This is a genomic window from Oceanobacillus alkalisoli (assembly GCF_022213125.1).
GTDB classification, from domain to species: Bacteria; Bacillota; Bacilli; order Bacillales; family Amphibacillaceae; genus Oceanobacillus; species Oceanobacillus alkalisoli.
Map to the genome: position 1 here is coordinate 115,343 of NZ_JAKNRA010000005.1, position 46,681 is coordinate 162,023.

At 39.8% G+C, this 46,681-nt stretch carries 40 protein-coding genes, 7 tRNA genes, 2 rRNA genes, 2 pseudogenes and 1 riboswitch; of the genes and pseudogenes, 9 read left to right on the forward strand and 42 right to left on the reverse strand.

The features are described from left to right. Positions 1-1,037: 1,037 nt before the first annotated feature. The 4 genes from L3V42_RS09105 to L3V42_RS09120 form a co-directional block, all read right to left on the reverse strand. A complete protein-coding gene (locus tag L3V42_RS09105; protein WP_238471829.1) occupies positions 1,038-1,184 on the reverse strand; it encodes a hypothetical protein in 147 nt (48 codons plus the stop codon). Between the two features lie 114 nt (positions 1,185-1,298). Next, positions 1,299-2,087 (reverse strand): YibE/F family protein, encoded by a 789-nt coding sequence (locus L3V42_RS09110; protein WP_235762939.1) that lies wholly within the window; start codon positions 2,085-2,087, stop codon positions 1,299-1,301. Next, positions 2,084-3,208: a YibE/F family protein gene (locus L3V42_RS09115; protein WP_238471830.1), complete on the reverse strand. Its 1,125-nt coding sequence runs from the start codon at positions 3,206-3,208 to the stop codon at positions 2,084-2,086. The genes L3V42_RS09110 and L3V42_RS09115 overlap by 4 nt, the downstream gene beginning before the upstream one ends. Before the next feature lie 550 nt (positions 3,209-3,758). Further along, on the reverse strand, positions 3,759-4,094 hold the full coding sequence (locus tag L3V42_RS09120; RefSeq protein ID WP_238471831.1) for a type II toxin-antitoxin system RelB/DinJ family antitoxin: 336 nt from the start codon (positions 4,092-4,094) through the stop codon (positions 3,759-3,761). A gap of 186 nt (positions 4,095-4,280) precedes the next feature. Here L3V42_RS09120 and L3V42_RS09125 point away from each other — a divergent pair. Together L3V42_RS09125 and L3V42_RS09130 are read left to right on the forward strand one after the other, a co-directional pair. Then, positions 4,281-4,481: pseudogene (locus L3V42_RS09125) on the forward strand (helix-turn-helix transcriptional regulator). Positions 4,482-4,508: 27 nt separating this feature from the next. After that, on the forward strand, positions 4,509-4,691 hold the full coding sequence (locus tag L3V42_RS09130; protein WP_235762942.1) for a hypothetical protein: 183 nt from the start codon (positions 4,509-4,511) through the stop codon (positions 4,689-4,691). Positions 4,692-5,265: 574 nt separating this feature from the next. Here L3V42_RS09130 and L3V42_RS09135 read toward each other — a convergent pair. The 3 genes from L3V42_RS09135 to L3V42_RS09145 are packed head-to-tail and all read right to left on the reverse strand — an operon-like array spanning position 5,266 to position 7,221. Beyond that, positions 5,266-5,664 carry a VOC family protein gene (locus tag L3V42_RS09135; protein ID WP_238471832.1) on the reverse strand — a complete coding sequence of 133 codons (399 nt, stop codon included), beginning with the start codon at positions 5,662-5,664 and terminating at the stop codon, positions 5,266-5,268. Positions 5,665-5,705: 41 nt separating this feature from the next. Continuing rightward, positions 5,706-6,239 (reverse strand): GNAT family N-acetyltransferase, encoded by a 534-nt coding sequence (locus L3V42_RS09140; RefSeq protein WP_238471833.1) that lies wholly within the window; start codon positions 6,237-6,239, stop codon positions 5,706-5,708. A 25-nt stretch (positions 6,240-6,264) separates the two neighbouring features. After that, positions 6,265-7,221: a tRNA dihydrouridine synthase gene (locus L3V42_RS09145; RefSeq protein WP_238471834.1), complete on the reverse strand. Its 957-nt coding sequence runs from the start codon at positions 7,219-7,221 to the stop codon at positions 6,265-6,267. A 739-nt stretch (positions 7,222-7,960) separates the two neighbouring features. On the opposite strand from L3V42_RS09145, the gene L3V42_RS09150 reads away from it, so the two are divergent. After that, complete coding sequence (locus L3V42_RS09150; RefSeq protein WP_238471835.1) at positions 7,961-8,380, forward strand: hypothetical protein; 420 nt, start codon at positions 7,961-7,963, stop codon at positions 8,378-8,380. Between the two features lie 120 nt (positions 8,381-8,500). Here the strand turns inward: L3V42_RS09150 and L3V42_RS09155 are convergent, their stop codons facing one another. From L3V42_RS09155 to L3V42_RS09195, 9 genes are all read right to left on the reverse strand, one after another. After that, complete coding sequence (locus L3V42_RS09155; RefSeq protein WP_238471836.1) at positions 8,501-9,913, reverse strand: MDR family MFS transporter; 1,413 nt, start codon at positions 9,911-9,913, stop codon at positions 8,501-8,503. Positions 9,914-10,195: 282 nt separating this feature from the next. After that, a complete protein-coding gene (locus tag L3V42_RS09160; RefSeq protein WP_238471837.1) occupies positions 10,196-10,975 on the reverse strand; it encodes a Cof-type HAD-IIB family hydrolase in 780 nt (259 codons plus the stop codon). 47 nt (positions 10,976-11,022) lie between these two features. Then, positions 11,023-11,751, reverse strand: a complete 729-nt coding sequence (locus L3V42_RS09165) for a LacI family DNA-binding transcriptional regulator (protein WP_238471838.1) — start codon at positions 11,749-11,751, stop codon at positions 11,023-11,025. Between the two features lie 356 nt (positions 11,752-12,107). Then, entirely contained in the window at positions 12,108-12,461 is a 354-nt protein-coding gene (locus L3V42_RS09170) for a PTS glucitol/sorbitol transporter subunit IIA (protein WP_238471839.1), read from the reverse strand. Positions 12,462-12,768: 307 nt separating this feature from the next. Further along, entirely contained in the window at positions 12,769-13,797 is a 1,029-nt protein-coding gene (gene srlE / locus L3V42_RS09175; RefSeq protein WP_238471840.1) for a PTS glucitol/sorbitol transporter subunit IIB, read from the reverse strand. Between the two features lie 9 nt (positions 13,798-13,806). Next, a complete protein-coding gene (gene srlA / locus L3V42_RS09180) occupies positions 13,807-14,358 on the reverse strand; it encodes a PTS glucitol/sorbitol transporter subunit IIC (RefSeq protein WP_238471841.1) in 552 nt (183 codons plus the stop codon). Then, positions 14,342-14,815, reverse strand: a complete 474-nt coding sequence (locus tag L3V42_RS09185; RefSeq protein ID WP_238471842.1) for a transcriptional regulator GutM — start codon at positions 14,813-14,815, stop codon at positions 14,342-14,344. The genes srlA and L3V42_RS09185 overlap by 17 nt, the downstream gene beginning before the upstream one ends. Before the next feature lie 3 nt (positions 14,816-14,818). Continuing rightward, positions 14,819-16,702 carry a BglG family transcription antiterminator gene (locus L3V42_RS09190; protein ID WP_238471843.1) on the reverse strand — a complete coding sequence of 628 codons (1,884 nt, stop codon included), beginning with the start codon at positions 16,700-16,702 and terminating at the stop codon, positions 14,819-14,821. A gap of 25 nt (positions 16,703-16,727) precedes the next feature. Beyond that, positions 16,728-17,525 (reverse strand): SDR family oxidoreductase, encoded by a 798-nt coding sequence (locus L3V42_RS09195; protein WP_238471844.1) that lies wholly within the window; start codon positions 17,523-17,525, stop codon positions 16,728-16,730. 315 nt (positions 17,526-17,840) lie between these two features. Here L3V42_RS09195 and L3V42_RS09200 point away from each other — a divergent pair, with 315 nt between their 5' ends. Next, positions 17,841-19,046: an MFS transporter gene (locus L3V42_RS09200; RefSeq protein ID WP_238471845.1), complete on the forward strand. Its 1,206-nt coding sequence runs from the start codon at positions 17,841-17,843 to the stop codon at positions 19,044-19,046. 44 nt (positions 19,047-19,090) lie between these two features. On the opposite strand, the gene L3V42_RS09205 is transcribed toward L3V42_RS09200, so the two are convergent. From L3V42_RS09205 to sigW, 11 genes are all read right to left on the reverse strand, one after another. Further along, complete coding sequence (locus tag L3V42_RS09205; RefSeq protein WP_238471846.1) at positions 19,091-20,740, reverse strand: SLC13 family permease; 1,650 nt, start codon at positions 20,738-20,740, stop codon at positions 19,091-19,093. Between the two features lie 534 nt (positions 20,741-21,274). Next, positions 21,275-22,438 carry a tryptophan synthase subunit beta gene (trpB, locus tag L3V42_RS09210; protein WP_235762950.1) on the reverse strand — a complete coding sequence of 388 codons (1,164 nt, stop codon included), beginning with the start codon at positions 22,436-22,438 and terminating at the stop codon, positions 21,275-21,277. A gap of 82 nt (positions 22,439-22,520) precedes the next feature. Beyond that, positions 22,521-23,108 (reverse strand): cob(I)yrinic acid a,c-diamide adenosyltransferase, encoded by a 588-nt coding sequence (locus L3V42_RS09215; RefSeq protein WP_156856589.1) that lies wholly within the window; start codon positions 23,106-23,108, stop codon positions 22,521-22,523. A gap of 48 nt (positions 23,109-23,156) precedes the next feature. Next, positions 23,157-24,641 (reverse strand): adenosylcobinamide amidohydrolase, encoded by a 1,485-nt coding sequence (locus L3V42_RS09220; protein WP_235762951.1) that lies wholly within the window; start codon positions 24,639-24,641, stop codon positions 23,157-23,159. Between the two features lie 10 nt (positions 24,642-24,651). Further along, entirely contained in the window at positions 24,652-25,677 is a 1,026-nt protein-coding gene (locus L3V42_RS09225; RefSeq protein WP_238471847.1) for a FecCD family ABC transporter permease, read from the reverse strand. Then, positions 25,667-26,659, reverse strand: a complete 993-nt coding sequence (locus L3V42_RS09230) for an ABC transporter substrate-binding protein (RefSeq protein WP_235762953.1) — start codon at positions 26,657-26,659, stop codon at positions 25,667-25,669. Before L3V42_RS09230 ends, L3V42_RS09225 begins: the two co-directional genes overlap by 11 nt. Positions 26,660-26,981: 322 nt before the next feature. Beyond that, a riboswitch (cobalamin riboswitch) is annotated at positions 26,982-27,168 on the reverse strand. Between the two features lie 121 nt (positions 27,169-27,289). Next, positions 27,290-28,633: a phosphoglucosamine mutase gene (glmM, locus tag L3V42_RS09235; RefSeq protein WP_235762954.1), complete on the reverse strand. Its 1,344-nt coding sequence runs from the start codon at positions 28,631-28,633 to the stop codon at positions 27,290-27,292. Between the two features lie 48 nt (positions 28,634-28,681). Further along, the gene (locus L3V42_RS09240) at positions 28,682-29,908 is read right to left on the reverse strand and encodes a CdaR family protein (RefSeq protein ID WP_235762955.1); all 1,227 of its coding nucleotides are present in this window, start codon (positions 29,906-29,908) and stop codon (positions 28,682-28,684) included. Then, positions 29,901-30,716, reverse strand: a complete 816-nt coding sequence (gene cdaA, locus L3V42_RS09245) for a diadenylate cyclase CdaA (RefSeq protein ID WP_238471848.1) — start codon at positions 30,714-30,716, stop codon at positions 29,901-29,903. Before cdaA ends, L3V42_RS09240 begins: the two co-directional genes overlap by 8 nt. Before the next feature lie 306 nt (positions 30,717-31,022). After that, positions 31,023-31,661, reverse strand: coding sequence for an anti-sigma-W factor RsiW (gene rsiW / locus L3V42_RS09250; protein ID WP_235762957.1), 639 nt, complete (start codon positions 31,659-31,661; stop codon positions 31,023-31,025). Between the two features lie 15 nt (positions 31,662-31,676). After that, complete coding sequence (sigW, locus tag L3V42_RS09255; protein ID WP_235762958.1) at positions 31,677-32,240, reverse strand: RNA polymerase sigma factor SigW; 564 nt, start codon at positions 32,238-32,240, stop codon at positions 31,677-31,679. A gap of 192 nt (positions 32,241-32,432) precedes the next feature. On the opposite strand from sigW, the gene L3V42_RS09260 reads away from it, so the two are divergent. Then, on the forward strand, positions 32,433-32,603 hold the full coding sequence (locus L3V42_RS09260; protein ID WP_235762959.1) for an aspartyl-phosphate phosphatase Spo0E family protein: 171 nt from the start codon (positions 32,433-32,435) through the stop codon (positions 32,601-32,603). Positions 32,604-32,780: 177 nt separating this feature from the next. On the opposite strand, the gene L3V42_RS09265 is transcribed toward L3V42_RS09260, so the two are convergent. The 9 genes from L3V42_RS09265 to L3V42_RS09305 all read right to left on the reverse strand — a co-directional run bounded on the left by L3V42_RS09265 (position 32,781) and on the right by L3V42_RS09305 (position 38,518). Beyond that, a complete protein-coding gene (locus L3V42_RS09265; RefSeq protein ID WP_235762960.1) occupies positions 32,781-33,884 on the reverse strand; it encodes a phosphomevalonate kinase in 1,104 nt (367 codons plus the stop codon). Positions 33,885-33,896: 12 nt separating this feature from the next. Next, entirely contained in the window at positions 33,897-34,871 is a 975-nt protein-coding gene (mvaD, locus tag L3V42_RS09270) for a diphosphomevalonate decarboxylase (protein WP_235762961.1), read from the reverse strand. An 89-nt stretch (positions 34,872-34,960) separates the two neighbouring features. Then, positions 34,961-35,923 (reverse strand): mevalonate kinase, encoded by a 963-nt coding sequence (mvk, locus tag L3V42_RS09275; RefSeq protein ID WP_235762962.1) that lies wholly within the window; start codon positions 35,921-35,923, stop codon positions 34,961-34,963. After that, positions 35,920-37,209, reverse strand: coding sequence for a hydroxymethylglutaryl-CoA reductase, degradative (locus tag L3V42_RS09280; RefSeq protein WP_235762963.1), 1,290 nt, complete (start codon positions 37,207-37,209; stop codon positions 35,920-35,922). Before L3V42_RS09280 ends, mvk begins: the two co-directional genes overlap by 4 nt. A gap of 377 nt (positions 37,210-37,586) precedes the next feature. Next, a tRNA-Lys gene (locus tag L3V42_RS09285) sits at positions 37,587-37,659 on the reverse strand. A 111-nt stretch (positions 37,660-37,770) separates the two neighbouring features. Further along, positions 37,771-37,842 (reverse strand) — tRNA-Gln (locus tag L3V42_RS09290). Between the two features lie 8 nt (positions 37,843-37,850). After that, positions 37,851-37,935: transfer RNA gene (locus L3V42_RS09295), tRNA-Tyr, on the reverse strand. A 47-nt stretch (positions 37,936-37,982) separates the two neighbouring features. Next, positions 37,983-38,058 (reverse strand) — tRNA-Thr (locus L3V42_RS09300). A 385-nt stretch (positions 38,059-38,443) separates the two neighbouring features. Next, positions 38,444-38,518 (reverse strand) — tRNA-Glu (locus L3V42_RS09305). 333 nt (positions 38,519-38,851) lie between these two features. Between L3V42_RS09305 and fabI the strand changes: the two genes are divergently transcribed. Both fabI and L3V42_RS09315 read left to right on the forward strand, forming a co-directional pair. After that, positions 38,852-39,628: an enoyl-ACP reductase FabI gene (gene fabI, locus L3V42_RS09310; protein WP_238471849.1), complete on the forward strand. Its 777-nt coding sequence runs from the start codon at positions 38,852-38,854 to the stop codon at positions 39,626-39,628. A gap of 97 nt (positions 39,629-39,725) precedes the next feature. Beyond that, positions 39,726-40,445 carry a YwaF family protein gene (locus L3V42_RS09315; RefSeq protein WP_238471850.1) on the forward strand — a complete coding sequence of 240 codons (720 nt, stop codon included), beginning with the start codon at positions 39,726-39,728 and terminating at the stop codon, positions 40,443-40,445. 48 nt (positions 40,446-40,493) lie between these two features. Here L3V42_RS09315 and L3V42_RS18305 read toward each other — a convergent pair whose 3' ends face one another. Then, on the reverse strand, positions 40,494-41,129 hold the full coding sequence (locus L3V42_RS18305; protein ID WP_255783447.1) for a response regulator transcription factor: 636 nt from the start codon (positions 41,127-41,129) through the stop codon (positions 40,494-40,496). A gap of 633 nt (positions 41,130-41,762) precedes the next feature. Between L3V42_RS18305 and L3V42_RS09325 the strand changes: the two genes are divergently transcribed. Together L3V42_RS09325 and L3V42_RS09330 are read left to right on the forward strand one after the other, a co-directional pair. Beyond that, positions 41,763-43,235 (forward strand): phospholipase D family protein, encoded by a 1,473-nt coding sequence (locus L3V42_RS09325; RefSeq protein ID WP_238471851.1) that lies wholly within the window; start codon positions 41,763-41,765, stop codon positions 43,233-43,235. Positions 43,236-44,212: 977 nt separating this feature from the next. After that, positions 44,213-44,682, forward strand: a pseudogene (locus L3V42_RS09330) (DUF2268 domain-containing putative Zn-dependent protease). Between the two features lie 194 nt (positions 44,683-44,876). Here the strand turns inward: L3V42_RS09330 and L3V42_RS09335 are convergent. The 5 genes from L3V42_RS09335 to L3V42_RS09355 form a co-directional block, all read right to left on the reverse strand. Next, the gene (locus L3V42_RS09335; RefSeq protein ID WP_369412871.1) at positions 44,877-45,080 is read right to left on the reverse strand and encodes a hypothetical protein; all 204 of its coding nucleotides are present in this window, start codon (positions 45,078-45,080) and stop codon (positions 44,877-44,879) included. Positions 45,081-46,154: 1,074 nt separating this feature from the next. Beyond that, positions 46,155-46,227 (reverse strand) — tRNA-Thr (locus L3V42_RS09340). A 24-nt stretch (positions 46,228-46,251) separates the two neighbouring features. Further along, positions 46,252-46,326: transfer RNA gene (locus tag L3V42_RS09345), tRNA-Asn, on the reverse strand. A 24-nt stretch (positions 46,327-46,350) separates the two neighbouring features. After that, positions 46,351-46,466 (reverse strand): 5S ribosomal RNA (gene rrf, locus L3V42_RS09350). A 97-nt stretch (positions 46,467-46,563) separates the two neighbouring features. Beyond that, a 23S ribosomal RNA gene (locus L3V42_RS09355) occupies positions 46,564-46,681 on the reverse strand; the annotation flags it as partial.

Genomic DNA, 46,681 nt, shown 5'->3' on the forward strand with positions numbered 1-46,681 from the left:
GCATTGTCATTATTAATTGCCATATTTTTCGTTATAAACCCGAAATGGCTAATACCGCCTGGATATGATTTAGCTCTTGATGGTTATGTAGTATCGAGAAATATCATGATTATTTTTATCCTACATTTAATATTTAAATTAGGTATTCATCTAACAAAGCAAAAAAACAGCTAAAAGTTCTTACGCGTGTACCTGTTTCTTCAAGATATCGTACTCGGTATGCCATATATTGTTTTTTGTTAGGTCCAACATTCAGTGTGTATCCTTTTCTACTAGATAAACTACCGCCTAAACTGATGTTCAAACCCGAAATAGCACCAGAAAACGACGGGCTAAAAGTAACACTTCTGTCTGCAACGATACTCCCACCAGCTCCTTTTGTTTCAAGATCATCAGAAACTCTCTTCCATGATGACCAGTACGTTCTAGTAGAAACATTTTCCTTATGATACCTATAAGGGTTAACAAAATCTGGTGTTATTGGGTCTACTTTTTGCTCATTAATATTTTCAATAGGCTGGATGCCGATTGGTTCTTTTATGTTTTCTTTAATCTCGCTTGCATTAGATATAGTAGGAATAATTTAGTAGTGCAGAGAAAGAAATCAGCAAAATAAAGACCCAACTAAAGATATTTTTTCCTGTTTTCACAATTATCACCTCCTTATGAGATTGATATTAGCATATATTTCCTATTATCGAAGTATTTATTATACTTTCAATCATTATTGTAGTTTAAAATTCTCCAACATTGTCAAGCCGTTAAAATCATCTACAAAATAATAGATTAAGTTGCCTAAGGATATTGAGTTAAGCTCCTTGATATGGTTGAGGAATCATGACTAATAACTTTCCAACATTACGTATAACAGTCTTATTTTTCATTCGTGCTTGTATCTCAAACACGAGGAAAAATATATCACCAGCTACGGAGAAATTTTTAGATTATGTACGTGACTTTTTGAAATAAGTTTAAGATAGCACTTTATTTTCGCCGGATTTTCGCAAAGATCTTTGCAATAAGTTTTATACCATTCTTTATGGAATCCCCATCCCTATTTCCAACTCCCTATTCATTTGAGTTTCCGTCAGACTGCATACCGGTATTCCTAACTCTTCCAGAATAAATTCAATCCGTGGATTCAGTTCATGGCGGTATTCTTGATTGAACTTTTTTCCTAGCATATGCCCGTCCCCCTCAAATTTTAAGCCATTATACCATGGTCATCTATTAGAATATACATTGATTTTCACGACAAAAACAGTGGAGAAATGTTCCCCACTGTTTTCCATCCGTATTTATTCCCCCTGTTTTTGCAACGCATCCTGTTCCCTCTTCTTCACTAAATAATAAGAATTAATCCAGGAAGCAATCGGAATAATCATCGCTATCCCAATACCGGCACTCAAGATGATGAGCAGCTCCGAGGTGAAGATTTTCGAATTGGCAATTTCACCAATCGAGTATTCCATGTCTTTCACCCATAACAACAACGCCAAATAACCACCAAAGAAGGCGAAAAACAATGTATTTGTATTCGATCCTAAAATATCCCTGCCAATCCGTATACCGGAAATGAATAAATCTTTCTTTGTAATATCAGGATTTTGATCAAATATTTCCTGCATTGGGGAAGTTATCGAAATAGCGACATCCGTAATTGCGCCGATTGTACTTACGATAATCATTGCCGCTGCTATCTTAACGAAATCCAGCCCGATATAGAGAGAGAATAACGTACTTAACTCCTCCACCTCTTCTTCCGTAAAGCCTTGTATCATTAATTTATTCGTCATGATATAGATGAGCAGAACTAAGAAAATAATCGTTATTACCGTCGACAGGAAAGCTGTCTTTGTCTTGCTATTTACTTCATTAATGTAAAACAGATTGATACAGCTGATGATCGCACAGGCGATTAAAATTAAGATGATTGGATTCATCGCTGGGTCCAGCAGGAAAAATACAGTCAATATTAAGACCCCAAAGTTTAAAAACAGCGAAATAAAAGATCGTATCCCTTTCCTGCCGCCTATCAGCACCATCAATATAAACAAAATAATGGCCAGCACTACTAATACATTCATACGCGTCCCCTCTTCCGGTTAACAAAAAAGATGGAAATATACAGACCGATTGGAATAGCCAGCACAATCCCAATACCACCTGCTAATGCCCTTGCTAATTCTAGGGACAAATTCAGTGAAAGTGTAAAGCCCCATAATGATTCATTTTTCAAAAACAAAAGGAGCATAGGAATCGAGCCGCTTATATAGGCAAAAAACAAAATATTGGTCATCGTCCCCATGATATCTCTCCCAATATGTAAACCAGATTGCTTCAATGTCTTATTATCAATCGCATGATTATTCTCATACATTTCAAAAACAGATGACGACATCGTAATCGCAACATCCATGACAGCCCCAAGTGACCCAATTAATAATCCTGCCAAGAAAACCGGTTTAAACGGGCGTGAGAGAAAATCGATTGCTTCATAACGGAGACCATTTTCGCCTGTCATCCACAGAACAGCATACGTAATGAAAAAGGAGATAAATGTCCCTAACAGTGTTGCGATAATCGCGGCATATGTTTTTTCGTTAAAGCCATTAATCAGCAATAGAGAAGTAATCGTAAATAATACCACTGTAACACCACAAATAATCAGTAAACCGATATCGGAGTTCTCTACATAAATATCCAGTGCGTAAGATAAAATAGCTGCATTAAGAAGCAGACTAATAATAGAGAAGAATCCCTGCCTCTTCCCAATCAAAAGCAAGATAAAGATAAAAATCCAGACGATTGGGAGAATATGCTTATCCCGCTTTACATCTTGAATCGTACCTGTTAATTCTTCATCTTTTCCAGCTTCCTCATCTATCCAGACAAATAATTCGTCGCCTTCTTTATATGCTTGATCAAAGGCTCCGGACGACGAGTATTCATTGATTAAATGAATGGAATGGTTCTTTTCTGCGCCATTTTTTATTTCGGCTTCAATGGATTGGGTAAATAATCGGTCTTCGTTTCCGTAAGCATCGACTACATCGGTCGCCTCTTCCAAATCCGCCTCCAGCACTTTTGCAATTGGCCGATCGTAAAATGAATGATTATTGTTCACAAATAAAAGCGATCCGATTACAAGAACGGCCAGACTCATATAAAAAACAATTTGTTTATAGGTTATATTTTTAAGGTTCATTTAAACCCCTCCAGAATGAAACTAAGTATATCAAATTCGATTTATATGTGGCAATGTTTCATTAAAGAAAAAAGGAGCATTTATATTCTGGGGACACATTCGAGTCGATAAGTTCATGCTTGTTTTTCACAGTCTGTCAAAACGATAATTGTCCTTTTATTTACTGCTTCAAAAAAGCATACTCAGATTAATAGGTACGTTATTTTATGCATAACCTTACCCATTAATCTTAGTATGCTTTTAGATTTTTCATACAACTATTGGTTGGTCCTATTCAACTGTTCTTCTGTATTACGTACTCCATACATAACCCGAATAATAGTAACTGTTGCGTTCTCGATTTCAGAAATGAAAAATATTAGAAAATTATCCGCTGGGAACCAGCGTAGCCCTCTGCTATACCACGGTTCCTTTTCAAAGATTCAAAATCGCATCGGTTTTTCATTAAGTTTTAGTATCGCCCTTTCAATTCTTTACCACTTGCTTTGTCGCAACCTCAGGCTCTAGCAGCGTAAATGCTATATATTCATAAATACTTCTTAAATCAAACTCACTTTGTTCCGTTAATACAACTTTGTATTTCATAAGTCGTACTCTTTACAGATCTTCGCAAAACTTCTGCAGCAGATTTTGTATTTCCTTGTATATAATCTGTATATCCTTTTTCCAATTCTGCATCCATCTCTTTTTCCGTTAAGCTCGATACATCAACTGGTTCCATGACAGGAATCTTTACATCAAATGGGATTCCTTTCTGCATGACAACCTGTTTCAAAAATATATTAACTGTATTAGATAATGGGATTCCCAATTGCCCTAGGATATCCTCAGCTTGTTCTTTCAGTTCTGGTTCCAGCCTCACATAGATATTTGTTGTTTTGGCCATTATCAATCCACTTCTTCTTATATACACATTATGCTTTTGTATATACAAAAGCAATACATTTGTTTTTGTTGCATTTAACAATCATTATTAAATTCGTTACTTGAATCGTAATAACCCTAATGTAAAGTTCGCTTGACGTAAAGTTTATTTTACGTTGGACTTTGATTGAAAGCAGGTGGTTCTAATTTGAAAAATAAATTAGTTGAATATAGACAAGAGTTCGGGTACTCATAGAAAAAGCTTGCAGAGGCTCTCGAGGTCTCCAGGCAGACCATCATCTCCATTGAGAAAGGGAAATACAATCCCTCCCTGCCACTTGCTTTAAAGATGGCAAAAATATTTAAGACGAATATGGAAATTATTTTTAGCTTGGAAGAAGATGGCTAATATAGAAAATTTAAAGGAGGAAGCAAGATGGAGAATAAAGATTATATGCCAAAGACTTATTTCATTTTAGGGATATTAAGTTTACTCTTATTTGGCTTCACCGCATTCATAGCATTCATGGCAAAAGCTGCTCCGCCTCATATGACGTATTTATTGTTTGCTTTTACAGTTATTTCGCTTTGTTGTTTTATTATTTCATCCTTGTATTGATTATAGAATTTGATATTTTACCTTTAACTGCCATCGATGTTCTTCATATCTTGATTGTGCTGACAATAGGTACAGTGTTTATCTCTTGGGTTCTTTTAGCAAAAAGAAATTAATAAAGTGAAACTTCAATCAATGGGGGTTTTTCTTCAACCCGTAATGGATTGTTAGTTGAACGAACCTTAGGTGTTAGCTCACGTTTCTTCCCACCATCTCAACTTTCTCGAAGAACCTAAAGTTTTGAGGTGGGAGTTTTACGGACGGTTACAACGGGATAAAAGGGGTGAGTATGATTATACAATGGGAGATTATCGCAGGGTTTCTTGCCATTTGGGGAATATCTTATCTTTTTTTTGTAAGTATTATGATAAGAAAAAGGGGATTATCCAAGAAAGGATTTATTCTATTTTTCACTGCTATATTTGTGTTATTCGTGATTATTGGTATAGTAGGATTTCTAGCTGGCAGGAATAGCTGAAAAATAAATAACCCGCTTAAGAACTGTTTTTCCCATCTTAAGCGGATTTCTTCTGTTTTCATTACCAAAATGTCCATTTATAATGACCAGGCTTTCTCGTTATGGTAGATTAATTTGCCAAGAAACTCCAAACCGGTCATTAATCCAACCAAACTTCCTACTGAAACCATAATTATCAAGCGGCATCAGCGCTTGTCCACCTTCTAGCAGTTTTTCATAAAGGTTGGTAAGCTCTTCTTCCGTATCACAATCAACAAAAATGGAGAACGAAGGCGTAAAGGAAAACTGATGCTCAATATTACTGTCAATACACATGAACTCCTGCCCTTTTAGAGTGAAGGTCGCCTGCATGACCGTTCCTTCATCCCCTCCAGGTTCATTTGCCCCGTACCGGGTAATACTTGTAATTTCGGAATCCTTGACTAGCGATGTATAGAAATTCATCGCTTCTTCCGCCTTGCCATCTTGAAACATGAGAAATGGTGTAACTTTCGTCATTTATAATCGACTCCTTGAAATTTTTTGTTAGCTTGGTCTAATTATTCCAAGAACACGTTCGGATATTCAACCATTCCCGAAAACTGCTGGAAGGCATTATCCTGTAACTCAATCGCCATGAATGCTTCATCTGGAACGTCAAAAGGGGCGTTTATTCCTAATTCAGATGCCTTCCTGAATCCGAACTTCGGATAGTATTCGGGATGCCCCAGGACAATAACCGACTGATAGTCAAGCTCTTTCGCTCGCTTCAACGCTTCAAGAATCAATTGTCTGCCTAGGCCTCTGTTTTGATAATCGGGTAAGACGGAAACAGGCGCAAGCGCAAGGGATTCTATATGTTGATCGCTATTTTTAATTTTTATTTTGGATAATAAAATATGTCCTGCGATTTTTCCATTTGCATCTACAGCAACTAGCGATAATTCGGGAATAAATGTATTGCCTTTCCTAATTCTGGAAACCAGTTTATGTTCTCTCTTATCACTAAAGTCTGCATCAACAAATGCACGCTGCACAACTTTCTCGGTTAATTCGTAATCCCCAGTATCTTCCTGCCTTATACTAAAATTCATCATTTAACACTCCAATTTTCCCGCGTCAATTTAATTGAAAGCGATCAAGTAATGCTCGAACTTCATCTGTTGTTTCCGTACTCATCAATTCATGTCTTAATTCACTCGATCCACGGAATTCGCGAACATATATTTTAAAGAAACGACGGAGCGGTTTAAAGGAGCGCGGCTCGATTTCTGAATACTGATCAAAGAGATCGAGATGTAATCTTAACAGGTCGAGCAATTCCTCTGGGCTATGATCTTTCTTTTCTTTTTCAAAAGCAAACGGATTCTTAAAAATCCCGCGCCCTATCATGACACCATCCACACCATAACGTTCTACAAGCTCTAAGCCAGTTTGGCGATCAGGAATATCACCATTGATGGTGAGCAGTGTATCTGGAGCAATTTCATCACGAAGCTTTTTAATCTCTGGGATCATCTCCCAATGCGCATCCACCTTACTCATTTCTTTTCTAGTCCGTAAGTGAATGGACAAGTTCGCGATATCCTGCTCGAAGATATGTTTCAGCCAGTCACGCCACTCTTCAACTCGCGTATAACCGAGTCTCGTCTTCACGCTTACGGGTAGGCCCCCTGCTTTCGCTGCTTGTATTACTTCGGCAGCAATTTCAGGATGACGAATTAGACCTGCTCCCTTTCCATTTGCTGCCACGTTCGGTACCGGACAACCCATGTTAATATCAATCCCACGGAAACCCGCCTCCGCCATGCCTATACCCATTTCGCGGAAGTGCTCCGGTTTATTCCCCCATATATGAGCGACAATCGGCTGTTCATCTTCTGTAAATGTCAAACGACCACGCACACTTTGCTTCCCCTCCGGGTGACAATAGCTTTCTGTGTTCGTAAACTCGGTAAAAAACACGTCAGGTCGCGCTGCCTCACTCACCACATGACGGAAGACAACATCCGTCACATCTTCCATCGGTGCCAATATAAAAAACGGCTTTGGTAATTCACGCCAAAAATTATCCATTGTATTAATATCCTCTCATCATCAGATCCAGGAAATCCCTTCCCTCATCTGTAAAAAAGTCAAAAATATCTTCATTACCTTTACACTTATACCATGTTTAAGCCTCTATTTTCAACTAGAGTAAACCGAGTTGTTTATTCATACCTTAAAAGCCCTCACTCTTCCTAGTATGATAAACTATAGATATTGAACACTTATATAAAGTATAATTCACGCTTGTTTATTTCTCTTCTTGTAGGATGGGATTCAACTATTACATATTAGATTCTATTTTTTCTGGTAGAAGCTTTTATGAGACAGTTTCGTGGAGTTAGAGACGATTTTGTCTGATAGAACGTTCCTATGAGACAGTTTCGTGGAGTTAGAGACGATTTTGTCTGATAGAACGTTCCTATGAGACAGTCGCGTGGAGTTAGAGTCAATTTTGTCTGATAGAACGTTTCTATGAGACAGTCGCGTGGAGTTAGAGTCGATTTTGTCTGATAGGACGTTCCTATGAGACAGTCGCGTGGAGTTAGAGTCAATTTTGTCTGATAGAACGCTTCTATGAGACAGATTCCTTAACTTAGTGACGATTATGTCTAATAGCATACATCTATAAGACAATTTCACAGATTCAGAGCCTTTTTTGTCTCATAAGGGTCCCCTGCCAACTCGTAATTGCTAGGACAATCTTTAATGAGATATTTAGTGCAACTTATATAATACAAATATACCTAAGAGAGATGGAGTCAAAACAATGAATCCAATTCCTCATCAACCTAAACAAAATCAGCCAAAAATCCGGTTTAATTTAAAGGCGAAAATGATAGCCTTAATCAGCATTTTGATTATTAGTATCTTTATTGTCTTTTCGTTCTTTCTCCATACCTTTATCTCTAATACAACTGAGGATCAAGTAGGAAAGCGGGCACTCCATGTTGCGAAGACGGTCTCAACTATTCCCGAATTAAGAAAAACTTTTCAATCGGAGAATCCTGCGGCGATGATTCAAGAAATTGTAGTGCCAATTCAAGAAGAAAAAGAAGCAGAATTTATCGTTATTGGTAATACGGAAAGTGTCCGCTACTTCCATCCCGGTCGTCTTCCCCCTATTCTTTCAAATAGGTTACCGTATGACTTCCTATATAATCAACTGTTCTTTATTTCTCGCAGCTAAGACGATTGAATCTACATTTGGTCTGTCACGTAACCATGCAAGAACGACTTGTGTATTGCAACGCTTTTCCTTTCATAATCTCTCGTCAAATAACTGAAATTTACCTTCTTGCCGCTATTTTTACGCGTCCGATTCGCCTGTTTCCTCAGGTGGGTAGGTTTTTTTGATAAAAAAGGACAAAATGAGCCCAACAATGGAAAGCATTGTGATCACGATAAAGGCAACATTCACACCATGAATCATTGGGTTTACAATCGACGGATCCTGCCTCGCTTCCTCCCCCGTTGTGGTCATGATCGTCACAAGAATTGCCGTTCCAATTGAAGCAGAGACCTGGCGCATGGTATTATTCATCGCGGTCCCATGTGCGATTAACCGATTAGGTAATTGGTTCAATCCAGCTGTTGTCACAGGCATCATCACCATCGAAAGTCCAAACATACGAATAGCATAATAGATTGTGAGATAAGCAAACGAAGTAGAAGACGTAAGGATTACAAAAGGGAATGTCGTAAGTGTCATGATGATTAATCCCGTTACTGCCAGCCACTTGGCTCCAATTCTATCAAAAATACGTCCCGTAATCGGTGACATCAAACCCATAACGAGCGCCCCGGGTAAAATCGCTAGTCCTGACTCCATCGCTGTAAAGCCACGCATATTTTGCATATAAAGCGGGATTAATGTTTCAATCCCAATTAGACCTACAAATGCGAGCGCCCCAATACCGGTCGTCAATGTAAAAACAGGGTATTTAAATACTCTAAATTCCAGCATCGGATGAGTTAGTCGCAGTTGCCGCACGATAAACAGAACCAAAGCAATCACACCTAGACTTAAGGTGCTAATGGTTATAATATGTCCCCAGCCGAAATTTCCTGCACTGGTGAAGCCATAAAGCAATCCTCCAAAACCAAATGAGGATAGGATAATAGATAAAATATCTACTTTTGGCCGGGTCAGTTCTGTAACATTTTTCATAGCACGCGTACCAATGCCAATAAGCAAAAGGGCAATAGGTAAAATGACAAAGAACATAACACGCCAGGAATAAGCACTAATTAGCCAACCGGACAAAACAGGACCGATGGCCGGAGCAAATTGGATAACCAAGCCCACGAGCCCCATCGCTGCACCGCGCTTATGAATCGGATAAATTAATAAAAAGACCGTTTGCATCAGTGGCATCATAATTCCGGCACCCGCTGACTGAATAATCCGGCCAAGTATAAGAACGCTAAAGCCTGGCGCGATTCCTGCTATCAGTGTTCCAAAGGCAAAAATGCTCATTGCAGAAATAAAGAGCTGCCGTGTTGAAAAGCGTTCAATCAAGAAGGCTGTAACGGGAATCATCACACCATTGACGAGCATAAAAACGGTTGTTAACCACTGGGCTGTATTTGCACTGACATGCATTTCTGCCATAATCGGAGGAATTGCTGTAATCATCGTTGTCTGATTTAGTATTGAAATAAATGCCCCAGCCAATAACAAGGCAACAATTGGCTTTCTATTATAAGTTTGGGATATCATTCTATATCTACCTCATTCTATCTATAAGTGCAGATCCAAAAAGCAGGATAAAAGGCATTATAAATTACTTTTATTATGACAATTATCTATCATATCCTATTTCCCACCTATTTGAAAGGTAAGAAGCATCATTTCTAGCAATCTCGCTTCAAGGGAAGCCGAGGAAGACTTTGACTCAAAATATAAAATTTCATTCCATACGAATAGCCCGCAACTTACCTTTTAAGTTGCGGGCTCATTTTTTATGCAAGGAACAAACCCCCTTGCATTTTCAATAACCTATTACAGCAAACCCACCATCTTCAGACCATGAACGATTCCGTCATCATCAACAGAACGGGTAACATACTTTGCAGCTGATTTTATCACTTCTTCTGCATTTCCCATCGCCACTCCATTTTCAATCGAACTTAACATTTCCAAATCGTTCAATCCATCACCAAAGGCATATTGTCTTTCGCGCGGGATCCCAAGTTTTTCAACCATCTTTTCAATTCCTATGGCCTTCGATCCGCCCTTTGGAACGACGTCTACCGATACAGGATGCCATCTTACAAAATCAAAGTCTTTAAATTCCCTTTCATACTGTTTTTCCTCTCCTTCTGCACAAAATAGCAATGTTTGGTACAGCGCACGATCTTTATAATAATGAGGGCCATGTGTTGGGAATTGCTTAATTTTTAAACTGGCAATACTTTCATTAATATACGGATGTTCTGGGACATTTGCCCGCATATCTTCATGATCCATATACACAACGGGATGATCATTATGTAGGGCTGCTTCTGTAAAGTTTAACAGAGAATACTTGTTTAAAGGATTAGTATAAATCACTTCCCCTTCTAAAACAACGTATTGTCCGTTATAACTCACGTAGGAATCAATCCCCAATTCTTCCCGCAAATCAGCATACATAAATGGAGCCCGTCCTGTAGCGATTGCGATTACATGCCCTTTTTCCTTCAGTTGAAATATCGCTTCTTTTGCTGTAGATGGCAACTCTTTGTTATGATCAAGCAATGTACCATCTATATCAAAGAAAATTACGCTTTTTTCTATCATTCTCTTGTCTTCCTTTCACCTTGCATATTTATTTAAGACCAATTATTTCATACTGTCCCTCTTTCAATCAACTTCTCCTTAAACTCCTGATGGGATACCTTTTCATCTAACACTTGCCGAAAAAGGGTTTTCCCCATTTCCGTTAATGGAATTTCAATGGTCGTTATATCCATTATCCCAGCAATCGGCTCGTTATTAAAGCCAATAATAGCTAAATCCGCTGGGATGGATAGTTCATTCCGCTGACTACTTATAATCATACCTGCCGCAACTTGTTCACTTGTTACCAACATGGCAGTCGGCGGTTTTTCTATTCTTTGTATTTGGTCGATAATCTTACTTCGAACATCTTCGCATAAAATAATTGGACCATACGGTGTATGCTTTTCTATAATGGACAACTCACTTGCCCTTGAACAAATAATCAATGCATCAATTTGCTTTTGCTTTAACAATTGCAATGCTTCTATCTCTCTTTCCTTTTTATACCCCGTTTGGAACAATACGATTTTATAATTCTCTCTCATTGCCTGATTTGTTATCAATATCAGAGAAAAATAGGAATGATCGGAAAAGGGGAGAACCACACCAATCAACATTGTTTTACCTCTGCTTAAATGAACCGCATTTATATTCTTTTGGTAATTCGTTGCTTTAATCGCTTCTTCAACAGCTTTTCTTTTCCCAGCGCTAACATAGGGGTGATTATTTAACACCCGAGAAACAGTTGTGACGGACACCCCTGCCATTTCGGCCAAATCTTTAATATTTGCCATTTACTCACCCTGCCCCATAAGTACTTGCAACGAAAGAATTAATTCTAGTATAAGCTATGAAATGCATTTCATGTCAATCTGTTACCACTATTTTGAACATCTCAGAACTGAAATCACGAGCGTTCTTGGTTTATGGATAAATAATCCTTGCTCTGAAAAGCGTTTCATAAGATAAGGTTTAGTCAGAAGGAGACTTATTCGTCTCCTTTGACAAAAGCTGATAGAATATCGGCGTGACATTCTTTTAGGCGTAACGGTTATCAGCTTTTGTTTCTTTAAACACATTCGTTGGTTGCCAATAATAGTAACTAAAAACCCCAGCACCTAAAGTTAAACCTAGGCGCTGGGGAAAGGCATTATTTTTCAATCGTAATTGTGCTACCTGGATTTATATCAGCAATCTCTTTGTCCTCTAAATAAAGAGTACCCGGCTGTTCTGCTGTAGTACTTCCATCGAATTTGAGTGTGATATGACCTAAATCATTTAAGTTCTTTCTAACTGCGTCACCAACACTTGTAATACGATAAGGAACATTATCCAGTTTTAATATGTGCTCTTCTGTAATATCTTCATCAACAGATAATACATCTATAATATAGCAAAAATCAGCTAATTCACTTGGTGCATTATCACCAAACAAGATCATCATCTTTTCCGCCTCAAATGCTTTCGCGTCATTTCCGATATTTTTAATTGTCGTTTGATACATGTTAAAACACTCTCCTAAGTTAGTATTTAATTTGTTAAAATAGATTGATAAAGACGATACAGACAAAAATATTATTAAGACTATCAACGGTGTGTGGGTAAATGTTTTCAGTCCTTTTGTAGACATGTCAGTTTGTCTGGAGCAGCATACAAAAATGTCACTTCATTAAACTTTGGGATTCAAACACATTCGCATTGATAGATTAGTTGTTATTGGGTCGCACAATTCATTGTATAACAAGGTTCTTAAGTTGTTGCTATTTCAGTCGACCTGTTTCTCTTTATCACCTTTAAATATGATTTTAAATTTATTTATATAAGCCATAGCTCGCGAGCCATGCGACAAACACCCTCGGCACACCATTTAAGAATCTAGAATACAAGACAGATGGTACACCTACTTCAATCGTTTTTGTTTCTGCTTCTGCTAAACCTAAACCAACAGGGATAAAGTCAGCAGCGTTTTGTGTGTTGATTGCAAATAAGGCAGGTAATGCTAGATTAGGAGGAATATTCCCTTTACCTATTTCAACACCAATTAATGTTCCTAATACTTGTCCGATAACGCCTCCAGGTCCAAGCAACGGACTTAGAAACGGCAATGAACAAATAAAGCCAATGACCATCAGCCCCCAGATATTTCCTGCAAGCGGAGACATAATATCAGCGAATATATCACCGATGCCGGAACCTTGAATAATTCCAATTAGCAAAGCAACAAATCCCATAAAAGGAATCACAGTGTGTAGCATGGTTTCGACTGCATCACGGGCAGCTTGATAGAATGTATTAATAACTTTTCCTGCTGCTAAACCTATTTTTGTAAGCAAACTCTTGTTTTCTTCTTCTGCTCTTGTCTCCATAATTTTCTTGTCTTTGGAGTAAACTGCTTTTTGCTCTGTTTTCGATTCTGCAGCAGCCGGAGTTGCAGAGACATCTGCATTTGCTTGGTTAGTGGCAGTCTCTTCTTCTCCTGCAACGCTTACTTGATCAACATCCACATTAGATACGTAAATATCTTCAGTAATATGCTGTCTTAGTGGGCCACTTTTTCCTGTTGCCATAATATTAACCGTTGGAATACCTTTTTGAGGGTAAATACCACACCGTAATGTGCCCCCGCAATCTATAATAGCTACCATGATTTCATCTTCTGGGACAGATGTTTCAAATCCATTGACCGCAGATGCGCCAGTAATCTCACAAATTTTATCTACAATGGCAGGTTTATGGCCCCCTGTTACATACATAACTTTATCTTTTTTACCATCAACGCCAAGTACTAACGGACCACCAAAGCCACCGGAGCCTTTGACGATTTTAACTTTTTTATTCATAGCTCACACCTACCCCTCTACGTTTACTTTTTTACTTAATTTAACTTTTTGTTGCTTTTCTACATAGCTGGTCGTTAGGTCGGTAATCCAACCGCCAATAAAGTTCATGACTAGACCTACTAATAAATAGCGAATTGCCAAGTCCGTCATGGGTAATCCAAGTTGTTGGACCCCATTGGCAATACCTAAGAAGATAAACAATTCTGCTGGGTTAATATGAGGAAAAATACCGTTACTTGTATGTGCAAATTGTGCTGCGGAAGCAAAATAACTTGGTTTATATTTTTCCGGCATAAATCTACCTAACGAGTGCACCATCGGGTTTGCTAGCATAAAGGAACCTAAAAATGGTAGCACCATATATCTTAGCAATGGGTTTCCTGCTGATTTTTGAGCAATCTTATTCATACGTTGTTCTCCGATTAATTGAATAACCGTATTCATCGCAATGAGTAACATTAAAACTAGTGGAACAATAGAACCCATCCAATCTATAAATGTATCTGCACCTGTTTGAAATAGGTTGATAAAACCCTCTGCAAATTTAACTATGAACTCCATGTTTCTTTGCCCCTTTCTTTGTGAACATACTATTTACTTTCTTTACAACTTTCATCATTGGTGAAGGAATCTGTTCCACCTCTCCACCTGCTTGTACGATTTTAAAGGTTTGTTGCGCATCGATAAGCGCTCTTGTAAGCAACTTGTTATAACTTACAAGATCTTCCTTCCGAAGTTTATTTATCTTCTTTCCTTCCAACCCTTTCAATTGTTTAAATCGGGAAAACACCGTTACTCCTTGCATATAGCGGGCTTCTTCGATTTCGTTTTTATTATTTAATTGCAGCAATACAAGGGTTCCCGCTCGTATAATGGCTGGTCTTCTTCCAATTGCTACCCTTCCATCCTCTCTAAGCTCGGTATAATGCTTTGTGAAATGTTTGATTTGCACAAAACCAAATAAATATTGAACAACAAAACCAACAGCTAAAATTACAATAAGTAGAATGAAAAACATATACTATTTCCTCATTTCCTGATTTAAAGTATGTGCAAATGCTGCATAATTTGTATCTTTCGTCATTTTTTCGAGGATATAACTATTTGTACTTATCGTTAATATTTCCTCGTATAATCTAATAAGAGCTGCCTCGTTACCTGCTTGATCGGGGGTTGCTAATAGGACAACAATTTTAACATCTGGATAATCATATAATGGAACATCTATTAGAGCAGCTTTGATAAATATCCCATGTTGATTATGACTCACGTGAGGAAAGCCTAACTTACCCATCACAGTCGACTTAACTTGTTCACGGGCGATAATTTTTTTCGTGAATGTGTTATCTACTTTTCCTTCGCGAACTAATTCCTCCGATAGAAAGCGAATCACATCCTGGTAATTGCCCGGCTGATCTATATGATAGAAATCTTTTCTCTCAATAAAATCCACAATGACACTTTGATTAAACAGCTTTTTATTCCTTACGTCTTTATAAACCAAGAATTGTTCAATTTTTAATTTCATTAATTGTGTATCTAAGATATTCTCAATATAGACTACTTTATTAAACAAACGGCTCGTCCAAATCGTAGAGATAATCAAGTCAAATTCTTTAATGCTCTCACTTTCTAAGGCATCTTCGTTAAAGACAGCGATTTCTATATGGGTACCGAAGATCTTTTGTAAATTAGTCTGTAAAACTTTTGCCGTACTTAGGCCCTCATTTGTAATAATCGCAACCGACTGAATGCCTCGAATGCGCTGATCCAGCTGCTCCAAGTAAACACTGAAATATAATGATAGGAATCCTAACTCACTAATTGGTAGATCCATCTTAATTTCTTTTTTTATATTCTCTGCTAATACTTTGGATAATTCATAAGCAAAGGGGAAACGTTGTTGTACATCTTCGACTAAGTTGTTGTTTACTTTAACGTCAAAAATCAATCGATTAATTAAATACTTAATATGCAATTGAATGTCCTTACTAAACATTGCTTTATCAATTTTAATGGTGTAATAGTAATTGATATCCTTAATCGTTTGTTTAATAATCCGCTTCAACATAGATTGCTCACGGTCATTTATCATGTCATCAATTATGGAAGCCCTACGGCCAAGTAATTGGAGTACAATAAGAAGGATTTCTTGATTTGGATTTTCTATGGAATAAAGATCCGCAATGTCTTCTTTTAGTCGTTGAAAGCTTTTAAAATCCCTGGATTCAAATACTTGCCTGTCAATATCTAAATCTTCTTCTATCAGGTAACCATCATCAATCCGGGAAAGAGTAACCTGTGTAGCCAGTCTTACTCTTGAAAAGGAAGATTCATCTATATTAAACTTCTTCTTCAAACTTTCTAAGTGCTGTTCGATTTGCAACGGCACATATATGTCTTGATAGCGAGTAGGCAGTTGTTCTATAAGCACTTTGCGAATAGTGAATTCGTTTCCTTCAAGACGTAGGCCAACATTTTGTACTCCTTTAATATCCAGTCGATAAGATTGTAGTTTATGCTTCAAATCCGTCAAGAGATTATTTATAACACTTTTGCTTAAAAACAGTTCCTCTGAAATATCATCAATCGTACTTTGTTTATATTTTAATAAATGATGAAAAATAGCATCAAGCCTATCATTTAATTCTTCCTCATTGCTTTTTATTCCTTGTCGGAGGTCTGTTAATCTATCTACAAATCTCTCCTCGTCGTAAATTATCAGTGAAAAAATATGATATTCTTTCAAAATTTGAGAAGCGCCCTCAAAATAATCATTAATATGTGCTACATAATTTGATAACGTTCTTTGCGATATATTCACTAGATGGGAAAATTTTTCTGCTGCAATACTTTCCTGAATAAGCATTTCAACTATCTTCAAATGCTTTTGATTAAGCTTCATAGCTCCTCCTCCATTATGTTGAAGGTTAACCTCTCGATTTCCCTCCAGAGATATTAATGGTTGTTCCAGTGATATAGCTTGATTTCTCAGAACTTAGGTAGCATACTAAATCGGCAATTTCCGTTAGCTTACCAATGCGGCGAATTGGAATTGACTTAGAATAATCTCCATTTAATTGATCAACCGTTGTATTTCGAGTATATGCTAATGCTTGTTCATACTCTTCGGTTCGAAGTCCTGTTTCTTCTATAATTCCCGGTGCAATGGCAACGACGCGGATATTGTGCTTTCCTAATTCCTTTGCCCAGCTTCTTGTGAAGTTAATTAACGCGGCTTTAGTTGCTGAATAAACACTTTGTCCTTCAGAACCTTCTTGACCAGCTTCACTGGAAACATTAATAATAACACCTTTGTTCACTTGGACAAAATAACGAGACACTTCCTGACTGAAGAGAACAGGTCCTTTGAGATTGACATCGAACATTAAATCAAGCTCTTTCATATTAATCTCGTATTCAGGTTTTTCCTGCTTTGCATCTACTAACAGTCTTGGCAAATTAATCCCTGCATTATTCACCAATACATCAATTTGGGATTGTTCATTTATAATAGACGTTACTGTGCTCCGAACCTCTTCCTCTAACGCAACATTCGTCTCTCTAAAATAATACTTCGGATGATCTATTGGGTTATCACGTAAATCTGCGTTATATACAATCGCCCCGTTATCCAATAGCGTATGGACAATCTGTCTACCAATCCCCGATGATCCACCCGTCACAATGATTACTTTATTATCAATATCTAACCAATTATTTGTCATGAATGTTCCTCCTTGTTTCCTTCTTATGTATTCATTATATATCTAACCGCTTTCACAATTAATTTGTAGTTTTATGCAGATTCCTGAAAAAGGAGAATTAACGAGTTTAACGGGGGAGATATGGAAAAGTTATTATTCTTTTTGGTATAACTTCCTTGTTCTGACTGCGGGAAACCAATAATTGCATATACAAAAACGAAGTCTGGCCTTCGATCAGACTTCGTTTTTGTATTCTTTCAATAAATATTTGTTTCAATATGCGCTATAATAGATTGCAAGACAACCATGTTGATCTACATAAGGAAGTGCATAATAATGAAACTCAAAAAACACACCATAAAAGATAGCTCTTTTTGGCGGATTACAATTAGCCTCGCGCTTGCTTCATTCTTTGTCTTTGCGAGCCTCTATGCCGTCCAGCCACTCCTGCCTTTATTTGTCAGGGAATTTAATGTAACAGTATCCGAAGCAACCTTAACATTTTCTTTGCCGGTCATCGGTCTGATTATTGGACTCATTGTAATCGGCTTTTTATCCGACAGATTGGGTAGGGTCGCTTTTATCAAGTATTCATTGATTATAGCTATCATCCCTTTTTTCTTCATTCCACTGTTGGATGCCTTTTCACTTATCGTCATACTAAGATTCATTCAAGGGTTTACGTTAGCAGGGCTCCCAGCTGCTGCTTTGGCGTATATTAATGAAGAAATTGACCGGTCCCACATTGGAGTTGCCACAGCATTATATATAGCGAGTAACGCACTCGGCGGGATGGTTGGAAGAGTGATGGCGGGTTACTTGTCCGATCGTTTTACCTGGGAAGTCGCTTTTTACAGTTTTGCTGGGTTGGGTTTGATTGTCGTGGTACTCGTTTTCATATTCCTGCCTAAATCACGCTTTTTTCAACCAAGTGATCTCTCTTTCCGTAGAGACATCGAAGGAATGCTCGTTCACTTTAAAAATCCAAAGCTGCTAACCGTTATTGGGATGGGAGTCATTTTGCAGCTAGCCTTCACTTCTGTGTGGACATTTTTACCATTCCATCTGGAAGCGGAGCCTTATTCATTATCTGTGAAAACAATTTCCTATATGTTTTTTGCCTATGGATTTGGTGTCTTCGGAGCACCGTTTGCTGGTTGGTTAGCTGGAATATTCGGTCTGAGGCCTGTGCGGATAGCAGGAATCTTGGTGTTGTCCTTTGGAATATCCCTTACACTAAGTCCCCCGCTACCAATTATCATTGTCGGATTATGTGTAATGTGTTTAGGGTTCTTCACTGCACACTCGTTAACAGCAAGTACCGTTGCAGAACAGGCTACGCATCATAAAGGAAGTGCCGCGAGTCTTTATTTAGTTGCTTATTATATTGGTGTCAGTATGGGAAGTACCGCAGTCGGACCGCTTTGGAATCTTGCTGGCTGGGATGCAATTATAATCTTTGCTGGAATCTTACCAACCGCGTACTTGGGATTGGTTATGATCTATCAGAAGCGAACTGAAAATAGAAGTATGCAAGGTTGATAGTAAAAAAGAGATGGATTTGTTTATCCGTCTCTTTTTTATTATTATTTAAAGCTGTCCGGGAAAACGGTAATATCAATACCCAGTGCTATTGGAAGAATGTAATAACTAATTAAAGTAATTAAAACAATTGACGCGACATTCAAGAGGAATCCAGCTTTTGCCATATCAGCAATCCGCATGTAACCTGTCCCAAAGACAACTGCGTTCGGCGGTGTAGCAACTGGCAGCATGAATGCGCAAGATGCAGAAAGTCCTGCTGCAACCATTAACACGAGTGGATGGACATCCACTGCAAGAGCAAGTGCCGCCATAATCGGATACATCATTGTTGCAGTTGCTGTGTTGGATGTAACTTCAGTAAGTGCGTTAACAAGAGCCGTTACAGCTAAAATAATTAATATGATCTGAACGCCCTGAAGACCGTTCAACTGAGACCCAATCCATTCTGATAATCCGGAAGTTGTGAAGCCTGCTGCAATCGATAGACCTCCACCAAAAAGAAGCAGGACGCCCCAAGGTAGTTTCACTGCACTAGACCAATCCATAATATGACTTGCTTTTGAACTCTTCGCTGGAATCAAGAATAGGACAACAGCAGCAAGAATTGCAATTACTGTATCATCAATATTCGGATTGATTTTTTCCAGAACGAAAGTACGGGTAATCCAAGAAAGCGCTGTTAGAACAAAAACGATGAAAACAGCTTTCTCCTCATAGGAAGCTTTCCCAAGCTTCTCTTTCTCTTGATCGAATATTGCTTTCCCGCCCGGCAAATCTTTTAACACTGTAGGGAATGCCATTTTCGTTAAATAAAACCAAGCGAAGAATAGTAAACTCCAAGCAAATGGAACCCCAAATAGCATCCAGCTCGCAAAGGAAATTTCATAACCGAATAGTTCACGAAGCGTGCCAGCTAAGATTGCGTTTGGCGGCGTTCCAATAAGAGTCGCCATCCCACCAATTGAAGCGGAATAACCAATCCCAAGCATAATTGCTTTTCCAAAGGAGAAATTCCCTTTTGACGTATCGACTTTCGGATTATCTTTCAAAGCATCTTGTACTTGATACGTAATTGCCAGCCCAATAGGAATCATCATCATCGCTGTTGCGGTATTGGAAATCCACATGGAAAGAAAACCGGTAGCTACCATAAACCCTAGCACAATCCGGTCTGGTCTCGTCCCCATAACAGATATGATATTGATTGCAATTCTTCGGTGCAAATTCCATCTTTCCATCGCTAATGCTAAAACAAACCCGCCAAGAAATAAGAAGATCGTATCATTTCCATAAGCTGACGTCGTGGCTTTCATATCCAGCCCACCTGCCAATGGGAATAAGATGATCGGGAGCAAGGATGTTGCTGGTATCGGAATGGCTTCGGTAACCCACCATGTTGCAATCCAAGCGGTACTTGCAAGAATTGCTTGTCCCTCACTAGATAATCCGTCAAAGGTTAAGATGAATTTAAGAAGAATAAATAATAGCGGTCCTAGAATCAGACCAGTTATCTGGGCATTCGTGTACGGTCGCTTTCCGCCATTTCCTTTTCCCCCGTAGCCACTCTTTGTTACGTCTGGTTTTTTCACTTTATTTTTCTCTATTGCGTCTCCCGGCTTCACGAAAAAACGAAACATGTCTTTCACTTGATCATGCTTTTCCCAAAGCCAACCCCAAGTTGCTGAGATCATGATGCTCCTCCTTTTATATAAAAATATAAATCTAGTTTAAATGTATTTTTTATAAAAAGCAAGTTGTTGTATATCAGCCGGTAATCAAGTCTCGCACACACTCCGTTGATTGTTTTATAACATTTATATTGATATATAACAGAATGATTTTATTAGAAAATAGCGATCTATGGTATGTGAATCTACTGAAAAACATGGATTATACAAAGCTCAAGAAATTAGAATGGTTGTAAACGACAGGAGCTAGAGAGTCACTGCTTCTTCAGGTGATTTGAGGACTTGTAAACAACCGAGAGATGGGGTACGCTGCTTATTCGGTAGATTAAAGCACTTATAAACAACCGGAAAATAAGAGACGCCGTTCATTCGGTAGATTAGAGCACCTATAAACGACCGAGGAAATAGAGACACTGCTCATCCCGGCGTTTACAGCACTTATAAACAGCCAAAGCCCATCCTTCATTGCTAATATGAGCGTAAAAACAAAAAAGAGCACACAACGATATCCATGCTCTTTTCTCCCAATCCACTATTCTATTTCAACATCTCAAATACTTGCTCCACGTCTTTATCACCCCGGCCAGAAAGATTCACGATAATCACATCATCCTGCCCGAGCTCTTTCGCAAGCTGAATCGCATGACTTACTGCATGGGAGCTTTCAAGTGCAGGGATGATTCCTTCTGTTTTCGATAACTCTTGAAAAGCTTCCAATGCTTCTTCGCCGGTCACACTCACATACTCCCCGCGGCCGATAGCATGCAGATGACTATGCTCTGGACCGACACCTTGGTAATCGAGCCCAGCTGCAATCGAGTCGGTTGGCAATGCTTCACCATCCTCATCTAATAACGTTAAGGAACGATAACCATGGAATACTGCTGGCTTCCCTTTCGAAATGGAAGCTGCCTCAGCAGGTTCCACACCAATCAGTCGTACAGAGTCTTCATCAATGTAATGAGCGAAAGCACCGATTGCATTACTTCCGCCACCAACACAAGCGACGACAGCTGCAGGGAGTTTACCTTCCTTCGCCAGAATCTGACGTTTCGATTCTTCGCTGATGATAGATTGGAAATATTTTACCATCTCGGGATATGGATATGGCCCTACTGCCGAACCGATTAAATAAAAGGTCGTTTCGTGATTAGCGACAAGATCAGCAAATGCTTCATCCACCGCTTCCTTCAGACGTCCCCACCCTTTATCGACAGCTACGACTTCAGCCCCGAGGAGTTCCATCCGGAATACATTCAAGCGTTGTCTTTCAGTATCTTTTTTACCCATATAAATCGTGCACGGCAGTCCGACCATCGCACAAGCAGTCGCTGTCGCAACACCATGCTGACCTGCTCCAGTTTCCGCTATAATCCGCTCTGCACCGGTTCTCTTCGCTAAAAGAATCTGTCCGAGCACATTATTAATTTTATGGGCCCCTGTATGATTCAAGTCTTCACGCTTCAAATAAATTTTAGCCCCACCAACTTTTTCAGTCAGATTTTTCGCAAGGGTTAGTGGATTCTCGCGTCCAACATACTCTTTCAAATAATACCGGTATTCCTCAAGAAATTCAGGATCATCCTTATATTTCTCAAAAGCTACACCAATTCCGTCTAAAATATCCTTCAAATCTTCTGGGACAAAGCTTCCTCCGAAATCACCAAAGTAACCTTTCTCTGCTACATTCTCTTTACTCAACTCTACTCATCTCCTACATGAAATTTCAAGATTCTCTTCATTATAAATGAAAAATGAAATAATTCAAGATTGTATTATAACTTCACTTTTTCTTATTACTGCCACGAAAAACCCTTGCACTGCGGGCATACTCCACATCTGCAACTTGCAGGCGAGAATTAACTACACGGGCTGCTGCAAAGAAATAATCAGATAATCGATTCATATACTTTAACGGAATTGGATCTAAATCTTCTTCCCGCTGATAAAGTTTTACAATCTGTCTTTCCGCTCTTCTTGCCACTGTTCTCGCAACGTGTAAATATGCAGCGGCCTCCGTTCCGCCTGGGAGAATAAATCGTTCAAGCTCTGGTGCCTCGTCTATTAAGACATCCATTCTCTCTTCCAAATACGTAATCATATCTTCAGAAAGCTCGTGAGGACGTTCTTTTTTCGATACATTAGAAAGCTCAGTTCCGCAGTCAAATAATTCATGCTGAATTTTTTTCAAATCAGCAATGAGGTCTTTGAACGGTTCTTTATTCTTATTGAGCCCAGCTACCGCAAGACCTACAAAAGAATTCGTTTCATCAATTGATCCGTAAGCTTCCACCCGAATATCATCCTTCGTCGTCATTCCACCTATTAACGCGGTCTTTCCTTTGTCGCCAGCCCTTGTATACAGTCTCAAATGAATCGCTCCTTTTTTTGTTTTTATACTCTCAAGCAAACGTTTGATTTACCCCTGTTCAGCTGCTTTTTTCCTATTTAATGTTTTGGAAATGGCCTGCTTCATTTCTTGATAAACAGCATTTCCTATTAGAGCACCTAACTCTGTCGCGGTTCCAGCGTAATCTAATTCCTTCCCTTGTTGGGTTGCGGCAATTAAAATACTGTCTGTAGGAGTTCCTGTTGCGACCGTACCTGTCTTCCGGTCTTGAATAGCGAGGTCTCTTAACACTTGAGCCTTTGCCTCCGTTGCCGTGATCGTTGCCTGGATAAAGGCTTCTTCCGTTAAACTGCCATTTACAAAAACCCATGTATTAATCGTTCCCGGAGCAACTGGACCAACAAGCGGCTTTGCTCGTGAGCTGTCCACCGCATTTCCAACACTCGCTGTCACAACAACTAAGATTGAAAAACCATTACCCTCATAAATACCATAACTGTAATCTTCCAAGACAATTGCCGTCATCATTCCAACCGTCTGAGCCGGCGGGAAACCTCGCCCTTTTAAATAAGTTCGCATTTCCTTCCGGTGATCATTACAATAATAATTCTCATCGACATGCCGATTGACAAAGTATTTATACCAGCCAATCCCTGCGCCAACGATACCAGAGGATATCGTTTTCACCGGCAGATCTGAATGGAGTACGATTTGCTCTGTACTAAAAGAAAGGTTTGTTTCATCAATTGACCACAGTTTTTTTGCCTGCCACGTCTTCTTGCTTGGCATTAAATGCAGCTGTGGCTTGGCAATTTTAGAGTGGGCCTGCTTAATGACCTCTGTATCGAACACCGAGTTAATCAGTTCTTCAGAAAGCACTTCATCTGGATTTTCCAACGCTTTTGCTTCGCCCTCGTCCATTAAAAGCAGGCGATCACAATAAAGGCTCGCAAGGTTTAAGTCATGCAAAATCGCCACGACTGTGAGGCCCTTTTCTTTTGCACTTTTTCTGAGCAAATCAAGCAATTCTTTTTGATAAGCTAAATCAAGATGGTTAGTTGGTTCGTCCAAGAGAAGAACTTTCGGTTGCTGCACGAGAGCTTGGGCCAGGAATATTCTCTGCTGTTCTCCTCCAGAATGTTCCATCACCGAGGTGTCCGCAAATTCGAGGATGTTCGTTTGCCGCATGACACGCTGAACGATTTCCTCATCTTCTTTTGTCCATGATCGGAACAACCCGCTATGATGCGCATAACGACCAAGTGACACCATTTCTTTTACTGTATAAGGAAAAACTTGGGGAGTGAGTTGGGGTAAGACGGCGATTTTCCTAGCTAATTCTTTCTTAGAGTAATCGGCAATGTTTCTCCCCGCTACTTCAATTTTTCCCTGTTGCAGATCGAGCAGTCCACTAATCATATTGATTAAAGTTGTCTTCCCACTGCCATTCGGTCCTAGAATTCCAAAAAACTCCCCTTCATTTACGGAAAAACTAATGTTTTTTACAATCTCCTCGCCATCATAGCCACCCGAGGCATTTTTAATTAAAAGCATGGTTCACCTCTCAACTTCTTCTCCGTTGTTTAATTAATATTATCGCAAATACCGGTGCACCTACTAAAGCTGTAATCACTCCGACAGGCAATACTTGAGGTGAGATAATTGTCCGCGATAATAAATCGGTCAATATAAGAAAGCTCGCTCCAATAATCATCGACAACGGCAACAAATGGACATGATCAGAACCCCATAGCTTTCTAGTTAAATGAGGGATAACTAAACCGACAAAGCCAATTGTCCCGGATACGGCAACCGCTGCTCCAGTGAGGATAGAACCCGCAATAAGAATTAGCAACTTCCGCTTGCCGACATCAACGCCTAAATGCTGTGCCCTCTCTTCGCCAAGCGACATTGCATTCAGTTCTTTTGCATTCATTAATAAAATGAAGGAGCCAAGAATAAAGAAAGGAAGAATGATTCCAACATAGCGAAAGCCCCGCATCGATACACTGCCAAGCATCCAGCCGATAATCTGCTGCAATTCATCGCCTGTCAACGCGATAATTAATGAAATAATCGAACCTAAAAACGCGCTGAAAATAATTCCCGTAAGAATAATCGTTTCTACCCGCATCGTCCGGTCAATTTTACGTGCAAAGTAAAGTACAATTAAAATGGTTGTTAAGGCTGTGATAATGCTCAAAAATGGCAAAGTATACATCCCGATAACCGGTAGCGAGATTCCGAAAAACAATGTCGCAACAGCACCAACTGATGCTCCTGAAGATACTCCAAGGATATAGGGCTCCGCGAGCGGATTTCTTAATAAGCCTTGGAAGGCCGCTCCCGCAATCGCAAGCGATGCCCCCACAAGTCCCGCCAACAGTACCCTTGGCAAGCGAATCTCATATACAATACTTACATACATCGGATCAACATCATCACCAACCGGCAACCGAAAAGCCTCGCTGCCAATCACTTTGACAATATCAAGGATCGGGACAGATACACTCCCAATCGAAATGGCAAATAGCATTGCACCAATGAGAAGCGCACAAGAAATACCATATTTTATTGCATTACTCTTCATCAAACAGCTCCGGATAAACAGCTTCAGCTAGTTCCCTTGCACCTTCCGTGAGTCTCGGACCAGAACGTGTAATTAAATCAGCATCAATGTCGTAAACTCTTTCATTTGCAACGGCTTCTACTACATCAAAGCCACTTCTCGAAAGCACTTCTTCTTCCGGATTTTCAATATATGCGCCGTAAGAAGTGATGATTACATCGGGATTCAATTCAATGATTTCCTCTGGATCAAGCGCCAGCCAGCCTTCATGTTCGGCTGCAGCATTTTCAGCATGAATCATTTCTAACAGTTCGTGGATAAACGTATGCTGTCCTGCTGTGTAAATGTCCGGTGCAGGAGAATTTTCAAAGAAAACTGTCTGTACATCTTCCTCAGATATCTCGGATGTAAGCTCTCGAATTTCTTCAAATTCTGCTTCCATTTCTGTCATTAATTCTTCTGCTTCCTGATCAGTTCCAATAACTTGTCCAACGATTTCAATCGTTTCGTATGTGCTCGCAATATCCTGTGCATCTTGAACAACAAAAACTTGGACACCCGCAGCTTCAAGTTGTTCGAATGCCTCCTGGGCACTGCTCACTCCCAATTCATGCGCAAGGACAATATCCGGGTCAAGACTAATGATCCGCTCCACATTCAATTCCATGCCACCGATTTTTTCAATATCTTGTACTTCTTCCGGGTAATTATCATGATCCGACACACCGACCACCTTTTCCCCTTGTCCTAAAGCAAACGCGATTTCGGTATTGCTCGGAATCAATGAAACAATCCGTTCTGGTTCTTCCTCAAGTGTTATTTCATTGTCTATAGCATCTGTGAGTGTCAGCGGATAATGATTATCGTTCGTTGACTCTTCTTCAGTCGCTTCCTCTTTATCTGTATTTCCAGTTGCATCCTCATTGTCTGTCGCACCTTGTCCGCAAGCAACTAGCAGACTAAGTAAGAACGCGAGCAGCAAACCTTGCCATAATCTCTTCATTTCCATTCCTCCAATAATAAATTCATGAACAAAGGCGCAAGCGCCCGTTTAGCAACGTACAAACTGGAGCACTCCGGAATGAGATAAAGGAAACACGGCGACGTAAGGAGCCGATGTTGACTTATCGATTGGAGGAGTGTGAAGTTTGTCAGTTGCTGGGCGCTGGAGCCGGACGTGGCTATCGCCGGGAATTCAAGTTATCCACAGCATTTTTGCTTTATAGTTTCCTATTCATATAAAAAAGCACCTCACACAGTGTGAAGATGCTTCAGTAAATAGGTTATACATCCATATAGACCCATCACCTGACTATCCTCGTAGTGCTGGCGTTACAGAATAGGCAGGTCTCCTGGCTCATGCTCATCACTCTGCTGCACCTTCCCATGCATCTATCGCACAGTGGTATTTACAGCTCATTCGCACTTACAGTGGCGGGACCGCGTTGGACTTACACCAACTTCCCTTTTAAGAATTCAGCAATCGAATCCACCTATTCTTTGCATATCATTTTCAATTGAATCTATCTCATATCGTACACTTTTTTTATGTGAAAGTCATCTTTTTATCTAATTATAAGGCAAGATGACAATACAAAAAACTGCTTCCATAACAGAAAGCAGTTTTAATCCATTATTGTAAACCAAGTAAATCCTCAATTAAAGTGACAACACGGTCAGCATATTTATTACATGCTTCCTCTGTTTCTGCCTCGACCATTACCCGGACGAGTGGCTCCGTTCCGGATGGACGCACGAGTACACGGCCATATTCACCGAGCTCTTTTTCCACGGCGTCGATTTCTTCTAATATAAGTGGATTGGTCAATGCCTCATTCTTATCTGTTACTTTAACGTTTTTCAGGACTTGCGGGAATACTTGCATCTCTCCAGCTAGTTCAGATAAAGGTTTTCCTGTATCTTTCATGACGTTCACAAGTTGCAATGCCGATAGCATTCCGTCACCTGTCGTGATGAAGTCAAGGAAAATAATATGGCCGGATTGTTCTCCGCCAAGGTTAAATCCGCCTCTGCGCATCTCTTCCATGACGTAACGGTCACCAACATTTGTTTTATCACTATGCATGCCATTTTCTTCAAGTGCCTTATAAAATCCGATATTACTCATTACCGTTGAAACAATCGTATCTTCACGAAGCGCACCTTTGGACTTCATATATTTACCGCAAATGTACATAATTTGGTCCCCGTCAACGATTTTACCCTTCTCGTCAACTGCAATTAAACGGTCGCCATCCCCGTCAAATGCTAGTCCAATATCTGCACCCTTTTCCAAAACAAGCTCTCTTACCGCTTCTGGATGGGTCGAGCCTACACCATCGTTAATGTTGAGGCCATTTGGCGAAGCACCAATCGTGTAAATATCTGCTTCGAGATCTGCAAAAAGATGGGTTGCAAGACTGGATGTCGCACCATGCGCACAGTCGATAGCAATTGATAGACCATCAAAGTCGTTATCAATCGTATCTTTCAAGAATGAAATATACTTCTGCCCGCCTTCGAAATAAGCATTCACTGTCCCGATATTCGCTCCAACTGGACGCGGGAGTTCATCCTCTGCGTCAATAAGCTTTTCAATCTCAGCTTCTTGCTCATCCGTCAGTTTAAATCCATCCGGACCGAAGAATTTAATACCATTATCTTCTACTGGGTTATGAGACGCAGAAATCATAATTCCTGCATCCGCGCTCATCGATTTCGTTAAATAAGCTACCCCTGGAGTAGAGATAACGCCGAGACGCATGACTTCTGCCCCGATGGAAAGTAAGCCTGCAAGCAATGCTCCCTCAAGCATATGACCGGAGATACGTGTATCTCTGCCAATGATTACTTTTGGATTTTCCCTTTCCTTCGTCAGTACATATCCGCCGATTCGACCTAATTGATAGGCAAGTTCCGGTGTTAAATCTTTATTCGCTACACCCCTGACACCATCGGTCCCAAAATACTTCTTCATTCATACCTCTCCTTTTAATAAACCATCTAAAAGTCAATTACTTAAAGTTTATTCGATCTCAACTGTAATTTCTTCAAACTCAGGCGTCACGGTTACATCCTCTACCTCATTCCATTCTACTTCCACTGGTACAAGATGTTCCCCCGGCTCGAGCCCTGCCAGGTTGACAAGGACCCGGAAATCATCAGGGCTAAGCTCCCTGAGGAATGTTTCATTTCCTGTTACGGTAATATCCATTTCAGCTTCACTTGGATCGACATATGTTACAGCTTGTCCATTTGCAAGTTCTTCTTCCTCAATCGCCATTGCCTCTAGAACCCGTGCTTCTTCTACTTGAACAGATACTTCAATTGTTTCCAATTCTCCTGTATTTACACCATCCGGGAGGTCAAATCCAACATCAATCGTTCCAGACTCCGTAATTTCCGATAGGTCGATTTTCTCCGTTGGAATGGACTCGATTCGTTCGAGAATATCACTGACTGCAAAAATTTCAGCCTCATCTAGATTAGCAGAAATAGACAGCAAGGAAAAGTCCTCCGGTACATCGCCGGTCGTTTCAATATCAATGGGAACCACTTTGCTCGGACTTATGAAATCAACAGATACGACAACCGACTCCCGGTCCAAGCGGACTTGCAGTTCATTTCCTTGTGTATCATACACATTCACCGGTACTTCCCGGTTTGAAATTGAAGTCTCCTGTCCGGCCACATCGACATAAATTTTAACGACACCAATCTGCTCCATGATTCTTCTGGATGTTGTAATATTTACACTGGATTGGTCTAACTCATAACCGCCGACCTCAACTCCCGGAGGCAACTGATCTGTATTTAAGAATTCCACTGTTATTGGATATTCCTGATTTGCTCTTTCCTCAATCGATACCTCAATTGTTTTCGGCTCAATATAAACGCGAATATCATCGGAAACCGTATGCTGCAATTCTACCGTATGATTTCCCTCTCCCAGTTCCCTTAAGTCCACGTAGACAGAAAAGTTACGATTGAATACAGCCGGCATAATCATCGCAGGAGAACCTTCTAATGTCACTGTTGCATATTCCGGAACTCCGCTTACGACATAATCATCCGAATTAATATCGATATCTACAGGAACATCATCAATTGTTTGCGTTTGTGAATTCCTTCCTGGAATGGAGGATTCAGAGCTGGATGAATTGGATTCCACATTCACGAATATAAATAACGTAATGGCAAAACCAAGCGCCAGTATACGAATAAACCATTTACTTTGAAACCAATTATCCATTTTCTTTCCCCCTCCGTTTCTTCGTCTTCTCAGGGGTTACGGGAAGCAAGGATAAATGTTCATTTAATAATTCCGTTAATGCCTCTTCGGATAAATCACGATGCAGCTTTCCATTTATCGTACAAGATATTGCACCCGTTTCCTCTGAAACAACAATCGTTAGGGCATCCGTTACTTCACTGATCCCCATTGCAGCCCTGTGTCTTGTTCCCAGTTCCTTAGAAATGAATGGACTCTCCGATAGCGGTAAATAACAAGCAGCTGCAATAATTTTATCCCTTTTTATAATAACAGCACCGTCATGAAGCGGAGTATTCGGTGTGAATATATTTGTCAGCAACTGGTGAGTCACTTCCCCATTAATGGGAATCCCCGTCTCAGCATATTCACCAATCCCCGTCTCCTTTTCAATGGAAATAAGTGCTCCAATCCGACGCTTCGCCATATAAGTAGAGGACTGGACGATTGCTTCAATTTGCACTTCCATATCTTCTTTCGACTTAGTACTTCTTGTGAGAAAACTCCCTCTTCCAAGCTGCTCCAAGGCTCTTCTCAGCTCAGGCTGGAATAAAATAATAATTACGATAATCCCCCACTGGATAAATTGGTTCGAGAAATACCGAACCGTCTGGAGGTTAAATGCAATACTCAATAGCCAAATTGCCAAGATGACGGCAATTCCTTTAAGTAATTGTACAGCTTTCGTACCGCGGACCAGCATCATCAGTTTATACAGCACATACCAGATGAGAGCTATGTCCACGGTTATTCTAAGTATCGTTAACAGGTCGAATCCCCCATCGAGCATGGTCACACGTCCTTTAGTCATGAATTAGCAATTGTATAATTAATTTTTTAGAAAACTTGGTTGTCACCAAGCCTTTCGGTGACAACATTAGTTGCACTTATACAGTAAGAAAGGATTTATATTTATCTTTCCGCCAAAAATATCATATAAAAATTACATTTTAATGAATTACATGACCATTATTATACCATAAATACAAAGGTTCATGTGAACTTAATAGCAGCGTAACCATTTTAAAATTAGCCTTCGTAATAAAGAAAGCTTGCATACCGGAAATATAGGGCATGCAAGCATATAATCATCATATTATTCAAAAGAGAATACTTTTTTAGCAAAGTCTTTCAGTTTGTACCATATCCAGTCAAATGCTTGATCGACGGATTCGAATTCTCCATTTATTTCACCGACGGAAGCCATCAGACCACTGTTGTCCAGTGGATCATCATCAATTAGTTCCCCATTCACCAATGTCACATTCCCATCAACCGTACCATGAATGATCAGATTGCCATTTTTAACGAGTAAATCACCTTCAACCACTTCGCCTTCCGGTACAATCACGGTATCTCCTTCAATAATTAAATTCTCTTGTTTTGAGACAACGAGCTGATTGTCTTGATCCCATGCAAAGAAAACGCCGGTGAACATAAGAATAAAGAAAATCGCTGCAGCCGTAAGCATCGGATGCATCTTAAACCAGCGTGAATATTTAACCCGTTTTTTCTCGGTTGGAAGATTCTTCATGACATTCGCTGTGAAATTCACCGGTGCTTCAAATCGTTCAGCACTTTGAATAAGCGTAACGGTCCGCTTCAATTCACGGAAATGACCCTGACAGGCTTCACAGTCTTCCAAATGATATTTTAATTTCTGTTCCTCTTCCGTAGTAATATCGCCATCCAAATATTTATGCATTAGCCCAACGGTTTCTGCATTACATTTCAATGGGACCACACTCCTTTACACATGACGAAGCCTCTTTCGTAAAGCTTCTCTGCCCCGGTGAATCCTTGTTTTCACCGTTCCGATTGGGATGTCCAGTATTTCACTTATTTCTTTCAAGGAAAATTCTTCTAAATACCTCAGAATAATAATACTGCGATATTTCGGTGGAAGTTCGGAAATTTCTGTGTGGATATATCTTTGTAATTCATTACTCTCCACCTCTTCCACTAGAGAAGCGCCCTCACTTTGAAGCTGGGAATACATATCCAGTCCATCCGTTCCTTTAACCTCTGCATCCAAAAAGTAGTCCGGTTTTCGTTTGCGAAGTCTGTCAATTGATAAGTTCGTGGCAATGCGGTACAACCAGCTTGAGAATTTTCGTTTCTCATCAAAGGAATGAATGTTTACATATGCCCGTATGAAAGCTTCTTGTGCGATGTCTTCTGCCTCATGTGCATTACCAAGCATCCGGTAGCAATGCTGGTATATTTTATTTTGGTAAAATGAGACCAGATCTTCGAAGGCAGATTGATCCCCTTTTTTTACTAATATTATTTTCTCCCTAATTATTTGTTCCATACTTTACCTCCGCCTACAATGCGGTACTTTTATTACGAACGAGCAACTCAAAAGGTTTCATTTTTTTCCGCTTTAACATTTTTTCCTGCATTAATTAATATCCTATCAATTTTTCTAACATTTTCATAGGTTTATTCTTGCTATTACTCGGGTATTTTCTTATTATAGTATACTAGATAGGAGGAAGCTTTTGTGAGTAAAGCACTGTTGCTTGAAAAAATTGAAACATGTCGGCAGGAATTAGTTGCCCTTAGTTACCATCATGAACTTACTTCACAGGCTGTTATTGAATCTAGTATGAAATTGGACACACTCATTAATAAATATCAAAACTATGATAACTATGAATTAGCCTCCAGATAAAGACTTCCAATAAACTTGTGTGATAACGGTCATCCCGTTCCACACCTTAATATTATCGGTATTTGATTTTTAAAGAAAGAGTATACGAATTTCAGCTAGTTGCTGGGCACTGGAGCTAGACGTAAGAAAAAGACATAAATCTCGTGATTTTAGAGATTTATGTCTTTTTTATATTTTTTAAGACGCTTCTATTGCAGCACCTTCGGGATGTGAGGTAAGCGCTAATGGCTTAATTCCTGCCTTTTCCCAAGAAGCAAAGAGCTGTTCCGCTTGCCTCTTACTCGGCATAAAGGCAATACCGCAATCTCCTCCGCCAGCTCCGGAAGGCTTACCCGCACCGCCTAACGCATCAGCAAGGTCACATAATGTGCCGAGTAAAGCCGTTTCAATTGAGACGTCCGCTTTATTTCCAACTGTAGCAAGGGCTTCTCTGTTTGCTTTTACCCCTTTAAAAAGAAGTTCTTGATTCTCTTCTTCCATTCCGGTAAGCAATGTATGTACGGCCTGCTCGCTTTTCAACAGAAATGCTTCAAACGCTCGCGGATTATCATCCTTCAATTCCAAAATACGGCTGACAAGCTGTGTCGTTGATGCAGGCTTCCCTGTCCAACCGACACAAAAAGAAACAGTTGCCGGCAGTGTCAATCGCTTAATCGAAAGATAGACCCAATCCATTTCCAATAATTCATGGATAGAAGAAACATTTTTAGACGCTTGAAGTAACCATTCCGCCTGGAAAGATGAATATTGTAAAATACCACCATAAACAGATGCCGCTATATCGGCACCAGAACCACTACCTTGAATGTTCACATGAGCTAAGGCGGCTAATTTAAAAATGATATCCTTATCCGGCTCATCCTTTGTAAAGCGGACCATAATTGCCGTAACGATCGCTACAACCACCGCCGCACTAGATCCTAATCCATATTTCACGCCGGACGCATCATCCAGTTCACTGCGGACAGCCAAGTTGAAATCGTCAATCTCTACACCCGCTTCCGCAAGATACGTACAGGTTACTTCCATCGCTTCTTTTACAAATGAAAGACGTTCGTCAGCTGATTGAATAGTCACTTCTCCGTTCGCGTAATCCCACGATAGATTATTCAGCTGATAATCTTCTAACGTAAGTTTTCTGTGACCGGAATCTTCAATAGTAGCATAAACAAACCGGTTTACAGCAGTGACCGCAAGATGGTGATTGGGGATAAGCACCGCAAATTCACCGGCAACCATCAATTTACCTGGTACTTTTATCGTCCATTTATTCGCCTGCAACTTATTCCACTCCTAAAGATAGCTTACTCCAGGGCCTGGCTTACTAAGGATGACATCTGTCACACCAGGGACTTTCCGAAGTATCCGTTCAACCTGTGACTCATGTTCCGGTAAATAAAGTACTTTCACATTTGGCCCAGCATCAATTGTAAAATATGCTGGTATCCCTTGTTCTCGCATTTCCTGCACTTGGTGCATCACGCGAATGGTGGAATCCAGCCAATATGTAAATGGCGGTTTCGCACCTAGCGAGGTTGCATGCATCTTCAAGCAGTTCGCTTCTGCAATTTCTCCAACACGAATAAAATCTTTTTCTTGAATAGCTTCTTTAATTCCTGAAAGATCTTCCGGAATACTCTTCAGCCAGCCTTCATAGAATGGTGAAGTTTCAACTGTCCGGCGCATCCCTGCCCGACTTGATATCTTTTTCATTTCCGATGTCAGTACAACCCCTGCCATCCGGATGTCCCAGTGGTTCTCATCTGCAATAGAGACGGCATAGGAATCAGAACCATCTTCTTTTTCCCCCATTTGCCATTCTGCAAAGCCGCCGTAAATCGAACGGCTGGATGATCCTGAACCGCGTCTTGTTAAGCGTGAGAGTTCTTTAGGATCTAAATCTAAACCGATTGCCTTCGAAGCAGCTGCAGCAAGCGCCGCAAAACCGGATGCAGATGATGCGAATCCAGCTGCGGTAGGCACTTGGTTATCTGAAGCAACATGTGCGTAAAGTTCCTTTCCTGCCATTTGCCGAACCAAATCAAGGAAGGCCGTCACTCGTTTATAGGCTTCTCCCTGTTCAAGTGTTCCGTTCAGTTCGAACCTGTCTTCGGTAAAGTCTTCTTGAAAGTCTACAGTGGTCGTCGTGTAAAACCCGTCCAATGTTAGGGAAAGACTGTTGTTTGTTGGCAGAATCAATTCCTCATTCCGCTTCCCCCAATATTTAATTAAGGCAATATTCGTATGTGCTTTCGCTGTAGCTTTCATAATAATCCCCTTTTCAAATTATTCCTATACAAATGAAAGTAACCAAATAGCAGCTTGTAAAGCTTGATATCTGGTTACTTTCTAAAAGGTTAACCATTTTTCTTTAATACAAATGGCCAAACGGAATGTGCGCCGAATTGCTTCAATTTCTCAGCTAATTGCTTACAATGTACTTCATTCTGAGCTAGGGCAATAATACAGCCGCCATTTCCGCCGCCTGTAAGCTTTGCACCTAGTGCTCCTTCCTGTCTGGCAAAACGAATCAATCGGTTCAACACCGCATCACTTACACCTAGATATTCAAGTTCTTTTTGCGCTTCATTCAACATAGACCCGAGGAAGTGCTTGCTCGCTTTTTCAAGTGCATCTTTCGCATCATGGGTCAACTGCCCAATACGGTCCAATTTCCGCTGAATTTTACGCGGTGCTTTTTTAAGCAATTTCGTCACCGATTGAACAGATGATTTCGTATCCGCATCTTGTCCAGAGTCGGCAACAAGAAAATGTAAATCTTCTTTCACTGCAATTTTTCTAATTGGTTGATTTTTTTCAAACCAGATTGGTGTATCTGCCGTAATGGTCAATGTATCAATTCCACTTGGTGAACCATGTGCATAAGTTTCTGCGATATTCGCAAGCTTCAATAATTCTTCATGCGTATATTCACGCTCAGCATAATTAAATAGCGAGCGAATAACAGAAATGGCCACAGAGGCACTAGATCCCAAACCTTTTCCAGGCGGGACGGATGAAGTTATACGAATAACGAGATTTTCACAGGGAATTTCAAGGTATTCCAGCGTATTCGTAATACAGCTGGCAATACCACGCAAGGAATCGGGAGTCATATGGAGTGGTCCATAATAGAAACTGCTGTCAAGTATCGCCGGTCCAGGCACATACTCAATGGCGGATTCGACACCAATAAGCGGAAATGGAACAGCAATTGCAGGTTGTCCGTGTACAACCGCATGCTCTCCAATCAAGATAAATTTACTATGAGCTACACCAATAGCTGTTTTTGCTGAAGTTGAAACTTTTTCTGCACTCATCGTTTATATTTTTCCACCAATTCTTTCGCTTTTCCAACACGGATATCGTTATTTTTAATTAATTCGATTGCTATAATATCAACCATCTCCCCTGCAGCACCTGCTGCCATCGCAACAGAGCGAGAATGTAAGGTCATATGTCCTTTTTGAATACCGTCTGTTGCAAGTGCTTTTAGCGCGCCTAAATTTTGGGCAAGGCCAACAGCTACGATAACCTCCGCTAATTCTTTCGCACTTTCAACTTCGAGTAATTTAAGAGCAAGCTTCGCCATTGGGTGTACTCGGGTCGCCCCGCCGACAATTCCAATCGACATCGGAAGTTCCAGCTCACCGACAAGATTACCCTGTTCATCCTTATGCCACGTTGTCATAGATGTATATTGTCCATCTTTCACGGCATAAGCATGAGCACCGGCTTCTACAGCGCGCCAATCATTTCCTGTGGCAATAACAATCGGATCAATTCCGTTCATAATCCCTTTATTGTGCGTGACTGCCCGGTAAGGATCAGAGGCTGCGAATTCATACGCATGAATGACGCCATCCCGTACTTCTTCGCCGGAGAAATCTCCAGTTTGCAGTAAGTGAGGTGGAATGACGCAACGAGCTCTTGCCAAGCTTCGATCTGCTAAATTAGATAAAATTCGTAAATAAACTTTACCTTGTGTAATTTCTTCTACTAGTGGGGCAATTGATTCTGCCATTGTATTAATTAAGTTTGCACCCATTGCATCAACTGTGTTCACATACAGGTGAACAATCAGCATTTTTCCAAATTTGGAATCAGATGCTTCATTTAAAATGCGGACGTCTAAATCTTTCGCGCCACCACCCCGGGCTACAATGCTCGGGAAAGCATTGTTGGCAGCGTCGATTAATATTTGTTTACTCTCCAGGATAGCTTCCTTTGCTTCCGTAAAATCGGAACAACCAACTACCTGAATCTGTCCAATCATGACGCGTTCTGTAGATTCCGTAACAAAACCACCAGCATCACGAACGATTTTCGCAATATGGCTGGCAGAAGCTACAACAGAAGCTTCCTCAATTGCCATCGGTACTATATATTCTTTCCCATTTATGAAGAAATTCAATCCTAAGCCAAGTGGCAACTGAAACGTCCCCACGACATTTTCAATCATATTATCTGCCGTATCTTCAACTAAAGGAGCTTCTGAATTAAATACTGTAAGCTCTTCTTCTGTAAATGAAAGCATTTCTCTAATCAATGCTTTTCTTTCTTCTATTGTTTTTTTATAGAAACCAGGAATTCTGGACGATTTCATACCGGATCATCCTTTAGTATTATAATAATGAATGATTTTTATTAGTTTAATGAATTTCATAATACGTATCTAATGCTTCACCATCACCATATGTAGTTGAGTTAGTTCGTCCCCAACTACATATGGTGATGGAAAAGCCGACTTTGGTAATTATGAAATTCATTCAGTTAAACATTAATTCTTCTTAACGATTATAACATGTTACCATGCATTTTTTGTAGGAACAGCTACTTATTTTCACAAAAAACCTTCATTTCTTGAATTACTCCATCTATTATGTTGAAAAAAGGCTTATATTGCAAATAAAACAAGACTCGAAAACGTGAGCCTTGTTTTATTTGCAGAGGTGATTCATTTAATTACATACGTGGGAATGATGAGCCATACAGGATTCGAACCTGTGACCCTCTGATTAAAAGTCAGATGCTCTACCGACTGAGCTAATGGCTCTCGATTAAAATATTGTACTGGTTTTTTCGCATGAGCTAGATGTTCGATAGCTCGTCGTGTTGAGTGGTTATTCGGTCATGCATGATGCATACATATTAGGAATAAAAATAGCTGGGCTACTAGGATTCGAACCTAGGAATGACGGGACCAAAACCCGTTGCCTTACCGCTTGGCTATAGCCCAATAATTAGTGGTGGAGGGGGGCAGATTCGAACTGCCGAACCCTGAGGGAGCGGATTTACAGTCCGCCGCGTTTAGCCACTTCGCTACCCCTCCATATTATTCGTCATAATTTTTGTCTTATACCATATAGTTAAAATAAATGGTGCCGGCCAGAGGACTTGAACCCCCAACCTACTGATTACAAGTCAGTTGCTCTACCAATTGAGCTAGGCCGGCATGATATTAATATGTACTGGTTTTATTGCATGAGCTAGATGTTTGATGGCTCGTCGTGTTGAATGATTAATCGGTGATGCATACACTCCTCGCAGGCCGCTTCTGGGAAGCAGAGGCAAAGAAGTTAGGAGCGGCGTGCTCTACCAATTGAGCTAGGCCGGCATGATATTAATATGTACTGGTTTTATTGCATGAGCTAGATGTTTGATAGCTCGTCGTGTTGAATGATTAATCGGTGATGCATACACTCCTCGCAGGCCGCTTCTGGGAAGCAGAGGCAAAGAAGTTAGGAGCGGCGTGCTCTACCAATTGAGCTAGGCCGGCTTCTAGTTGTTCTGAAAAAATAAAAAAGCTTTACGAATGTAAGCTGTTTTTAAAATGTAAATGGTGACCCGTACGGGATTCGAACCCGTGTTACCGCCGTGAAAGGGCGGTGTCTTAACCGCTTGACCAACGGGCCAATAAGGTTTGGCAAAGATCAGCTTTTCAAACTAACGAATTTCATTATAGCTAGTATTTCCCTTTTTGTAAAGCTAAAAATTAAAGTTTTTCTTTTTCAAATAGTCTATACCCTTTTTCACCGTAATGTAATCCTATTATTCGAACGTTTCACGGCCAAATAGAATCAGTTCCGCTAAATAAATTTATCAGCGACCAACACGAGTTTAATCTTCGCTTGAATGGCACTGCCCCCCAAATTAGTACCAGCTATTATGATATAAACCATAATTCCAGTTTATCTAACGTCAAACATAAGGTATAATAGAAAAAACAAATTTTTTGGAGGTATACCATGGCAGGCTTATTAAAGGATAAAACTATTGTTGTAATGGGCGTGGCAAATGAGAGAAGTATCGCGTGGGGAATTACGAAGTCGCTCCACCGTGAAGGAGCAAACTTGATTTTCACGAACAGGCAAGAGCGTTCCAAGAAAAAATTAGAGAAACTACTGGAAAAACACGATATCCCTGCTAAGCTAATGCTTTCGCTTGATGCAGCGAGTGATGAAAGTATTCAAGACGCATTTCAGGAAATAAAAGATAAGGTTGGGGTTATTCATGGGGTTGTCCACTCTGTTGCATTTGCTAAGCGGGAAGAACTGCAAGGCGAATATGCAGATACATCCCGTGACGGTTATTTACTTGCTCACGAGATTAGTGCGTATTCGTTAGTAGCTATTACAAAGGCTGCAAAAGAATTAATGACAGAAGGCGGAAGTATCATTACCCAAACATATCTCGGCGCCGAGCGGGTCATCCCGAATTATAATATTATGGGTGTCGCTAAAGCATCTCTGGAAGCAAGTGTACGTTATTTAGCTGAAGATATGGGGAAATATGATATTCGTGTGAATGCAATTTCTTCAGGCCCAATTCGTACTGTATCAGCTAAAGGTGTATCTGGATTTAACGAAAAAGCAAATGTCATTGTAGAAAAATCACCACTTCGCCGTAATATTGATCAAGATCAGGTGGGAGACGCATCAATGTTCTTCTTGAGTGATCTTTCAAGAGGAGTAACAGGAGAAATTTTACACGTGGATTCCGGTTTCCATATCATTGGCGGCTAACTAAATTGACAAATGAGACGCTCTTATGCACACATGCTAAGCAGCGTCTTTCTTCTACTTCTTAATCTATTCAGACCTGTGCAAAGGAGAACGTACAATGATGGAATGGTTTTTAACAGTCGGGGGAGAAAAATTTAATCTTTTTGGACCGAGTCATCTCGTTATGCTGTTTTTATATGTAGTCGGTGCATTTTTGCTTTTATTTTTACATAAAAAAATTCTCTCCAATCATCGGTTATTCCAAACGATTCGCTGGACATTCTTCACACTCTTACTAGCGTGTGAGATTACGTATCAAACTTGGGCAGCAATCAATGGAATTTGGGTGCATAATTTACCTTTTCACCTATGCGGGATTGCCGGGTTAGTCGGTGCAGCGGCTTTATTTACGCTAAATAAGAAGCTGATGGTGATTACTTTCTACATCGCACTCATACCAGCTCTTTTAGCGTTACTTACACCGGATCTGTCATATGACTTTCCTAATTTCAGGTATTTTAAATTTTTCATTCATCATATTACGATTTCGTTAACAGCTATTTTTGTCGCCATTATCGCCAGTGAATCAAAAGCAATCACATTTAAAGGTATGCTTGAGACGTATCTCTATTTAGTCATCTACGCATTTCTTGCTGGACTCATCATCAATCCATGGTTGAATGCCAATTACCTGTTTTTGTCTCATCCACCAGTATCCGCCACTCCACTGGACTGGTTCGGAACTGGTATTTGGTATCGGCTAAACTTAGGAGTTGTTTGCTTCATCGTATTCTTTCTCCAATTCCTCAGCTACCGCCCACTGCAGCGAAAATGGTAAGAAATAAAAGATCTCCGGTACACCTCTTGGAGGCATTCGGGAATTTTTCTATAGATAAAACCATCGTTCTCTTAATGCTAATAGTACTGCATTCGTTCGATCTTTTACCCTAAGCTTACTTAATATAGAAGTAATATGATTCTTCACTGTCTTATCGGAAATATTTAAGTTCGTGGCAATCTCTTCATTTTGGCATCCTTGTATAAGTTCCCCTAGTACTTCCCATTCTCTCCGGGTCAACAACCCAATCGGCCGTTGAACATCTCCTTCAGCAATTTGCCTATACTTTTCAAACAGTACCGATGCAATAAGTGGATGAATATAGGTCTTGCCTTTCTGTATGTATTCAATACCTTGCACAAATTCTTGAACACTCATACCAACACTGAAAAAACCAACTAAATCATAATGAATGTAATTGTTAAAAACCTTCATTTCTGAATCAGGCAAAATAATCGCTATCTTTGTATTGGTAAAACGATAAAATCGAGTCACCTCTTGCAAGGAGATATAAGCTTCTATATCAAGGATGACAAGGTCACTATCTCGTGGCGCTTCAAACAAATCATCTATAAATGCAGCATTATATACATATATGTCATCATCTTGCAGGTGTTCCTTCACCATTTCTATAACGGTTTCTTTATGAACTTCTGATCCTATCACAAATGATATCACATTCATTTTTTCCAGCTCCTAGTTTTGTGCTAACCGTGTTCATTCTTTGCAAACTTATTCAAAATAAGAATGAATCAATAACTTAATGAATTTCATAATACGTATTTAATGCTTCACCTTCACCATATGTAGTTGAGTTGGTTCGTTCCCAACTACATATGGTGATGGAATAGCCGACTTTGGTAATTATGAAATTCATTCAACTCCCAAATTTATTGCAGATTTATCCGGGAAGAGATATTCCTCTCTTCTAACCAATCATTTTATCCTAGTTCTATTTTATCATAAATAGACATAATTTTATAATATTAATCCAATTTATCCACAAAAACTCCCTTTAAGCTGAGCTTTACTCAACTTAAAAGGAGTTTGGTAAAAAATTATATTATATTATGCAACTTTCCAATCAAGAACATCTATTTCAAGCGGGATATTATTTGCTCTCACCTTCCTTGCAGCCCTAAAGAATACTACAATAATCAGTGCAGCCCCGACGTATCTGCCAAGAAAAGGATATTATCAGCATTATATCATTCTGACATATAGTTGAGAACTGTATTACAATAGGTGAATGAATTGTGTTTTTGCTCGGGAAAAGGGGTATTGAAAGAGATAAGCTAGAAAATAAGGTGATTGCACATGACAAAAAAACAGGCATTTTATAAGAAAAAACGGAACTTGATTCTATCCCTAATCATCGTTCTATATATAGGAACGATATTTTTTCATCAGGTGAAAGAGCTGCCGGAGGACGTATCTTACTTTGGTGATGAACACTGGTTAATGGAGGATGAGATAACATTTCTTTACGACCTTACTTACCAAAAACAGGGGGAAGAAATCCATGAACAGGAGATTTTCGACACGGCTTTTCAAATGATTGAAGAAGCAGAAGATTTTCTCGTTATCGACATGTTCATGGTAAATGACTTCTCAGATGAAGCTAGAGACTTTCCCGAATTAAGCAGTCTCTTTATAGAAAAGATAAGAGATCAGCTAAAAAAACATCCAGATTTGCAGGTCGTACTTATTACCGATGAGATTAATCGCAGTTATAATTCCCATCAAGCATTGCAGATCGATCGTCTTGCAGAGGATAGGGTAGAAATCATTTATACGGATCTAACAAAATTACGTGATTCAAATGTATTATATTCCGGGATATGGCGGTTATTTTTCCAGTGGTTTGGTCAGGAAGGAAATGGATGGCTACCAAATCCCTTTGGTGAAACTTCTCCCAAAGTGACGTTTCGTTCTTATTTACAATTACTGAACATTAAAGCCAATCACCGGAAAGCGATTATAACAGAGGACCATGGGCTCATTCTCTCCGCGAACGCCCATGATTCAAGCGCCTTTCATTCTAACGTAGCTGTTCAAGTAACTGGCCCGATTATAAAAGATATGGTTGAAACGGAACGAGCAGTGGCAAAGTTTTCTGGTGGTGACCTTAATGCTTTCCCAAGCGAGGAAAAATTAAATGCTTACTTTTCACAGGAGGCGCCCCAAGAAGAGCGAACAATCCGAGCACGCATTTTGACAGAGAAACAAATTGAAACCGACTTTCTTGGTGCAATGGAACAACTGGAAGCAGACGACGAAATTTGGATTGGTATGTTTTATCTTTCTGATCATACGGTAATTACCAGTCTACTTGATGCTGCTGAGCGCGGAGTCGATGTTCATCTCATTCTTGATCCGAATGAGAATGCATTCGGATCAGAAAAGATTGGCCTGCCAAATATCCCAGTTGCTCAAGGTTTGATTGATGATTCAGCCGGCAGAATAGAAATCAAATGGTATCAAACAAATGAAGAACAATACCATTCCAAGATCGCCTATTTAAAAGGTCATGAAGAAAGCTATGTAACTGCGGGATCAACAAACTTCACCTCCCGCAACTTGGATAATTATAATTTGGAAAACAATATTGCTGTCACCGCACCAAACGATAGTACATTCATCCAAGACATCGACACTTACTTTAAACGACTATGGAATAACGAAGACGCAATCTTCACCATTCCACACAGCAAGGAAGAAGATGCCCTCACCCCAATAAAATCCGTCCTTTACTGGACACAAAAACTACTTCGCTTTACAACATATTAATCAATCGGGACGCGGGGTCAGAGCATTTGTCCCACTTCAACTGGGACAAATGCTCTGACCCCGCGTCCCTTGCTTTCATATTCTAATCTAAGAGGAGGAGTTATTATGCGTGATAACAATAGGCGCGGAAAATGTATATTCCCGGGATATCGTTGGTGTGGTCCCAGTTGCAGTGGCCCTGGGTATCCGACCAACCCCGTAGATGCATGCTGTATGCATCATGATCTTTGCTTGCAGCGTGGTGCTGACCGGAGATATTGCGATCAGATATTCATGGAATGCCTGCAGCCCTATTTATATGGGCAACTCCCGCATAACCGTCATGCAAGGATCATGTACCATGCAATTCGCATTAAAAGTAAATTTGGTTTTTAATCTTTTAGAGACTTAAGCTCTACCTTACAGTTTCTTTTCATCAGAGTCGATACATCGTAAAAGCCTAACTCATCATACAACCGTTTAGCTGAATTACCCGAATAAACATTCAACTGTACATGTTTCATCCTTTTTTTTCATATCTTCTAACTCAAATTCCAGTGAACGCTTCATACCTAGTTGTCGAAGTTCTGGTTTCACATATAACTCCACCAGCATTCCCTGCATTACTTCAAATCTATATTATAAACAACACAAACACCGAGCGACCCTTTCATTACTTTATTTTCTATAAAGACAAGATAATATCCTTCGTTTGCTAGAAATTGTGACATCAGCTCAGATGCCTTGATTATATTTCCTTCTCTATATCCGACTGTCGCCTCTTACATGACAGCTAGGGAGTAGCGGAAATCTACCAGCACTTAACAATGTATGGGATGTATCAACAACCGTTTAAAGGAGTGGACAAACAAATCCACACCTTAATAGAAAAAAATTGCTGGAAAACTGTGGATATAGAAGCACAGGAATTGAGAAAGCAATAGGACGGACCGAACATTCCAATCTTTATCTTTCCGTCCGATCGGAGTAATACCGAAATCAATGGAAAATCCGGTCTTTCCTTTCATGATAAGCTATTTCTATTTATTTCCGGGGAAACCTCACTAACTGAAATTAAAGCACTACTGACCCACGAATACTATCATGTTTGCCGCCTGCACAAATTTGATAAAAAAGTGGCAGACTATCATCTATTGGATACAATTATCCTAGAAGGACTGGCTGAACATGCGGTTCTGGAGCGATTCAGGAAAAAATATTGTGCAGATTGGACGCGATATTATTCAGACGAAGAGTTAGAAAAATGTGGAAACACCTTATTCTACCTTCCACTGATCTTCCAAAGGGACACAGAGAACATGAGGCTATATTGTATGGTGTTGATCATTACCCTAGGATGGCTGGTTATTATTTAGTAAAACAATACGTGGAAACAAATAAACGTTCAACTAAAGAATTGCTGAACACGTCTTCTTCTGTTATCGCAAAAATGACACAGACGGATTAATTTCCGTCTGTGTCATTTCATCTTACCAATAATATGGTGGTTGTATAGTGCAAAATAAAAGTGCAGAGTATTGCAAAGGATTTTAGCGTTGCAACTTTACTTTGAGAGGCGGGCATGATAGCCTTCATTGGCAAAGTCAGCCCTTGCTACGGCTGGCTTCATGGCTTTGTACTCATGCCCACAGAGGCTCAAAGTCAAATTGCAACATTATGTAATTGCAATTGCAATCTTGTGTATTTTTGTTTTGCAAAATACAGTGGTAACAACGCAAGGCTGACAATCACTCCCAGGGCAATCCCAAATCCAAAAACTACCCAACCATAGCCGAAGCCAACAAATCCTCCAGAGCCTCGTAACGGTCGTAAATACACACGATTGGACTCCACTCTCTCAATCATACTACGGTGCACTCTTCTATCCCTTGTCCTTATTTCAACAGGCCGCCGATGGTATCTCATACAGAGATTACGATAATGATCAACAGACAATCCTCTCACCCCCACTTCATTTCCATAAAATATGACACCCGCACTCATTTTGCATGAGATAGAAGTGGAGAAAAGCCTGAATTGGGACACAGGGTCAGAGCATTTGTCCCGATCAGAAGGGCAAATTATAACAAATTTGAACCTCTCATGACTGAAGTCACGAGTCTTCTTGGGTTATTTATAAAGTTTTTGAAATAAGTAAACAAAATTATATAAATGAAAATAATCGTTGTTCAACTATATTCATCTAGGAGAAGAAGTCATCGATGATTATACTAAAGTGTTTACCATGTTAACCAAGACATGTTAAGTGGTGTTGTGAAGGCAAAAAGTAGTTAATTCGAAGTTTTAGTTTAGGCGGATCCCCTGATTAGAATAAAGCTTACATTTATACTTGATGGAAATGAAACTATAATCTCTACTATCTAAATTCAAACACAAAATTACAACTTCCTTCTTCATTATTTTATAGAGTGCTCTGTACTACCCAATTCTTAACCTATACGCATTTTGATATCCTGCTAATTTTTTAATATCTAAATGGATATTAAATGGATTATTAGCAAGAACCAGTAGAGCTTTTTTGATTCTTTCTTTTGTTATCTTATCTAGTTTGTTTAAATATTTCTTGAGCTTTTTGAAAATCAAATTTCAAACATCGTTGTCATTTTTTTCAAATACCTGATCAAAAGTAAAATATTTCCCTTTTGAGTATTCATCTAGTGACTTTTTCATTTTAGTTTTTGACTCTTTATCTAAAACGGCTTCACTTTGATCCAATTCGTTTAGTCCGTCCAAATAATGCTTCATCTCAGGATATTTTCACTTGGAAAACCCTCTATTTGCTTAAATAAATCCCATTTTGATATCCTATATTTATTCCTTCATGATATCAATCATGATATCAATATTAATATTGATATTAATATTGATTAGATATACAAAAAAACGCTTCTGATCGTTTAGACAGAGCGTTTTACAAAAAGCTTCCAACAGGATTTGAACCTGCGACCTCTTCCTTACCATGGAAGCGCTCTACCTGCTGAGCTATGGAAGCACATTCTAAACATAAACATAAAAATGGCTCCACAGGTAGGATTCGAACCTACGACCGATCGGTTAACAGCCGATTGCTCTACCACTGAGCTACTGTGGAATAATACTATGTAAATTATTATATGCCTGGCAACGTCCTACTCTCGCAGAGACAAGGTCTCAACTACCATCGGCGCTGGAAAGCTTAACTGCTGTGTTCGGTATGGGAACAGGTGTGACCTTTCCGCCCTCATTACCAGACATATACTATATTATAACAAAATTTAACTTTAATGCAAGAGTATATTCATACCCTGAAAACTAAATAAGAGTAATTCACGACATCAAGATATAGAAGTTAGTTAAGTCCTCGATCGATTAGTATTCGTCAGCTCCACATGTCACCATGCTTCTACCTCGAACCTATCAACCTCATCGTCTCTGAGGGATCTTACTCACTCGAAGTGATGGGAAGT

Excerpts from the sequence above, each read along its gene's own strand:
- srlA (WP_238471841.1), bottom strand. The coding sequence starts at position 14,358 with ATGGAGTTCATAGTTAAATTTGCAGAGGGTTTTATCAACCTATTTCAA.
- L3V42_RS09225 (WP_238471847.1), bottom strand. The coding sequence starts at position 25,677 with ATGAAGAGTAATGCAATAAAATATGGTATTTCTTGTGCGCTTCTCATT.
- fabI (WP_238471849.1), top strand. The coding sequence starts at position 38,852 with ATGGCAGGCTTATTAAAGGATAAAACTATTGTTGTAATGGGCGTGGCA.
- glmM (WP_235762954.1), bottom strand. The coding sequence starts at position 28,633 with ATGAAGAAGTATTTTGGGACCGATGGTGTCAGGGGTGTAGCGAATAAA.
- mvk (WP_235762962.1), bottom strand. The coding sequence starts at position 35,923 with ATGAGTGCAGAAAAAGTTTCAACTTCAGCAAAAACAGCTATTGGTGTA.
- mvaD (WP_235762961.1), bottom strand. The coding sequence starts at position 34,871 with ATGAAAGCTACAGCGAAAGCACATACGAATATTGCCTTAATTAAATAT.
- L3V42_RS09150 (WP_238471835.1), top strand. The coding sequence starts at position 7,961 with ATGAATCCAATTCCTCATCAACCTAAACAAAATCAGCCAAAAATCCGG.
- L3V42_RS09170 (WP_238471839.1), bottom strand. The coding sequence starts at position 12,461 with ATGTATCAAACGACAATTAAAAATATCGGAAATGACGCGAAAGCATTT.
- L3V42_RS09105 (WP_238471829.1), bottom strand. The coding sequence starts at position 1,184 with ATGCTAGGAAAAAAGTTCAATCAAGAATACCGCCATGAACTGAATCCA.
- L3V42_RS09160 (WP_238471837.1), bottom strand. The coding sequence starts at position 10,975 with ATGATAGAAAAAAGCGTAATTTTCTTTGATATAGATGGTACATTGCTT.
- L3V42_RS18305 (WP_255783447.1), bottom strand. The coding sequence starts at position 41,129 with ATGAATGTGATATCATTTGTGATAGGATCAGAAGTTCATAAAGAAACC.
- L3V42_RS09230 (WP_235762953.1), bottom strand. The coding sequence starts at position 26,659 with ATGAAGAGATTATGGCAAGGTTTGCTGCTCGCGTTCTTACTTAGTCTG.
- L3V42_RS09205 (WP_238471846.1), bottom strand. The coding sequence starts at position 20,740 with ATGATCTCAGCAACTTGGGGTTGGCTTTGGGAAAAGCATGATCAAGTG.
- L3V42_RS09135 (WP_238471832.1), bottom strand. The coding sequence starts at position 5,664 with ATGACGAAAGTTACACCATTTCTCATGTTTCAAGATGGCAAGGCGGAA.
- L3V42_RS09335 (WP_369412871.1), bottom strand. The coding sequence starts at position 45,080 with ATGATTGAGAGAGTGGAGTCCAATCGTGTGTATTTACGACCGTTACGA.
- L3V42_RS09110 (WP_235762939.1), bottom strand. The coding sequence starts at position 2,087 with ATGAATGTATTAGTAGTGCTGGCCATTATTTTGTTTATATTGATGGTG.
- L3V42_RS09195 (WP_238471844.1), bottom strand. The coding sequence starts at position 17,525 with ATGACAAATAATTGGTTAGATATTGATAATAAAGTAATCATTGTGACG.
- L3V42_RS09120 (WP_238471831.1), bottom strand. The coding sequence starts at position 4,094 with ATGGCCAAAACAACAAATATCTATGTGAGGCTGGAACCAGAACTGAAA.
- L3V42_RS09155 (WP_238471836.1), bottom strand. The coding sequence starts at position 9,913 with ATGATATCCCAAACTTATAATAGAAAGCCAATTGTTGCCTTGTTATTG.
- L3V42_RS09130 (WP_235762942.1), top strand. The coding sequence starts at position 4,509 with ATGGAGAATAAAGATTATATGCCAAAGACTTATTTCATTTTAGGGATA.
- L3V42_RS09140 (WP_238471833.1), bottom strand. The coding sequence starts at position 6,239 with ATGAATTTTAGTATAAGGCAGGAAGATACTGGGGATTACGAATTAACC.
- L3V42_RS09145 (WP_238471834.1), bottom strand. The coding sequence starts at position 7,221 with ATGGATAATTTTTGGCGTGAATTACCAAAGCCGTTTTTTATATTGGCA.
- L3V42_RS09280 (WP_235762963.1), bottom strand. The coding sequence starts at position 37,209 with ATGAAATCGTCCAGAATTCCTGGTTTCTATAAAAAAACAATAGAAGAA.
- cdaA (WP_238471848.1), bottom strand. The coding sequence starts at position 30,716 with ATGCTCGATGGGGGATTCGACCTGTTAACGATACTTAGAATAACCGTG.
- L3V42_RS09190 (WP_238471843.1), bottom strand. The coding sequence starts at position 16,702 with ATGAAGCTTAATCAAAAGCATTTGAAGATAGTTGAAATGCTTATTCAG.
- L3V42_RS09165 (WP_238471838.1), bottom strand. The coding sequence starts at position 11,751 with ATGGCAAATATTAAAGATTTGGCCGAAATGGCAGGGGTGTCCGTCACA.
- L3V42_RS09200 (WP_238471845.1), top strand. The coding sequence starts at position 17,841 with ATGAAACTCAAAAAACACACCATAAAAGATAGCTCTTTTTGGCGGATT.
- L3V42_RS09325 (WP_238471851.1), top strand. The coding sequence starts at position 41,763 with ATGACAAAAAAACAGGCATTTTATAAGAAAAAACGGAACTTGATTCTA.
- L3V42_RS09315 (WP_238471850.1), top strand. The coding sequence starts at position 39,726 with ATGATGGAATGGTTTTTAACAGTCGGGGGAGAAAAATTTAATCTTTTT.
- sigW (WP_235762958.1), bottom strand. The coding sequence starts at position 32,240 with ATGGAACAAATAATTAGGGAGAAAATAATATTAGTAAAAAAAGGGGAT.
- L3V42_RS09115 (WP_238471830.1), bottom strand. The coding sequence starts at position 3,208 with ATGAACCTTAAAAATATAACCTATAAACAAATTGTTTTTTATATGAGT.
- L3V42_RS09220 (WP_235762951.1), bottom strand. The coding sequence starts at position 24,641 with ATGCTTTTAATTAAAAATGCCTCGGGTGGCTATGATGGCGAGGAGATT.
- L3V42_RS09185 (WP_238471842.1), bottom strand. The coding sequence starts at position 14,815 with ATGTTTTTCATTCTACTTATTGTAATTTTAGCTGTTGGTTTTGTTGTT.
- srlE (WP_238471840.1), bottom strand. The coding sequence starts at position 13,797 with ATGAATAAAAAAGTTAAAATCGTCAAAGGCTCCGGTGGCTTTGGTGGT.
- L3V42_RS09240 (WP_235762955.1), bottom strand. The coding sequence starts at position 29,908 with ATGGATAATTGGTTTCAAAGTAAATGGTTTATTCGTATACTGGCGCTT.